This is a genomic window from Kitasatospora sp. UYEF31, assembly GCF_057291755.1.
This window is the reverse complement of the sequence record NZ_JBXAWK010000047.1, coordinates 1-52052: the sequence shown is the minus strand read 5'-3', so window position 1 is coordinate 52052 and position 52052 is coordinate 1. Positions and strand designations below refer to the sequence as shown.

42 protein-coding genes, 1 tRNA gene and 1 pseudogene are annotated in these 52052 nt (G+C 68.6%); 31 read left to right on the top strand and 13 right to left on the bottom strand.

Annotated features, from left to right (window positions below; translation table 11 throughout):
* The 6 genes and pseudogenes from AC0Z36_RS21840 to pth all read left to right on the top strand — a co-directional run.
* Positions 1 to 390 (top strand): annotated as a pseudogene (locus tag AC0Z36_RS21840) (hypothetical protein); the annotation flags it as partial.
* Between the two features lie 97 nt (positions 391 to 487).
* Positions 488 to 560 (top strand) — tRNA-Gln (locus AC0Z36_RS21835).
* Positions 561 to 791: 231 nt separating this feature from the next.
* The gene (gene glmU / locus AC0Z36_RS21830; RefSeq protein WP_485464687.1) at positions 792 to 2339 is read left to right on the top strand and encodes a bifunctional UDP-N-acetylglucosamine diphosphorylase/glucosamine-1-phosphate N-acetyltransferase GlmU; all 1548 of its coding nucleotides are present in this window, start codon (positions 792 to 794) and stop codon (positions 2337 to 2339) included.
* Entirely contained in the window at positions 2336 to 3313 is a 978-nt protein-coding gene (locus AC0Z36_RS21825) for a ribose-phosphate diphosphokinase (protein WP_485464686.1), read from the top strand. Before glmU ends, AC0Z36_RS21825 begins: the two co-directional genes overlap by 4 nt.
* Before the next feature lie 369 nt (positions 3314 to 3682).
* Positions 3683 to 4258 carry a 50S ribosomal protein L25/general stress protein Ctc gene (locus AC0Z36_RS21820; protein WP_485464685.1) on the top strand — a complete coding sequence of 192 codons (576 nt, stop codon included), beginning with the start codon at positions 3683 to 3685 and terminating at the stop codon, positions 4256 to 4258.
* A 23-nt stretch (positions 4259 to 4281) separates the two neighbouring features.
* On the top strand, positions 4282 to 4929 hold the full coding sequence (gene pth / locus AC0Z36_RS21815) for an aminoacyl-tRNA hydrolase (RefSeq protein WP_485464684.1): 648 nt from the start codon (positions 4282 to 4284) through the stop codon (positions 4927 to 4929).
* A 133-nt stretch (positions 4930 to 5062) separates the two neighbouring features.
* Here the strand turns inward: pth and AC0Z36_RS21810 are convergent, their stop codons facing one another.
* Both AC0Z36_RS21810 and AC0Z36_RS21805 read right to left on the bottom strand, forming a co-directional pair.
* Positions 5063 to 5575: an SUKH-3 domain-containing protein gene (locus AC0Z36_RS21810; RefSeq protein ID WP_485464683.1), complete on the bottom strand. Its 513-nt coding sequence runs from the start codon at positions 5573 to 5575 to the stop codon at positions 5063 to 5065.
* Between the two features lie 13 nt (positions 5576 to 5588).
* A complete protein-coding gene (locus AC0Z36_RS21805) occupies positions 5589 to 6161 on the bottom strand; it encodes a YwqJ-related putative deaminase (RefSeq protein ID WP_485464682.1) in 573 nt (190 codons plus the stop codon).
* Positions 6162 to 6617: 456 nt separating this feature from the next.
* Between AC0Z36_RS21805 and AC0Z36_RS21800 the strand changes: the two genes are divergently transcribed.
* The 5 genes from AC0Z36_RS21800 to AC0Z36_RS21780 all read left to right on the top strand — a co-directional run bounded on the left by AC0Z36_RS21800 (position 6618) and on the right by AC0Z36_RS21780 (position 11691).
* Positions 6618 to 7748 (top strand): Gfo/Idh/MocA family protein, encoded by a 1131-nt coding sequence (locus AC0Z36_RS21800; protein ID WP_485464681.1) that lies wholly within the window; start codon positions 6618 to 6620, stop codon positions 7746 to 7748.
* Positions 7748 to 8728, top strand: coding sequence for an SDR family NAD(P)-dependent oxidoreductase (locus AC0Z36_RS21795; RefSeq protein WP_485464680.1), 981 nt, complete (start codon positions 7748 to 7750; stop codon positions 8726 to 8728). The genes AC0Z36_RS21800 and AC0Z36_RS21795 overlap by 1 nt, the downstream gene beginning before the upstream one ends.
* A gap of 11 nt (positions 8729 to 8739) precedes the next feature.
* Positions 8740 to 9864, top strand: coding sequence for a DegT/DnrJ/EryC1/StrS family aminotransferase (locus AC0Z36_RS21790; protein WP_485464679.1), 1125 nt, complete (start codon positions 8740 to 8742; stop codon positions 9862 to 9864).
* Positions 9861 to 10964: a DegT/DnrJ/EryC1/StrS family aminotransferase gene (locus AC0Z36_RS21785; RefSeq protein WP_485464678.1), complete on the top strand. Its 1104-nt coding sequence runs from the start codon at positions 9861 to 9863 to the stop codon at positions 10962 to 10964. Before AC0Z36_RS21790 ends, AC0Z36_RS21785 begins: the two co-directional genes overlap by 4 nt.
* A gap of 160 nt (positions 10965 to 11124) precedes the next feature.
* The gene (locus AC0Z36_RS21780; RefSeq protein ID WP_485464677.1) at positions 11125 to 11691 is read left to right on the top strand and encodes a Uma2 family endonuclease; all 567 of its coding nucleotides are present in this window, start codon (positions 11125 to 11127) and stop codon (positions 11689 to 11691) included.
* A gap of 68 nt (positions 11692 to 11759) precedes the next feature.
* Here the strand turns inward: AC0Z36_RS21780 and AC0Z36_RS21775 are convergent, their stop codons facing one another.
* The 4 genes from AC0Z36_RS21775 to AC0Z36_RS21760 form a co-directional block, all read right to left on the bottom strand.
* Positions 11760 to 12692 (bottom strand): methionyl-tRNA formyltransferase, encoded by a 933-nt coding sequence (locus tag AC0Z36_RS21775; RefSeq protein WP_485464676.1) that lies wholly within the window; start codon positions 12690 to 12692, stop codon positions 11760 to 11762.
* Complete coding sequence (locus AC0Z36_RS21770) at positions 12689 to 13690, bottom strand: hypothetical protein (RefSeq protein ID WP_485464675.1); 1002 nt, start codon at positions 13688 to 13690, stop codon at positions 12689 to 12691. The genes AC0Z36_RS21775 and AC0Z36_RS21770 overlap by 4 nt, the downstream gene beginning before the upstream one ends.
* Positions 13687 to 14946, bottom strand: a complete 1260-nt coding sequence (locus AC0Z36_RS21765) for a nucleotide sugar dehydrogenase (protein WP_485464674.1) — start codon at positions 14944 to 14946, stop codon at positions 13687 to 13689. Before AC0Z36_RS21765 ends, AC0Z36_RS21770 begins: the two co-directional genes overlap by 4 nt.
* A gap of 189 nt (positions 14947 to 15135) precedes the next feature.
* On the bottom strand, positions 15136 to 16602 hold the full coding sequence (locus tag AC0Z36_RS21760; protein WP_485464673.1) for an aldehyde dehydrogenase family protein: 1467 nt from the start codon (positions 16600 to 16602) through the stop codon (positions 15136 to 15138).
* Between the two features lie 350 nt (positions 16603 to 16952).
* On the opposite strand from AC0Z36_RS21760, the gene mfd reads away from it, so the two are divergent.
* The gene (gene mfd / locus AC0Z36_RS21755) at positions 16953 to 20489 is read left to right on the top strand and encodes a transcription-repair coupling factor (RefSeq protein WP_485464672.1); all 3537 of its coding nucleotides are present in this window, start codon (positions 16953 to 16955) and stop codon (positions 20487 to 20489) included.
* A gap of 361 nt (positions 20490 to 20850) precedes the next feature.
* On the opposite strand, the gene AC0Z36_RS21750 is transcribed toward mfd, so the two are convergent.
* Positions 20851 to 21564 (bottom strand): DUF4352 domain-containing protein, encoded by a 714-nt coding sequence (locus AC0Z36_RS21750; protein ID WP_485464671.1) that lies wholly within the window; start codon positions 21562 to 21564, stop codon positions 20851 to 20853.
* A gap of 283 nt (positions 21565 to 21847) precedes the next feature.
* Here AC0Z36_RS21750 and AC0Z36_RS21745 point away from each other — a divergent pair, with 283 nt between their 5' ends.
* The 7 genes from AC0Z36_RS21745 to AC0Z36_RS21715 all read left to right on the top strand — a co-directional run bounded on the left by AC0Z36_RS21745 (position 21848) and on the right by AC0Z36_RS21715 (position 28953).
* Positions 21848 to 23809 carry an N-6 DNA methylase gene (locus tag AC0Z36_RS21745; protein WP_485464670.1) on the top strand — a complete coding sequence of 654 codons (1962 nt, stop codon included), beginning with the start codon at positions 21848 to 21850 and terminating at the stop codon, positions 23807 to 23809.
* A 281-nt stretch (positions 23810 to 24090) separates the two neighbouring features.
* On the top strand, positions 24091 to 24804 hold the full coding sequence (locus AC0Z36_RS21740) for a hypothetical protein (protein WP_485464669.1): 714 nt from the start codon (positions 24091 to 24093) through the stop codon (positions 24802 to 24804).
* Positions 24801 to 26222 carry a serine/threonine-protein kinase gene (locus tag AC0Z36_RS21735; RefSeq protein ID WP_485464668.1) on the top strand — a complete coding sequence of 474 codons (1422 nt, stop codon included), beginning with the start codon at positions 24801 to 24803 and terminating at the stop codon, positions 26220 to 26222. Before AC0Z36_RS21740 ends, AC0Z36_RS21735 begins: the two co-directional genes overlap by 4 nt.
* A gap of 233 nt (positions 26223 to 26455) precedes the next feature.
* Positions 26456 to 27103, top strand: a complete 648-nt coding sequence (locus AC0Z36_RS21730; RefSeq protein WP_485464667.1) for a SurA N-terminal domain-containing protein — start codon at positions 26456 to 26458, stop codon at positions 27101 to 27103.
* 22 nt (positions 27104 to 27125) lie between these two features.
* Positions 27126 to 28172 (top strand): nucleoside triphosphate pyrophosphohydrolase, encoded by a 1047-nt coding sequence (locus tag AC0Z36_RS21725; protein WP_485464666.1) that lies wholly within the window; start codon positions 27126 to 27128, stop codon positions 28170 to 28172.
* A 226-nt stretch (positions 28173 to 28398) separates the two neighbouring features.
* Positions 28399 to 28554, top strand: a complete 156-nt coding sequence (locus AC0Z36_RS21720) for a type II toxin-antitoxin system RelE/ParE family toxin (RefSeq protein ID WP_485464665.1) — start codon at positions 28399 to 28401, stop codon at positions 28552 to 28554.
* Positions 28555 to 28629: 75 nt separating this feature from the next.
* On the top strand, positions 28630 to 28953 hold the full coding sequence (locus AC0Z36_RS21715; protein WP_485464664.1) for a helix-turn-helix domain-containing protein: 324 nt from the start codon (positions 28630 to 28632) through the stop codon (positions 28951 to 28953).
* Positions 28954 to 29012: 59 nt separating this feature from the next.
* Here AC0Z36_RS21715 and AC0Z36_RS21710 read toward each other — a convergent pair whose 3' ends face one another.
* The 5 genes from AC0Z36_RS21710 to sdhC all read right to left on the bottom strand — a co-directional run bounded on the left by AC0Z36_RS21710 (position 29013) and on the right by sdhC (position 34634).
* Positions 29013 to 30731, bottom strand: coding sequence for an MFS transporter (locus AC0Z36_RS21710; RefSeq protein ID WP_485464663.1), 1719 nt, complete (start codon positions 30729 to 30731; stop codon positions 29013 to 29015).
* Between the two features lie 368 nt (positions 30732 to 31099).
* Positions 31100 to 31870 (bottom strand): succinate dehydrogenase iron-sulfur subunit, encoded by a 771-nt coding sequence (locus AC0Z36_RS21705; protein ID WP_485464662.1) that lies wholly within the window; start codon positions 31868 to 31870, stop codon positions 31100 to 31102.
* Entirely contained in the window at positions 31870 to 33627 is a 1758-nt protein-coding gene (gene sdhA, locus AC0Z36_RS21700) for a succinate dehydrogenase flavoprotein subunit (protein ID WP_485464661.1), read from the bottom strand. Before sdhA ends, AC0Z36_RS21705 begins: the two co-directional genes overlap by 1 nt.
* A gap of 158 nt (positions 33628 to 33785) precedes the next feature.
* Positions 33786 to 34247 carry a succinate dehydrogenase hydrophobic membrane anchor subunit gene (locus tag AC0Z36_RS21695; protein ID WP_485464660.1) on the bottom strand — a complete coding sequence of 154 codons (462 nt, stop codon included), beginning with the start codon at positions 34245 to 34247 and terminating at the stop codon, positions 33786 to 33788.
* Positions 34248 to 34253: 6 nt separating this feature from the next.
* A complete protein-coding gene (gene sdhC / locus AC0Z36_RS21690; protein WP_485464659.1) occupies positions 34254 to 34634 on the bottom strand; it encodes a succinate dehydrogenase, cytochrome b556 subunit in 381 nt (126 codons plus the stop codon).
* A gap of 289 nt (positions 34635 to 34923) precedes the next feature.
* Here sdhC and AC0Z36_RS21685 point away from each other — a divergent pair, with 289 nt between their 5' ends.
* From AC0Z36_RS21685 to AC0Z36_RS21640, 10 genes are all read left to right on the top strand, one after another.
* Positions 34924 to 36852, top strand: a complete 1929-nt coding sequence (locus AC0Z36_RS21685) for a methylmalonyl-CoA mutase family protein (RefSeq protein ID WP_485464658.1) — start codon at positions 34924 to 34926, stop codon at positions 36850 to 36852.
* Positions 36849 to 39041, top strand: coding sequence for a methylmalonyl-CoA mutase (scpA, locus tag AC0Z36_RS21680; RefSeq protein ID WP_485464657.1), 2193 nt, complete (start codon positions 36849 to 36851; stop codon positions 39039 to 39041). Before AC0Z36_RS21685 ends, scpA begins: the two co-directional genes overlap by 4 nt.
* Before the next feature lie 180 nt (positions 39042 to 39221).
* Positions 39222 to 40220, top strand: a complete 999-nt coding sequence (gene meaB / locus AC0Z36_RS21675; protein ID WP_485464656.1) for a methylmalonyl Co-A mutase-associated GTPase MeaB — start codon at positions 39222 to 39224, stop codon at positions 40218 to 40220.
* A 286-nt stretch (positions 40221 to 40506) separates the two neighbouring features.
* Positions 40507 to 41721 (top strand): amidohydrolase, encoded by a 1215-nt coding sequence (locus AC0Z36_RS21670; RefSeq protein WP_485464655.1) that lies wholly within the window; start codon positions 40507 to 40509, stop codon positions 41719 to 41721.
* A gap of 454 nt (positions 41722 to 42175) precedes the next feature.
* Positions 42176 to 43303, top strand: a complete 1128-nt coding sequence (locus AC0Z36_RS21665; protein WP_485464654.1) for a BMP family lipoprotein — start codon at positions 42176 to 42178, stop codon at positions 43301 to 43303.
* Between the two features lie 202 nt (positions 43304 to 43505).
* Entirely contained in the window at positions 43506 to 45086 is a 1581-nt protein-coding gene (locus AC0Z36_RS21660; protein ID WP_485464653.1) for an ABC transporter ATP-binding protein, read from the top strand.
* Complete coding sequence (locus tag AC0Z36_RS21655) at positions 45083 to 46384, top strand: ABC transporter permease (RefSeq protein ID WP_485464652.1); 1302 nt, start codon at positions 45083 to 45085, stop codon at positions 46382 to 46384. Before AC0Z36_RS21660 ends, AC0Z36_RS21655 begins: the two co-directional genes overlap by 4 nt.
* A gap of 38 nt (positions 46385 to 46422) precedes the next feature.
* Positions 46423 to 47748, top strand: coding sequence for an ABC transporter permease (locus tag AC0Z36_RS21650; protein WP_485464651.1), 1326 nt, complete (start codon positions 46423 to 46425; stop codon positions 47746 to 47748).
* Between the two features lie 4 nt (positions 47749 to 47752).
* On the top strand, positions 47753 to 48136 hold the full coding sequence (locus AC0Z36_RS21645) for a cytidine deaminase (protein ID WP_485464650.1): 384 nt from the start codon (positions 47753 to 47755) through the stop codon (positions 48134 to 48136).
* Between the two features lie 93 nt (positions 48137 to 48229).
* Positions 48230 to 49501, top strand: a complete 1272-nt coding sequence (locus AC0Z36_RS21640) for a thymidine phosphorylase (protein WP_485464649.1) — start codon at positions 48230 to 48232, stop codon at positions 49499 to 49501.
* A 62-nt stretch (positions 49502 to 49563) separates the two neighbouring features.
* Here the strand turns inward: AC0Z36_RS21640 and AC0Z36_RS21635 are convergent, their stop codons facing one another.
* Complete coding sequence (locus tag AC0Z36_RS21635; protein ID WP_485464648.1) at positions 49564 to 49911, bottom strand: hypothetical protein; 348 nt, start codon at positions 49909 to 49911, stop codon at positions 49564 to 49566.
* A gap of 216 nt (positions 49912 to 50127) precedes the next feature.
* On the opposite strand from AC0Z36_RS21635, the gene AC0Z36_RS21630 reads away from it, so the two are divergent.
* Both AC0Z36_RS21630 and AC0Z36_RS21625 read left to right on the top strand, forming a co-directional pair.
* Complete coding sequence (locus AC0Z36_RS21630) at positions 50128 to 51243, top strand: adenosine deaminase (protein WP_485464647.1); 1116 nt, start codon at positions 50128 to 50130, stop codon at positions 51241 to 51243.
* Positions 51244 to 51431: 188 nt separating this feature from the next.
* Positions 51432 to 51764 (top strand): hypothetical protein, encoded by a 333-nt coding sequence (locus AC0Z36_RS21625; RefSeq protein WP_485464646.1) that lies wholly within the window; start codon positions 51432 to 51434, stop codon positions 51762 to 51764.
* Positions 51765 to 52052: the final 288 nt, after the last annotated feature.

The following is a 52052-nucleotide window of genomic DNA, read 5'->3' as shown; positions in this document are numbered from 1 at the left end:
CCGGCCCCGCCCCTGAGCACTGGCCGACCCCGCCGAGCAGGGCACCTCACCCAGACCTCATCGCGAATCGGGCATCACGGCGCGAACCGCACTCTCATGGCACGGCTCCGGTTGATGGATGTGGGGGTTGAGCAGTGTCGTTTCCACGTCACGATCCACGAGTCCGCCGACGTGGTGGCCGCAGAGCAGTACTGGGTTGACCGGATCGGTTTTCGGAAGGAGCAGCTGAATAAAACCTCGCTCAAGAAACACAACCCGAAGACGACTCGGAAGAACGTCGGCGAGACCCACCGGGGGTGCCTCGCGGTGTACGTCACCAAAGGAAGCGGGCTATATCAGCGCATCGAGGGTTGGTGGCAGGGTGTTGTCCGCGCGCTCGCAGAACGTTGATCCAAGTGCGGCGCAATGCCTGCGCGGATCGAGGCGGGGGACTGGCATAGTAGGGGGCGGGCAATCGGACAACAGGAAGATCAAATGTCCGATTTGATCCGCTATGAGGTAATTGGTTAGCCTTGAGGCCTTTGAAGCCTTCTGTCCAGGTTCGAGCCCTGGTAGCGGAGCATGGTGGTTCGAAACCTCGCCCGGTGGGGTCGCCGATATCGTCGGTGGCCCCACCGGGCGAGAGTCGTTAGCGGGTCGATGGGCAGGGATGCTGTTCCCGCCTGGGTGAAGCCCCTCCGCGCGCGGCGCTATCCTCGTACTGCCCGGTTAACTAGGCATGGCCAGCGCTTGGCCGATCCACAGCCGTTACCGGGCGGTCCCCCGCCAGCGACGCCGAGGAGCCACCTCACGTGAGCCCCATCCGCCCGGCTGCCGTTGTCGTCCTCGCAGCGGGTGAGGGCACCCGCATGAAGTCGAAGACGACACCGAAGGTCCTCCACACCATGGCAGGGCGGTCCCTCGTGGGACATGTCGTAGCCGCGTCCCGGGCCCTGGAGCCCGAACACCTCGTTGTCATCGTCGGGCACATGCGTGAGCAGGTCGCCGCACACCTGGCCGCCGCCGATCCGCAGGCCCGCACCGTCATCCAGGAGCAGCAGAACGGCACCGGGCACGCCGTCCGCGTCGCGCTGGAGTCCCTGGCCGCCGACGGAGTCGAACTCGACGGCACGGTCCTGGTGGTCAACGGCGACACCCCGCTGCTCTCCCCGGACACCATGCGCGCACTGGTCGACGGCCACCGGGCCGACGGCAACGCCGTCACCGTGCTGACCGCCGTCGTGCCCGATCCCGCCGGCTACGGGCGGATCATCCGCGACGTGGACGGTTCGGTCCTGGGGATCGTCGAGCAGAAGGACGCCGACGAGGCCCAGCGTGGGATCGCCGAGATCAACTCGGGTGTGTACGTGTTCGACGGCAAGCTGCTCGCGCACGCGCTGACGCAGGTCGACACGGACAACTCGCAGGGTGAGGAATACCTCACCGACACCCTCGGCATCCTCCGGCTCGCCGGGCACCGGGTCGGTGCGCTGGCGGCGGCTGACCACCGGGAGATCCTGGGCATCAACGACCGGGTGCAGCTCGCCGAGGTCCGGCGGATCATGAACGACCTGCTGCTCGATGCGGCGATGCGGGCGGGCGTGACCGTGGTGGACCCGCGGACGACCTGGATCGACGTCGGTGTGACCTTCGGCCGGGACGCGTTGGTGCACCCCAACACGCGGCTGTACGGACGTACGTCCGTCGCCGAAGGCGCCGAGGTCGGCCCGGACTCCACGCTGACGGACACCGAGGTTGGCGCGGGCGCACAGGTGCGCTGCACCACCTCCGAGGGCGCGGTCATCGGTCCGGAGGCGACTGTCGGCCCCTACACCTACCTCCGTCCGGGCACGGTCCTCGGAGTCGCGGCCAAGGCCGGCGGCTTCGTGGAGATGAAGAACGCCCGGGTGGGTAACGGGTCCAAGGTGCCGCATCTGTCCTACGTCGGGGATGCGACCATTGGTGAGGCTTCCAACATCGGAGCGGCCACCGTGTTCGTGAACTACGACGGGGTGGCCAAGCACCACACCGTCGTGGGTGACCACGTGCGGGTGGGCAGCGATTCGATGCTGATCGCCCCGGTCACGATCGGCGACGGTGCTTACACCGCGGCCGGTTCGGTGATCACTCAGGATGTCCCCCCGGGCGCGATGGCGGTGGCCAGGGGACGGCAGAGGAACGTCGAGGGGTGGGTGGCCAAGGCGCGTCCTGGCTCGCCCGCCGCTGAGGCTGCGGTCAAGGCCGCGGTCAAGGCCGTGGCCGCGGCTGAGCAGGACCAGGCGGGGCAGGACCAGTCGGGGTCGTCGCAGGACGGCCCGGCTGACGCGAGCAGCAGCAGCAACAAGGAGACGGTGCAGTGACCGCGATCAAGACGTCCCCCGAGCGCAAGCTCACGCTTTTCAGCGGGCGGGCCCACCCTGAGCTGGCTCAGGAGGTCGCCGAAGCGCTGGGGACCGAGTTGGTCCCGACCAAGGCCTTCGAGTTCGCCAACGGCGAGATCTACGTCAGGTTCGAGGAGTCGGTGCGTGGTTCGGACGCGTACGTCATCCAGAGCCACACGGCGCCGATCAACAACTGGATCATGGAGCAGTTGATCATGGTGGACGCGCTCAAGCGCGCCTCCGCCAAGCGGATCACTGTCATCGTCCCGTTCTACGGCTACGCCCGGCAGGACAAGAAGCACCGCGGGCGTGAGCCCATCTCGGCGCGGCTGATGTCGGACCTGTTCAAGACCGCGGGCGCCGACCGCATGATGGCCGTGGACCTGCACACCGCGCAGATCCAGGGCTTCTTCGACGGCCCGGTGGACCACCTGTTCGCGCTGCCGCAGCTCGCCGACTACGTCGGTCAGCGGGTCGACCGCGACAACCTGACGATCGTCTCCCCGGACGCCGGCCGCGTGCGTGTCGCCGACCAGTGGAGCGACCGGCTCGGTGCGCCGCTGGCGATCATCCACAAGCGCCGTGACCCGAACGTCGCCAACCAGATCATCTCGGCCGAGGTGGTCGGTGACGTCAACGGCCGTGTGTGCGTGCTCGTGGACGACATGATCGACACCGGTGGCACGATCGTGGCGGCGGCCGAGGCGCTGTTCGCCAACGGTGCCGCCGACGTGATCGTGGCCGCGACGCACGGTGTGCTGTCGGGCCCGGCTGTCGACCGTCTGAAGAACTCCCGGATCAGTGAGGTCATCCTGACCGACTCGCTGCCCTTCCCGCCGGAGCGCCGCTTCGACAAGCTGACCCTGCTGCCGATCGCCCCGATGATCGCCCGCGCGATCCGCGAGGTGTTCGAGGACGGCTCCGTCACCAGCATGTTCGACGGCAACAGCTGAGTTCTCCGTACGGAATAGCCCCTGTCGTACGCCGTGTTCGGCGGACGGCGGGGGCTTTTCCATGCCCGGGGTGGTGACCGGGGAGGTTCGTCCGGACGGGTGAGCGGGGCACCCGATTTCGAGGTCTGGCCTTCAAGCGGGTAGGCTGCGGTGGTTGCCCGGCGAGGGATGCGTAAGCCTGTCTCCGTGATCGACGCGGTAGTGACGGCTCGCACGCTCTTCTCATCGGGCGCAATCGGGGACCCGGCAGCATCTGGCTGCCATTAGAGGTCCGGTCCGATAGCCATCCAGTCGGCAACGGTTCGAGGCTTCGCCCTACGGGGACCCCGCCCCGCCAGCCGCCACCGCGTCGTTCGAGGAGTACCCGTCGTGTCCGAGGTCCGTATCGTCGCCGAACCGCGTTCCGAGTTCGGCAAGGGTGCCGCTCGCCGCACCCGCAGCGCGGGCAAGGTTCCGGCCGTGCTCTATGGTCACGGCGCCGCACCGCTCCACCTGGCCCTTCCGGGTCACGAGCTGATGATGGCGCTTAAGACCCCCAACGTTCTTTTCGAGCTTGAGATCGACGGCAAGAAGGAGCTGGCGCTGCCGAAGGATGTGCAGCGTCACCCGATCAAGCGTCACCTCGAGCACATCGACCTCATCACCGTCATCCGTGGCGAGAAGGTCGTTGTTGAGATCCCCGTGACCACGGTCGGCGAAATCGCCCCCGGTGGTCTGCTGGAGAACGTCCTCAACACCCTGACCCTTGAGGCCGAGGCGACCAACCTCCCCACGGCCGTCGTGATCTCGATCGCGGGTCTTGAGGTCGGTCAGTCCATCCACGCGAAGGACGTCGAGCTGCCCGCAGGCTCGACCCTGGCCGTGGACGGCGACACCGTCGTCCTGCACGTCCTGCAGCCGGCTGCCGCTGAGGCCGCTGAGGGCGAAGCCACCACCGAGGCCTGAGCCTCCCGGTAGCTGAAAAAACAATGAGTGAGTCAAAGGCCCACGCCACCGCGGACAATGCTCCGTGGCTGGTCGTGGGCCTTGGCAATCCCGGGCCCGAATATGTCGGCAACCGGCACAACGTCGGGTTCATGGTGGCCGACCTGCTGGCCGGGCGGATGCGCGGTGGGGGTGCGCGCGAAGCGCGTCCGAGTAAGGGCGGTGGCGGGGGAGCGGTCGGGTTCAAGGCCCACAAGTCGCGCTCGCAGGTGGTCGAGGGCCGGCTCGGTGGTCAGCGGATCGTGCTGGCGAAGCCGCAGTCGTTCATGAACGTCTCCGGCGGTCCGGTGGTCGCGCTGCGCGACTTCTACAAGGCTCCGCTCGACCGGCTGATTGTGGTGCACGACGAGTTGGACATCGACTACGGGGCGCTGCGGCTGAAGTGCGGTGGCGGCGACAACGGCCACAACGGCCTGAAGTCGATCACGAAGACGCTCGGTCCCGACTACTTCCGGGTGCGTTTTGGCATCGGCCGCCCGCCGGGGCGGATGGACGTGGCGGCTTTTGTGCTGAAGGACTTCTCCGGTACGGAGCGCAAGGAGCTCGACTACTTCACCGACCGCGCGGCGGACGCCGTGGAGGCGCTGGTGGCCGAGGGCCTGGAGCGGGCGCAGGACACGTACAACACGTGAGCCCGCGCGGCGGGTAGTCCGTACGGTGGCTGAATTCTTCTTGACGAGCTTTATGCAACAGGGCTCCGACGGTCTCCGTCGGGGCCCTGTTGCTCTTCCGGCCGGCCGGCCGATCCCGCGTGCCCCGCGGGGTTCACCAGGTGCCGTCGTCGCGGATCCGGGCCGGTGCGGTGCCGTTGACGAGGGTGGTGACGGCGCTGTCCATGTCCGGGCCGAGGAACCACTCGCCGGTGTGGTCGAGGGCGAAGACGCGCCCGGCCGGGTCGATGGCGAGGTAGCCGGTGCCGATGGGCTGGCTGCCGTTCTTCCCGGGAGCGGAGAGCTCCTGCCCCAGGGGGCACAGGTGGGTGCCGAGCGTGCGGCCGATATCGGTGAGGGTGCGGGCGAGGTGGATGGCCCGGGTGGGGTCGATGACAAAGGGGTTGCGGGCGATGTGTTCGCCGGCGCCCTGGAGGTCGAAGTGCAGGCCGCCGAATTCGGCCCAGGCGTCGAGGGCGCTGGGGAAGACGCTGTGGCGGTGGTCGTCGGGGGACACGTGGTCGCTTATGTGGCGGGCCCACGTCTCGGCCTGGGTGAGGCGTTTGCGGCCGACGGTCCAGCCCGCGCGCTTGAGTTCGTGGATGACGTCGGTGGAGAAACGGGACATCTGGGTCTGCCTCCTACCTGTCTACGGGGTCGATGCCGAAGTGCTGGAGCAGCGGGCGGCAGGATCGGCAGGGCGGCTGGTAGGTGCTGTGGGCGGGGTCGCCGTCTTCGCGGATGCGGCGGACGGTGATCTTCGCGCCGCGCAGGGTCTTGCGGGCTTCGGCGATGGCGAAGGGCTTCTTGGCCGTCCGGCCCCGGCGCTTGGTCTCGACTTCGAATAGGTGTTCGGAGACGAGTTCGACCTCGGCGCAGCGTCCGCGCCAGCGTTCGCGTTGTTCGACGGGGAGGCTGTGCAGGACTTCGCTGACCAGCGGGTGCGGGATGGGGACAGTGTCGCCCTTGGCGCCGGTGCGGGTGCGGACGGTCTTCCCGATGAACAGGGCCGCAGCGACGGCGGGCAGGATGCTCTCGCGGGCGGTGCGCAGGGGCTGCGTCGTCCGGGGCTGCGTCGTCCGGGGCTGCGTCGTCCGGGGCTGTGCCTTGTCAGGCGGGGCAGTTGTGCTGTGGGGCGCGTCCGGGTGTTCCGGTGCGTCCGCGGCTTCCGGGGTTGTCTCCGGTGCTGCCGTGGTGGTGTCGGCCGCCGCCACGTGCCGTCCTTTCCTGTGGCACCCGGCGTGGTCAGGGTGCTCATCTGTGTCTGGTGCCGTCCGGGTGGGTGTGCCCGGGGTGTGTCTGTGCCGGGTGGGACGCTTGGCGGCTGTCGGTCCGTTCCGTCTGGTCTCTGTGCGCGTCCGTATCCCAGGGTGTCAAACGTTTGCGGGTGCGGTGCGGGCAGGGGCGGTCGAACGGTTGTTCCACGTCGTTTTCCTGGTCGTCGGCCGTCCCGGTGTCGGTGTGGTCCGGCGGGACTCGGCCGCGGACGGATTTCCGCAATGGGCCTGCGGGGTGCGCCGGTGGGCACTAGCGTCCTGTCTCAGAACGCATCGTGGGGGCGGGTTCGTGCTGTTGTGCGGGCCTTTCTGTGTGGTCGTCGGCGCAGTCGGATGTGCCGCGGCCCTGGGGGACGACCGGGGGGTTGACGCAGCGTCATGTCTGATGGGCGATTGAGTAGGGCGATCGGGCTAGCGGTGGTGGGCGCGGGTTACTGGGGGCCGAACCTGGTGCGGAACGCGCAGGCCACGCCGGGGTTGCGGTTGGAGTGGCTGTGTGATCTCGATGAGGAGCGCGCGCGGTCGGTGCTGGGGGGTTACAGCACGGTCGGGGTGACGTCGTCGTACGACGACGTGCTGGCGGACGAGTCGGTGCGGGCGGTGGCGGTCGCGACGCCGGCGTCGACGCATTTCGAACTGGTGCGCGCGGCGCTGGAGGCGGGCAAGCACGTGTTGGTGGAGAAGCCCATCACGTCGAGCCGCGCTGATGCGGTGAAGTTGGTGGAACTCGCCGAGCGCAACGGGCTGGTGCTGATGTGCGACCACACGTTCTGCTACCTGCCGGTGGTGCAGCGCATCCGTGAGATGGTGCACGGCGGTGAGGTGGGCGAGGTCCAGTTCATCGATTCCGTACGGATCAATCTTGGTCTGGTCCAGCCCGATGTGGATGTTCTGTGGGACCTCGCGCCGCATGACCTGTCGATCCTCGACTTCATCCTGCCGCCGGGGGTGACCCCCGTGTCGGTGGCCGCGCACGGTGCGGATCCGCTGGGGACGGGCCGGGCCTGCCTGGCCTACCTGGTGGTCAGGTTGTCCAACGGGGCGATAGCGCACGTGCATGTGAACTGGCTGTCGCCGACGAAGGTCCGGACGATGATCGTCGGTGGTTCGCGGCGCACGCTGCACTGGGACGACATGAATCCGGCGGCGCGGCTGCACGTGTACGACAAGGGTGTTGAGCTGTCCGCGACGCCGTCGGCGGAGACCAGGCGGCGGCATCTGATCTCGTACCGGACGGGTGACGCGGTCGCTCCGGCGCTGCCGACGACGGAGGCGCTGCGTGGGGTGATGGCGGAGTTCGCCGACGCGATCGCCACCTCTCGTCCGGCGTTGACCGACGGGCGGTCCGGGCTCCGGGTCCTGGAACTGCTTGAGGCTGCGTCGTTGTCGATGGAGCTGGGCGGGGCGACGGTGCCTGTGGGGTCTGCCGCGTCGGACTTGGGGGCGGCCTGCGCGAAACCCGGTGACCTGGTTGAAGACGTGCTCCCCCGGCAGCGGGGGCGCAGTGAGAGGGACGCGGACTGATGGTGGAACTCAAGGGTGCGGACTGCCTGGTGACCGGCGGCGCGGGGACGATCGGCTCGGCGATCGTCGAGCAGTTGCTCGCCGCGGGGGCCGGCCGGGTCGTGGTGCTGGACAATCTGACGCGGGGGCGGCGGCGGAATCTCGCCGAAGCGCTGGAGGACCGCAGGTGTGAGCTGGTCTCCGGTGACATCCGGGACCGGGAGTTGCTCGCCCGGCTGATGCCGGGCACTGATGTGCTGTTCCATCAGGCGGCGATCCGGATCACCCAGTGTGTGGAGGAGCCCAGGCTGGCGTTGGAGGTGCTGGTCGACGGGACGTACAACGTCCTGGAGGCGGCGGTGGCGGCGCGGGTGGGCAAGGTGGTCGCGGCGTCGTCGGCGTCGGTGTACGGCCTGGCGGACACCTTCCCGACGGCGGAGACGCAGCATCCGTACGACAACGACACGATCTATGGTGCGGCGAAGACGTTCAATGAGGGGCTGTTGCGCAGTTTCGGGGCGATGTACGGCCTGGACTACGTGTGTCTGCGGTACTTCAACGTGTACGGGCCGCGGATGGACATCCACGGGCTGTACACCGAGGTGCTGATCCGGTGGATGGAGCGGATCTCCGAGGGGCAGCCGCCGTTGATCTTCGGTGACGGTCTCCAGACGATGGACTTCGTGCACACCTACGACATCGCGCGGGCGAACCTGCTCGCCGCGCGGTCACCTGTGTCAGGTGAGGTGTACAACATCGCGCGGGGCGAGGAGGTCTCGCTCAAGGAACTGGCCGAGGGGCTGCTGGCGGCGATGGGCGCGCGGGGCTTCGCGGTGGACGGTCTCGGTGTCGAACACGGTCCTGACCGCAAGGTGAACGGTGTGACCCGGCGGCTCGCCGACGTGTCCAAGGCTGAGCGGGACCTCGGCTGGACGGCGGGGATCGGCCTGGACGAGGGGCTGCGGAACCTCGTGGCCTGGTGGACGGAGAACCGGACGTGACGGGGGCGTCGATGGATCGGATCCCGGTGATGAAGCCGTACTTCGGCGAGGAGGAGGCCCTCGCGGCGGCCGACGCGGTGCGCAGTGGCTGGGTGGCGCAGGGGCCGCGGGTCGCTGAGTTCGAGCGGGCGTTCGCGGGCTACCTGGGTGTGCCGGACGCGGTCGCGGTGTCGTCGTGCACGACGGCGTTGCATCTGGCGTTGATCGGTGCGGGGATCGGCCCCGGTGACGAAGTGGTGGTGCCTTCGCTGTCGTTCATCGCGACGGCCAACGCGGTGCGCTACGTCGGTGCGACGGTGGTGTTCGCCGACGTCGAGCCGGCCACCGGGAACCTCACCCCGGCCACGGTCGGGGAGCGTTTGTCCGACCGTACGCGGGCGGTGATCCTGGTCGACCAGGGCGGGATCCCGGCCGACCTGGACGCGGTGCGGGCGCTGTGCGATCCGCTCGGCGTCACCGTCGTCGAGGATGCCGCGTGTGCGGCGGGCAGTACGTACAAGGGCCGTCCGGTGGGGCAGGGGGCGGTGTTCGCCGCGTTCTCTTTCCACCCGCGGAAGTTGCTGACCTGCGGCGAGGGCGGCATGGTCACGGTGGGGCGGGCGGAGGCGGCGGCCCGGTTGCGGCGGTTGCGCGAGCACGGGATGAGCGTGAGCGCCGCGGAGCGGGAGAAGTCGCTGACGCCGGTGATCGAGACGTACGACGAGGTCGGCTTCAACTACCGCATGACGGATATTCAGGCGGCGGTGGCGCTGGTGCAGTTGGGTCGGTTGCCGGGTGTTGTGGAGCGTCGGCGGGAGATGGCCGGGCGCTACCGCAAGCTGCTCGCCGACGTGCCGGGGCTGCTGATGGCCGACGATCCCGAGTACGGCGAGGGCAATGTGCAGTCCTTCTGGGTGCTGTTGCCCGAAGGTGCCGACCGGGACGGCCTGTTGGCGCACCTGGCCGAGTCGGGTGTCTCGGCGCGGCGCGGGATCATGGCGTCGCATCTGGAGCCCGCGTACGCGGACGCGCGGGTGTCGCTGCCGGTCACCGAGCGGATCTCCCGGGACTCCCTGATCCTGCCGCTGTTCCACCAGATGACGGAGGATCAGCAGGACCGGGTGGTCGAAGCGTTCCGTACGGGGGTGTCCGCATGACCGGGGTTCCGCTGGTCGACCTGGCCGCGGCGCACGCGGAGGTCGCCGGCGAGGTGGCGGCGGGCTGGGCGCAGGTGCTGGCCCGTACGGCCTTCGTCAACGGCCCTGACGTGGGTGAGTTCGAGCGGGAGTTCGCCGAGTTCTCCGGGGCCGCGTACTGCGTGGCCGTGGCCAACGGCACCGATGCGATCGAACTCGCGCTGCGGGCCGTGGACTTGGAGCAGGGCTCGGGGGTGGTGATCCCCGCGAACACGTTCGTGGCCTCGGCGGAGGCGGTGGTGCGCGCGGGCGGCGTGCCGGTGTTCGCCGATGTGGACGACGAGTTCCTGCTGCTCGACCCGGCGCAGGCGGCCGACGCGGTGACCGGTGAGGTGCGGGCACTGCTGCCGGTGCACCTCAACGGGCAGCTCGCGCCGATGGAGCCGCTGGTGCGACTCGCCGAAGAACAGGACCTGCTGCTCTTCGAGGACGCCGCGCAGTGCCAGGGGGCGACGCAGGGCGGCCGGGGGCCCGGCAGTTGGGGTTACGCCGCGTCGACGAGTTTCTACCCGGGCAAGAACCTCGGCGCGTACGGCGACGGCGGCGCGGTGCTGACGAACAATGAGGCGCTCGCGCAGGCGGTGCGGGAGCTGGGCGACCACGGGGCGACGGCGAAGTACGTGCATGCCCGGCTCGGGTTCAATTCGCGCCTGGACACGTTGCAGGCGGTGGTCCTGCGGGCCAAACTCGCCCGCCTCGCCGGGTGGAACGAGGCCCGGCGGGCGGCGGCGGCGCGCTACGCCGGACTGCTCGGCGGGGCCGACGGCGTGCGGCTGCCGCGGACCGCGCCGGGCAACGAGCACGTGTGGCACCTGTACGCGGTGCGGGTGGCGAACCGGGACGGTGTCCTGAAGGCGCTGAACGCGGCCGGGATCGGGGCCGGCGTCCACTACCCGACGCCGGTGCACTTGCAGCCCGCGTTCCGGGGTCTGGGCTATGCGCCCGGTGACTTCCCGGTGACGGAGAAGGCGGCGGGGGAGATCCTGACGCTGCCGCTGTTCCCGCAGATCACGGAGGAGCAGCAGGTGCGGGTGGTGGAGGTGCTGGTGAAGGCTGTCTGAGCACGGAATGCTCCCGGAGCCCGCCGTCCCCCGGGGTGGTGGGCTCCGGCGTTCCGGCTGCCAGCGGGTGCGCTGTCCGGCAAGGCGGAACAGGGGTGACCCGGTACCGTTGTCACGTAACGTGTTCACGCCCTGGCTCGATCCCGCGAAGGAGGCTGTCATGACGGTAATAAGCGAAGAGGCACAGATGCTGTCGCGTTACTTGCATGACATGGAGGTCCCGGACGGACTCCGGGCGGAGATCATCGGGGGTCGTATCGTGATGTCGCCGATCGGTCGGGGCGGGCATGCTCTGACCATTGGCATGGTTGCCGACCAGCTCAAAGCGGCCTGCCCCAAGGGCATGTGGGTGACCGGCAGCGTCCAGTTCCGCGCTCCACACAGCGGGGAGGAGCCGATCCCGGACATTTCTGTCGTGCCGGAACAGGCTCTCCGCGAAGACCAGAGCTTCTACCTCATGGACATCGCTGAGTTGGTGGTGGAGGTCGGCTCGGAGAGCACAGTGGGGGACGACCGGGACAAGAAGCGGCATCTGTACGCGGCCGAACATGTCGGGCTCTACCTGCTGGTGGACAGGCTGAAGTCCACGGTCACGTTGTTCTCGAACCCGGTGGACGGCGACTACCGCAACTGCAACACCGTCACCTACGGCGGAACGCTGCCAGTCCCGGAGCCGTTCGGCTTTGAGCTGGTGACCGAAGGGTTCCCGCCGTACATCCGGCGATGAGTGGGGCGTTCGCAGCAGTTTGGGGAAAAGCGACCGGATGGCCGGGGCCGTCGGGAGGCGGCGTGTAGTCAGAGCTCGTGCAGTCGGTGGATCTCCCGCAGTACATCGGCCATGTGCAGGCCCAGGGTGGTCTTCACCGAGCGGATGACCGCCCGGGCCGGCTGTGCGGGCCCGTCGCCCAGGGCGACTTCGCGCAGCCGCAGGACACCGTCCCCGGTGAGGACGTCGACGCCGTGGTCGCTGCTGAGCACGACGCGGCCCGGGACACGGCCGGTGTAGTTCGGAGCGTCCGGCGCCGGTTCGGCCCGTAGGACGCGGAGCTGCTCCAGGTCGAGGAAGGTGAACGCCGCCGGGTAGGGCGGGCCGAGCGCGCGGATCAGCCGGTCGACGACCGCGGTGGGCTGCGTCCAGTCGATCTGGCCGTCCTGGGGGAGGCGCGTGCAGCCGTACGTGGCCTGTGATTCCTCCTGCGGCTCGCCGAGGCTGCCGGACAGTCGCCTGGCCACCGCTGCCGGAAGGAGTTCGCGCTGGCGGGAGTTCAGTTTCGCGTACAGGTCTGTGATGGTGTCCCGGGGGCCGATGCTGATGAGCTCCTGCGCGAGGATGCCGCCCGCGTCGAGGCCCGGTGCCATGTCGTGCACCGTGACGGCCGTGTGCGGATCGCCGTTGATGATCGCCCAGTTGACGTTGGCCCGCCCGCGTCCGCGTGGCAGCGGCGCGTAGTGCACATTGACGAACGGGCAGAGTTTCAGCAGTCGGTCGGGGATGATCCGGTCGTACGAGGACGTGACGACACAGTCGGGCAGCACGGAGGAGACAAGCTCCTCGACCCGACCCAGGGCGGTTTCCGGGTCGACGGGAATGCCGAGCCTGGCCGCCCGTCTGGTCGCCGCGTCGTCCCCGGGACGGACGAGGGTTACCACCTCGAACTTGTCGTGCAGGGCTTCCAGCGCGTCGAGGGTGGTCGGTCCGACGCCGATCAGCAGGATGCGGGCGGTCATGGCAGTACTTCCGGCAGCGGGTCGAGGTAGGCCAGGTCTTCGGCGGTGCGCTCGGTGCGCAAGAGCACTTCGCCGACTTTCAGCCCGCCGGCCTGGAGGCGGACGATCGGTTCGGGCCCGATGGCGGAGGGGAGCACCCCCATGTGTCCGGCGCCGGGTGCGATTTGTGGCCAGTACGGGATGCCCGCCGCGGTGAGCGCGGCGCGGTCGATGTCGCCCCAGTACTGCACCACGATGGAGCCCTTGGCCCGTTGGGCCTCCGCTGCGCCGAACACGGGTTTCCCGCGCGGGCGCTGGGCCACCAGGACGACGTCCGGCGGGCTGTCGTCGACCTCGTCCAGGCAGGAGGCGCAGGAGACTTCGGCACCGGCTGCTTCGAGCCCCCGCACGAGGTAGGGCGCGAACGGGTTGTCGCACAGCACGAGGATCTTCAGCCCGAGGACGGCGATCCCGGCGTCGCCGAGTTCTCGTACGGCCATCGGGCCCAGCTGCTCGAACACGCCCACCTTCGGGTGGCGTTCGTTGGTTCCGGCGACCTGGATTCCGTGGTGCCGCAGGGCGGCCAGGTCGAGGTCGGCGCGTTCGCGGTCGAGTTCCCAGGCCTCGAACATCAGGGGTACGACGGCGCCGGGCTTCATCCGGGCGGCGAACTCCGCGTCGATCGGCCGCAGGTGGCCGCTGTTGGTGACGATGTCGGCCTTGCCGATCGGGGCTTCGTCCAGACCGCCGATGAACGAGATCTGCTTGTCGACACCGGCGATCCTGTACAACTCGTCGTGGAATCGGCCTACTTCAGCGACTGACCCGTAGCGGGTATCGCGGGCGTGGACCATGACCCACCGGGCTCCGGCGAGGGCCGCGATGACGGGAGTGACCGCGTACGCGCCGGTGGCGCCTTCGGTCAGGACGGTGCGCCCCGACAGGTCGAGGTCCATCTCCTCGACCGCCCGGCGGGCGAGCCGGACCAGCCGCTCTGGGGCGAATCCCGGTCTGTTCACAGCGCCTCCACGTTGGAGCCGGGGTCCAGGACCCGACGGGTGTCGAGGATGAACGCGGCGTGTTCCCGTACGAGATCGAAATCGGTGTCGTCGTGGTCTACGAGGACGACCACCGCGTCGGATTCCCGTACGACGTCTTCGGTCAGGTCGACCCGCTTGAGCCGGGAGTCCAGCAGCTGGCCCGGGTCCACGTGCGGGTCCACCGCGCTGACCTCGGCGCCGAGCGCGAGCAGCAGCCGGGCGATGTGCACGGACGGTGATTCGCGGGCGTCGCCGGTGTTCTTCTTGTAGGCCAGGCCGAGCAGCAGCACCTTCGAGCCGTTGACTGACTTGCGCCGCTCGTTGAACGCGGCGGTAAGTCTCCGTACGACGTAGTCGGGCATGTGGTTGTTGACGTCGTTGGCCAGCTCGACGAAGCGGAACGACTGCCCCAGGGTGCGCTGCACCCGCCACGACAGGTAGGACGGGTCGATGGGCAGGCAGTGCCCGCCGACGCCGGGGCCCGGCGTGAAGCGCATGAACCCGAAGGGCTTCGTCGAGCAGGCGTCTATCGCCTCCCACACGTCGATGCCCAAGTCGTGGGCGAACATGGCGACTTCGTTGATCAGTGCGATGTTGACGTGCCGGAAGGTGTTCTCGATGAGCTTGGTCAGCTCGGCTTCCTTGGTGCTGCTGACCGGCACGGTGCGGTCGATCAGCGAGCTGTAGAAGCCGTCGACGGCCTTGAGGGACTCCGCGTCTGTCCCAGAGACGACCTTGGGGGTGTTCACCAGGTTGTACACCGGGTTGCCCGGGTCGATGCGCTCGGGGCTGTAGCCGAGGTGGAAGTCCTGACCCACAGTCAGCCCTGAGCCCTCTTCGAGGATCGGGCCCACCAGCTCCTCGGTCGTGCCCGGGTAGGTGGTCGATTCGAGGACCACCGTCGCACCGGGCCGCAGGTAGCGGGACAGGGTGCGGGCCGACTCCTCGATGTAGGAGAGGTCCGGCACGCCTTCGCGCAACGGTGTCGGCACGGTGATCACCGCGATGTCGAACCCGCCGAGGTCCCGTGGTTCGTCGGTGGGACGGTAGCGACCGGCGTCCAGGATCTCCCGGACCTTCGCGGCCGGGATGTCCTCGACGTAGGACTCCCCGGCGGCGAGCTTCTTGATCCGCGCGGAGTCGACGTCGAACCCGACCACATCGTGCCCGACTTCAGCCGCCCGGACCGCGAGCGGCAGTCCCACATAGCCCTGACCGGCGATGACAACCCGCATGACCGTGAACCCCCTGCTTGCCGACGGCAATCCCCCCGGATCGCAGGGGAAACGCTATGCGAGGCGGACGCGGCGTGGGGGCGGAATCTGCGAACAGGTCAGGGGAAGGCCGAAAGCCCCGGCTCGCCGGGGCTTTCAGGATGTTTCAAGGGTGCGGGCCGGACGGGATGTCCGGACTGAACGCAGTGCTCAGGCCGACCACACCAGCGACTGCATCTCCGTGTACGCGTGCATCGCGTACGAGCCGCAGTCGCGGCCGACGCCCGACAGCTTGAAGCCGCCGAAGGGCGCCTCCATGTGACGGCCCATCGTGTTGATGGACACGCCGCCGGACTCCAACTGCCCGGCGACCTTGAAGGCGCGGGTCGTGTCACCGGAGAACACGTAGCTGATCAGGCCGTAGTCGGAGTCGTTGGCGATCGCGACCGCGTCGTTGTCGTCCCCGTCGAACGGGATGACCGTGACGACCGGGCCGAAGAACTCCTCGCGGGCGATGGTCATCTTGTTGGTGGCGTCGGCGAACAGGGTGGGCTCGATGAAGAAGCCCTTCTCCAGTTCCTTGGGCCGGCCGCCGCCGGTGACCAGGCGGGCGCCCTCTTCGATGCCCGTGGCGATCAGCGCCTCGATGCGGCCCCGCTGGACGGCCGAGATGACCGGGCCGACCTGCGTCTCTTTGTCGGCGGGGTCGCCGACCTTGAGGGACGAAGCGTACTCGGCGAGCTTGGCCACCAACTCGTCGTAGATGCCGCGCTGCGCGATGACCCGGGTCGGGGCGGTGCAGATCTGGCCGGAGTAGAAGCTCCAGACCGAGCCGATGCCCGCGACGGCCGCGTCGACGTCCGCGTCGTCGAAGACGATGCAGGCGCCCTTGCCGCCGAGCTCCATGAGCTGGCGTTTCATGCCGCGCCCGGCGACCTCGGCGATCCGCTGGCCGACGGTGGTCGAGCCGGTGAACGACACCATGTTCACCTCGGGCGCGTCCACGACGGCCTGACCGACCTCGACGCCCGACCCGGTGATCACGTTGAAGACCCCGGCCGGGAGGCCGGCCTGCTCCAGTGCGTTGGCCATCTTGAAGACGCCCAGCGGGTCCTGCGGGGCGGGCTTCACGATGACGGTGTTGCCCATGGCGAGCGCGGGCGCGACCTTGCCCGCGGTGTTCGCCAGGGGGTTGTTGTACGAGGTGATGCAGGTGACCACACCGACCGGGCGGCGCACTGCCACCGCGCTGAACAGTCCGGCCTTGGACAGCGGCGTGTCCGGGGTGGCCTGCGGCGGCAGCGCCGTCTCGACCGGCTCGGTCGCGCCCTTCGCGTAGCGCTTGAACCGGGACCAGGTCGTGCCGACGTGCATGCCGAACGCGACGGCGGTGGTCGCGCCGGTCTCCGCGACGGTCAGCTCGACGATGCCGTCCTGGGCGAACATGAGGTCCGCGGCCTTGTCGAGGATCTTCGCGCGCTCCTCCGGGGACGTGCGGGACCAGCCGGGGAGGGCGGCCTTGGCAGCCTTGGCGGCGGCGTACGCCTGGGCGACGGACGCCTCCGGGGCGAGGCCCACGACCTCTTCAGTCGCCGGGTTGATGACCTCGTAGTAGCCGTTCTCCGGCTCGACCCATGCGCCGTTGATGTAGAGATTCTGCTGCTTCGGGCTGCTCATGCTGTCCGTCTTCTCCCCTGGATCCTGGTCCGACGCGCCTGGGTGCGGTGGACCTGGGTGCGATGGGCCCGGGTGCAGTGCGCCTGAGTGCGACCTGCGAATCCGACGACCCGTCAGATTTCTGCGGATCCCATTGGACCCCGTACTACCTGCGTTGCCAAGGGGACCGCTGGTAGAGCGGCGCGGGTCACACTGCCGACGGCGGCGCCGGGCGAGGGGCGGCTGTCGGGCCCCCGGCGTAGGCTGGAACACGTACCCCGGGTCTTTACAGATTCGGGGCAGTTTGTGTTGGCCGCGCGGTGTCTTGCCCAGCGCTGTGCGTGGCCCTGCTGCGGAGGATCAAAGCACTGATGAGTCTGACCGGTCTGCTTGATGTCCTGCTCGACGATCCCGCGTTGGCCCAGGGGGTGCGCACAGCGGCCGCGGGGGAGCCGGACTCGCGCCTTGAGCTCGTCGGCCCCCCGTCCCTGCGGCCCTTTGTCGTCGCCGCGCTCGCGGCCAAGGCCGAACGGCCCGTCCTGGCGGTCACCGCCACCGGACGGGAGGCCGAGGACCTCGTCGCGGCCCTCGCCTCGTTCCTGCCGGCCGACTCCGTGGTGGAGTTCCCGTCCTGGGAGACGCTGCCGCACGAGCGCCTGTCGCCCCGCTCGGACACCGTCGGACGGCGCATCGCCGTGCTGCGCCGCCTGGCGCACCCCACCGCCGACGGCGGGGAGACCGGCGCGGTCAAGGTTGTCGTCGCGCCGATCCGCTCTGTGCTCCAGCCGCAGGTCAAAGGACTGGGCGACCTCATCCCTGTGGCCTTGCAACGGGGGGCTTCGGTCGGTCTCGAAGCCACCGTCGAGGCGCTGGCGGCGGCCGCGTACTCCCGCGTCGACCTGGTCGAGAAGCGCGGCGACTTCGCCGTCCGCGGCGGCATCCTCGACGTTTTCCCGCCCACCGAGGAGCACCCGCTGCGGGTGGAGTTCTGGGGCGACGACGTCGAGGAGATCCGCTACTTCAAGGTCGCCGACCAGCGGTCCCTCGAAGTGGCGCCGCACGGTCTGTGGGCACCCCCGTGCCGGGAGCTGCTGCTGACCGACGACGTTCGGGAGCGGGCCCGCAAACTCCTGGAGCTGCACCCCAACCTCGCCGACATGCTCGACCGGATCGCCGAGGGCATCGCGGTGGAGGGCATGGAGTCCCTGGCCCCGGTGCTCGTCGACGACATGGAGCTGCTGATCGACGTGCTCCCGGCCGGCAGCCACGTGCTGGTGTGCGACCCGGAGCGGGTGCGCACCCGCGCCTCCGACCTGGTGGCCACCAGCCGCGAGTTCCTGGAGGCGTCCTGGGCGGCCGCCGCCGGTGGTGGCCAGAGCCCCGTCGACCTCGACGCCGCGTCGCTGTGGTCCTTGGCCTCCGTACGGGAGCACTCCGCGGAAATCGGCGTCCCGTGGTGGTCGCTGAGCCCCTTCGGTGAGGGTGTCGACGCCGCTGACCTGACCATCGGGGCGCAGGTGGTCCCCACCTACCGCGGTGACCAGCCGCGGGTCCTGACCGACATCCGCGGGCGCCTCGCCGACGGGTGGCGGGTCGTGGTGGTCACGGAGGGCGCCGGAACGGCGCAACGGTACGGAGAACTCCTGGGCAACGAAGGCATCGCGGCGCGCTGTGTGCCCGACCTGGTGTCGGTCCCTGAGCCGGGCGTCGTCCACGTGACGACCGGGGTGATCGACAACGGCTTCATCTCGGAGTCGCTGAAGACGTTCGTGGTGACCGAGTCGGACATCTCGGGGCAGCGCAGTTCCACCAAGGACATGCGCAAGATGCCGTCGAAGCGGCGCAACGTGGTGGATCCGCTGGCGCTCAAGCAGGGCGACTTCGTGGTGCACGAGCAGCACGGTGTCGGCAAGTACATCGAGATGGTGCAGCGCACGGTGAGCGGCGCTCAGCGCGAATATCTGCTGCTCGAATACGCACCGGCGAAGAAGGGCCACCCGGGGGACCGGCTGTTCGTGCCCACGGACCAACTGGAGCAGGTGACGAAGTACGTCGGCGGCGAGGCCCCGACGCTGCACCGGCTGGGCGGCGCGGACTGGGCGAAGACGAAGGCGAAGGCGAAGAAGGCGGTCAAGGTCATCGCCGGTGACCTGATCAAGCTGTATTCCGCGCGGATGGCCGCGCCCGGGTACGCGTTCGGGCCGGACACTCCGTGGCAGCAGGAACTGGAGGACGCGTTCCCGTTCGTGGAGACGCCCGACCAGCTGTCGACCATCGCCGAGGTCAAGCAGGACATGGAGAAGGGTTATCCGATGGACCGCCTGGTGTGCGGTGACGTCGGCTACGGCAAGACTGAGATCGCCGTACGGGCGGCGTTCAAGGCGGTGCAGGACGGCAAGCAGGTGGCGGTGCTCGTGCCGACGACGCTGCTCGTCCAGCAGCACTTCTCGACGTTCACCGAGCGCTACGCGCAGTTCCCGGTGAACGTTCGGGCGCTGTCCCGGTTCCAGACGGACACCGAGGCCAAGGCCGCCCTGGAGGGCATCGCCGAAGGGTCCGTCGACGTCATCATCGGAACGCACCGGCTGTTCTCGAAGGAGACCAGGTTCAAGGACCTGGGGCTGGTCATCGTCGACGAGGAGCAGCGGTTCGGTGTCGAGCACAAGGAGCAGCTCAAGCAGTTGCGGGCCAACGTGGACGTGCTGACGATGTCCGCGACGCCGATCCCCCGCACGCTGGAGATGGCGGTGACCGGCATCCGGGAGATGTCGACGATCACCACGCCGCCGGAGGAGCGGCACCCGGTGCTGACCTTCGTCGGTCCGTACGAAGAGCGCCAGATCGCCGCGGCCATCCGCCGGGAGCTGCTGCGGGAGGGGCAGACCTTCTACATCCACAACCGGGTGGAGTCGATCGACCGGGCGGCGGCGAAGATCCGCGAGTTGGTGCCCGAGGCGCGGGTCGCCGTCGCACACGGGCAGATGAACGAGCACGCGCTGGAACAGATCGTGGTCGATTTCTGGGAGAAGCGGTTCGACGTGCTGGTGTGCACGACGATCGTCGAGTCCGGCATCGACATCTCGAACGCGAACACACTGGTCGTGGAGCGTGCCGACAACTTCGGCCTGTCGCAACTGCACCAGCTGCGCGGCCGGGTGGGCCGGGGCCGGGAGCGGGCGTACGCCTACTTCCTCTACCCGCCGGAGAAACCGCTGACGGAGACGGCGCACGAGCGGCTCGCGACGATCGCCCAGCACACCGAGATGGGCGCGGGCATGTACGTGGCGATGAAGGACCTGGAGATCCGCGGCGCGGGCAACATGCTCGGCGGGGAGCAGTCGGGGCACATCCAGGGCGTCGGCTTCGACCTCTACATGCGGATGGTCGGCGAGGCGGTGAACCAGTACAAAGAGGCCGCCGCCGGGATCGACGCGGTGGAGGAGTACGCGGACGTCAAGGTCGAACTGCCGATCGACGCGCACATCCCGCACGACTACGTGCCGGGGGAGCGGCTGCGCCTTGAGGCCTACAAGCGGATCGCGGGGATCACCGAGGAAGAGCAGGTCCCGGCGGTGCGTGAGGAACTGCTCGACCGGTACGGCAAGTTGCCGGTCGAGGTGGAGAACCTGCTGTCCGTCGCGCTGTTCCGGGCGCACGCCCGCAAGGCCGGGCTGCGCGAGGTGCTGCTGCAGGGCAACTATGTGCGCTTCGCGCCGGTGGACCTGCGCGAGTCGCAGGAGATGAAGCTTCAGCGGCTCTACCCCAAGACTCTGGTGAAGGCGTCGGCGGAGCAGATCCTCGTACCCAAGCCGATGACGGCGCGCATCGGTGGCAAGCCGCTGCGGGACGCGGCGGCGCTGGACTGGGCGTGGAAGCTGATCGACGGCGTGCTGGACCCGGTCAAGTAGCCGGCCGGGACTCCGCTGGAACACAGCAAGGGCGCTCATCCTCCCCCACCGGGTGATGAGCGCCCTTGCTGTCGTCAGGTGGTCCTGTCGGCCGACGTCCTCATTGCCGGCCAGGCCATTGTCCTTGTCGAGGACCTGGATGTAGGTGATCTTGAGGGTCTTGTGGTCCTCGACCCACTGCTTGACTTCCTGGGTGATGGACGTGGCGGTTTCTGTGCTGCTGTCGCCGCCCGGCAGTGTGGTGTTGACGGTGACCTCGTAGTCGGTGGAGCCGCTGACTGTCCTGGCCGCGCGGACCTCGGTGACCTTCGAGCCGTTTGCGGTCGCCTTCAGCGCGGCCTGGAGGTCTGCGGCGAGCCGGCTATTCGCTGAGCTCGACCGTGGCCTTGCCGTCGGAGAACAGGCCCGGCTTGAACGCCAGTTTGAGGCCGGTCTCGTCCTTGGGGACTTCGAAGACCACGGTGCCGCGACGGGATTCGCCGGGTGTGACGGTTCCGTCGGGCTGCTTCTGCGCGCTCTCGGCGGTGATGGTGATGTTGTAGGTCCGGTTCTTTGAGTCCTTCAGGTCCAGCGCGAGGATCGTGGAGAAGCTCTCGCTCTTCGTGCCGTTGTTGGTGACCTCAAGATCCACCGCCACCCAGCGGTTGGCGTCCTTCGGTTTGATGAAGTTGTTGGTCGGCGTCAACGGGTCGGTCACCTCGTGGACGGTGAACTGCCAGTCCTTGAGCTTGATCTGGTCGCCGACCTTGAAATTCTCCTCAGCCGGCTTCTTGGTGCCGGTGGCCTTCCGGGCCGCGGAATCATCGGCGGGCTTGTCGGCGGGCTTGGCGGAAGTGCTGCTGTCCACGGACTGGGCGGTGCTCGGAGCCACCTTCGTCGGCTTGTCCTTGTCGCCTCCGCCGCTCACCGCGGCTCCGATGGCGCAGGCCAGGAAGAACGCGCCGACACCGGTCATGATCTTGTGCCGGGAGAACCAGCTGCCCCTGGGCGGCTGCGGTGCCGGCTGCATGCCGTACGGGGGGTTGTACTGGCCCTCGGGATGGCCGGACGGCGGCTGCGGGAGGTGCTGCGACATGGAGAAGACCCCTTCGGGATGCCGGTGGTCCGGCGCGGAGGAACTCGGTGGCTGCGGACCGGAGGAAGAGAATGAGAGCTGCCGCCTTCCGGCAGGCGAGCCCTTGTTCGTCCGTGGATTCATCACAACAGATATTGTGAACGCTGTCAACAGTATGAAATTTGCCAACTCAAGTCTACGAGTGTGAATGCGTCCGTGTTGTAGTGTTTTTGTGTATGTGGTTACTCGGCGCCTGACGGCTCGTTGTGAACCGCGCCGACAGGTACCAGGAGGGGTGGAGAACATGACGGAGCAGATGCCGGAGATGACGGCGGAGGTCACCGCGGCTGAGATCGCCCGACTGGCCGGGGTGGGGCGCGCCGCAGTGAGCAACTGGCGTCGCCGACATGGAGACTTCCCCAAGCCGAGCGGTGGCACGGAGACCAGCCCGACCTTCGCGCTCTTCGACGTGGAGGCGTGGCTGCGCTCCCAGGGGAAGATCGCCGAAGTGTCCGCGGCGGACCGCGCCTGGCAGCGGATGGAACTGCAACGGGACGAACCCGGAGGTGTGCTGTCCGCGCTGACCGCAGCCGGAGAAGCCCTGCTCAACCGGCTCAGGCACCCGAAGAAGAGCACGCCCGCCGACGCCCTGACCGAGGCTGTGAACACCCTCGCCGCGCAGACCGGGCCCGTTGCGGCCTTCGAACATCTCCTCGGCCGCTATACGGACGGCAACCCGCGCGGTTTCACCCCCACCCCGGCACCACTCGCCGCGCTGATGGCCGACCTCGCCCTCGCCGCGCACCCGAAGCCCGCCGCGGTGCTCGACCCGGCGGCCGGCCTGGGCACCCTCCTGCGCGCCGTGCCCGAAGCGGCCACCCTGCACGGCCAGGAGACCGACCCCGACCTCGCCCGCCTCGCACAACTGCGCTTCGCCCTGCACGCCTTCAGCGCGGGCGGGGCCGCCGCCGGGCCCGCCGCCGAGATCCGCACGGGCGACGCCCTGCGCGCGGACGCCTTCGGTGACCGTACGGCCGACATCGTGCTCACCCACCCCCCGCACAACGAACGCGCCTGGGGCTACGAGGACCTGGCGTACGACCCACGTTGGGAGTACGGCCTGCCGCCGCGCACCGAGAGCGAACTAGCCTGGGTGCAGCACGCGTTGGCGCACCTGAAACCCGGCGGCACCGCCGTGGTCGTGATGCCCCCCGCCGCGGCGTCCCGCCGGTCAGGCCGCCGCATCCGCGCCGAACTGCTGCGCCGCGGGTCACTGCGCGCCGTGGTCGCGCTGCCCGCCGGAGTCGCCGCGCCGTACGGCATCCCCCTCTACCTGTGGGTGCTGCGCCGCCCGGTACAGACCGAGTCCGTGCCCGCAGACGTCCTGCTGATCGATGCGGAAGCAGCGATCGGCACCCGGTTCGACGGTGACTGGGCTGTGCTCGGCGCGACTGTGCTCGACCCCTGGTACGCCTACCTTTCGGGCGGCGACGCAGCCCGGCCCGGAGTCAGCAGCGCGGTGCCGGTCATCGACCTGCTCGACGACGAAGTCGACCTCGCACCCGCGCACCATCACCCCGTACCGACCGGGACCGACGCCGCCGGGCAACTCCAGGACACGGTCAGGCGCACCCGCGACGCCATCGCGGCACTGGGGGAGTTCACCCCGCCGCTCGCACAGCCGGTGGACCCGGAGCGGTACCGCCCGTCCACCACCGTCGGCGAGCTCATCCGCTCCGGCGCGCTCACGGTCCCCGCGTCCGGAGGCCCGGTCGACGGTTCCGTACGGGTCTTCACCGAACAGGACGTCCTCCAGGGCGCCGCGCCCTCCGGAGCCCCGGCCGGGGACGAGGCCGACAAGCCGGTGCTGCTCGCAGCCGGCGACGTGGTGCTGCCCGGGTCCGCCCGCACCCCCGTCGCCCGGGTCGTCGGCCCGGCGGAGGCGGGCGCGGTCCTGGGCCGCGGGCTGCACGTACTGCGCCCGGACAGCGCCGCGGTCGACCCGTACTTCCTGGCCGGGATCCTGCGCAGCACCACCGTGCACCGCAACGCCGGGAGCCGCACCTCCACGGTGCTGCGCCTCGACGTGCGGCGCGTCCAGGTGCCGCGGTTGCCGCTGCCCGAACAGCAGCGGTACGGACGGCTGTTCCGGCAGTTGTCCGATTTTGAGGCCATGCTGCGCACGGTGGCCGAGGCCGGCTCGGGGCTGGTCCGGGGGCTGACCGACGCGTTGGCGGACGGCACCCTGGAGCCGGGCGGGAGCTGAGGCGCACACCCGGAAACTTGCGTGGACAAATACTGGTACGGGCCTACAAAGCGGCTTGAAAGCGCAACACTGGGCCCGTCGGGTTCGCCGGAGAAGATCGTTTCTTCTGGCGTTGTGGCGTACAACGGTGACATCCTGACCGGAGCGGGGACCAGGCTTCGGGTGATCCGGTCCACGCCGGCAAGACGCGCGCGGGGGTGCGCGGTTCGGTCCCCCGGGTGGTGTCACCAGTCGTGCCGCGCACTCCGCGGTGCGTTCGTTTTTCTTCTCCGAGGAGTTCCATGTCCGGTATGTCACCCGGCATGCCGAAGCCGCCGGCATCCGGCGGCGGGGCCCGGATGTGGGGCGCGCGGGTGGGGTGGGCCGTCTTCGGGTTCTGCACGTTCGGGATCCTCGCCTTCGTCGCCCCGCTGTGGCGGGCGATCCGACGGCGGACCGCATTCGACTGGCTCGTCTTCGTCGGCTTCGCGGCGGCTGAAGTCCTCTTCTGGGTCCTGGTCACGACCCAGGACGGCGGAAAGAACGCGAAGGGCGAGGACACCATCACCACCAGCGCAGCGGTGATTCTCCTTCTCCTGATACTGGCGGGTGTCGTCTACCCGTTCGTGATCGAGCGCATCGACACGGCCGTCAACGGTCCGCGCCCCGGCGCGGTGCCGCACCCTTACGCCCAAGCGCCGACGCGCACCGCGTACGGACAACAGCAGACCTACCCGCAGTACTCCCAGCAGCCGGTCTACCGGCAGCCGACACTTCCCGTGCCGAACCCGTGGAGCACGCCGCCCGCGCAGCAGCCCCAGCCCCAATCGCAACAGCCCCAATCGCAGCAGTCCCGGCCGGCGGTCGAGCCCCCGGTCCACGACGCACCCACCGAACCCGCCGGGCCGCGCACCCCCGACCGGCGGCGGGAAGTCGACCGGATCCGTGCCGAGATGGCCGCGTTCAACGACCAGCTGCGCCGCCCGGACGAGCCCGGACGATCGGACCGCGGGTGACCGCCGCCGGCCGCCTCATCGCCGGCCGCTACGAGCTCACCTCCATGCTCGGCCGCGGCGGCATGGGCGAAGTGTGGCAGGCCCGCGACCGCGGCCTGGACCGGGCCGTCGCGGTCAAACTGATGCGCACCGAACTCCTGGCCGACAGCCGGGACGACGCCGCCCGGCTGCGGCTGGTCCGCCGCTTCGAACGCGAATGCCGCACGACTGCCAGCCTGGACCACCCGGGCCTGGTCACCGTGTACGACGCCGGGACCGACCGCACCGAGCTGTACCTGGTCATGCAGTACGTCGAAGGCATGAACCTGGGCGACCTGATCGCCGAGCACGAACCCATGCCCTGGGAGTGGGCGGTGGCCGTGGCCGCGCAGACCGCGTCCGCGCTCGCCGTCGTGCACGCGGCGCGGGTCGTCCACCGCGACCTCAAACCCGGCAACGTGATGGTCCGCGCCGACGGCCGCACCACCCTGCTCGACCTCGGCATCGCCGCCGTACTCGAACTCCAGGACACCCGGCTCACCCACAGCGGGGAGACCCCCGGCACCCCCGCGTACATGGCCCCCGAACAAGCCCTGCACGGGACCGTCGAACCGGCCGGCGACCTCTACGCCCTCGGCGTCCTCATCCACGAGATGCTCACCGGCGCACCCACCTTCACCGGCCCCACCCCGCTCGCCGTCCTGCACCGGCACCTGGCCGACGCCCCGGCACCACTGCGCTCACTGCGCCCGGACGTGCCCGAAGCGCTGGAGGTCCTCGTCCTGGACCTGCTCGCCAAGAAGCCCGAGGAGCGCCCGGAGCACGCGCAGGAAGTGTTCGGGCGGCTGGTGCGGCTGCTGCCCCAGGACCGGCACGCGGGAGCGGCCGATCACGGGCCTGGTTCCCCGTACGACCCGACCCGTCCTTTCCGCCACCCGATGGCGCCGCCGACGGCACTGCCGACCTCGCAGTCGGCGTTCCCGGTGCGCGCCCGGACGGTCCGGCCGCCCGCCGCGCAGTCCTCCGTACAGCCGTCGGCGTTCCCGGTGCGCCCGCAGACCCCGCCGCCGGGGCCGATGACGATCCCGCCGCCGCCCGTCCGGCGCGACCCGGTGGAGGCGATCGCAGCGGCCGTGGAGCAGGCCTCCGGACTGCTCGACGACGGTGACTTCACCCGCGCGGTGGGCGTCCTGCGCGACGCCCTGCCGCAGGCCGCCGGACGCCTGGGCGACAGCGACCCGCGGGTGCTGATGCTGCGGCGGCAGTACGCGCAGACCCTCCTGATGGACGGGAAGTACATCGAGGCGCTGCCCGAACTGCGCCGGCTGGCCGAGAAGGCGGCTGCGGCGCACGGCGGCGAATCGACCCAGGCCCGGGAGTACCAGGCCCGGATCGACCACTGTCTCGAACAGATCAACCGTAGCCAGTACCGGGCCTGATTGTTCGTCATGTGGCGTCCGGGTGCCCCGTTTCCGACGGGTCCCGACCGGTTGCGACCGGTTTTCACAGCTGAGTCTTCGAAAAGAAGATCAGTCAAACTTGCGTAAGTTGCGGCGGCCGGAGCGTGCCCGGCCGTATCGTCGGTCGTTGGTCCAGTACCGGTGGCTGTGCTGATTTCGGCCGTGCCGTATGTGAACACAGTGTTGATTCCTAGGCGCATAGGAGACTCCGAGTGAGCCGCACGTCGCGAACCAGCTCGATGAGGATGGCCGCCGTCGCGGCGGTGACGCTGGCCGCGGCAGTGCCACTGCTCACCGGCTGCGACACCACCAAGGCCGGTGCCGCGGCCGTCGTGGACGGCGACCGCATCACCATCTCCGCGCTCAACACCCAGGTCGAACGCGTTGTCGACGCACAGGCGGGCGCCGCGGCCCCGAACGCCCAGCCGCGCACCCGGGAGCAGGTCGCCCAGCAGCAGCTCGCCACAATCCTGGAGGACCGGGTCGTCGACGAGGCGGCCCGTCGCGCGGGCGTCGGTGTGACGGCCACCGAGGTCGCCGACCGCAGACATCAGGTCGAAAAGCGGATCGGCGGCCCCGCCAAGATGGCTCAGGCCGCCGCCGCCGACGGCATCGCGCCCAGTGCGCTGGACACCTTCCTGCGTCAGATCATCCTGCGCGAAAAACTGCTGGCGGCCCGGGGCGTCGACCCGGCCGCTCCGCAGGCCGCCGAGGCCTACGGCATGCTCCTCAGCGACACGGCCAAGGACATGCGTGTCACGGTCAACCCGCGCTACGGCTCCTGGGATGCGAAGAACGCGGCGGTCAACACGGTCACGTACCCGTGGCTGACGACCAGGACCGCAGCCGTCCCCGGCTGACAAGAGCTCTATCGTTGGCAGGGTGACCAGCGCAAACGAGCCCACCGGCCGCCTCATCCTGCTTTCCTCCACCCACCGGACGGCTCCTGGCCTGCTCAGCCGCCCCGCCTGGCGGGAGCTCGAGCTCGCCGACCGGGTGCTGGCCGGGGACCCGGCGCACCCGCAGCTCCAGCCCGTCCGCGCCGCCGGGGTTTCGGTGGAGGTGGTCGAGTCGGCCGACGCGCGCCGGCTCGCCCGTACGCTCCTCGACTCCGCCGAAGGACGGCAAGTCGTCTGGATCGCCGGTGTCGACGGCGACCCCGACCTCGGTCCGGCACTCGCCCAGGAGGCTGCCAACCGCGCTGAGGCGGGCGGGGCCCCGGAGATCGAACTCGTGCCCGGCTCCTGGGACCTGCCCGGGTCCCGGGTGCTCGACCTCGTGGCGGTCATGGACCGGCTGCGCTCGCCGGGCGGCTGCCCGTGGGACGCCGAACAGTCGCCCGAGTCCCTAGTGAAGTACCTGGTCGAAGAGTCGTACGAACTTGTCGACGCGATCGAGTCCGGGGACCGCGAGCACCTGCGCGAAGAGCTCGGTGACGTCCTGTTGCAGGTGGCCTTCCACGCCCGGATCGCCGAGGAGCACCCGGACGACCCGTTCACGATCGACGACGTGGCCGGTGGCATCGTGGACAAGATGATGAACCGTCACCCCCATGTCTTCGGCGACGTGCACGCGCCGACGTCCGACCACGTCGAAGCCAACTGGGAGCAGATCAAGGCGATGGAGAAGCCGGGTCGCGAATCCGTGGTGGACGGCGTGGCGCTGGGGCAGCCGGCGCTTTCGCTGGCCGCGAAGTTGATCTCCCGTACGGTCCGGGCCGGGGTGGACGTGCCGGTGCCGGGGGTGGTGGCGGAACCCGCCACCCCGGACGCCGCGGCGATCGGGGATCTGCTGCTGACCGTGGTTGACCTGGCCGGGCGGCACGGGGTGGACCCGGAGACGGCGCTGCGGGCGTCGGCGCTGCGGCACCGGGAGAGGATCCGGGCCGCCGAGGGGCAGTCGGTGCCGCGCGCTGACACGACCGGGTGATCCTCCGGCTTTCGACTTGGTGAAGAGCATGACCCTCTAAAGAATATTAGCTATCGCTAAACTTTGGCGGTGTGGATGGAGCCGGACCCGTGGGAGGTCTACCTCACCAAACCGGTCGAGGTGTGGCTCGATGAGCTTCTGGAGGCCGATCCGGACGCGCACCGTGTGGTGAAACCAAGCGGTCTACGCGCTTGCGCACAGCGGCCCAGCCCTCGGGCGCCCGTTGGTGGACAGGTTGAAGGGATCCCGTTACCCGAATATGAAGGAGTTGCGACCCTGCGCAAACCAGAGCAGCGCGGTGCGGGTCCTCTTCATGGTCGACCCGTGGCGGTCGACGATCCTGCTTGTGGCGGGCGACAAAGCGGGGAACTGGAAGAAGTAGTACGACGATGCGATTCCGCTCGCCGAGTCGTTGTATGAGCAGTATCTGCTCGACCGACGCAATGATGGAGGACCTGTGAAGGGATATACACGGTGGCGTGATTCCGGGCACTACACGGCTGCTGTCGCATCGGCCGGTGGGCAGGAGAAATTCGAGGCGGGCGTCCAGGGACTACTCAATGAGGCGCGCGCGTGGCGGCTTGCCGAACTCCGTAAGGAACGGGGCTTCACACAGGCGCAGGTCGCCGAGCGGATGGGGGTGACCGCCGGGCGAATCTCGCAGATCGAAGGCGGACAGGTCGCTGGGCAGGACGTGGTGGAGCGCTACATCGCCGCGATCGGTGGCAGCATGGTGATCATGGCGGTTTTCGGGGACGGAGAGTTCCGCAAGGTCGGCTGATCAGTGCGGCGTCTTCACCGGCCCCGGGCGCACCTCTCGGGGGCAGCGGAGCCCCGGCCTCAGTGCACCGGCACCGCGTCCGGGTCCTTCGCCGCCGCCCGCTTCGGCAGCGCGAACATCAGCGCGAACACGGCGAGCATTCCGGCGGTCAGAATCCACAGCGTGCGCTGGAACGCCGACGTGAAACTGTGCCCGGTCGCCTCCTCGCCTGTGGCAGCCATCGCCTTCCCCAGCGCGGCCACCGCCTGCGGGCCGGCTGTCGCGGGGCTGCCGTTCAGCGCCGCGCAACTCGCCGGAACCTGCACCGGGTCCTGCGCGTCAGCGCGGTCCTTCGCGCACTGCTTGAACCCGGCGACGAACTCGTCCTGCGCCGGACCGACGACACCGGCGGCGGTCAGCGCGGGCCTCAGCTCCGGCGCGGACTTGTCGACGCCCGCACTCATCCCGCCACTGACCAGGTTGAAGAAGAACACACCCGCGATGGCGATGCCCACCGCACCGCCCAACTGCTGGTTGGCGTTCATGACGCCGGAGGCCGAACCGGCGTCCGTACGGGGGACGTCGGACAGCACCAGGTCGGTGATCGGCGCGACGATGAGGCCCATCCCGAGACCCATGACCAGCAGCGCGGGGATCATCTCCCACGGCGTCACACCGGGGCCGTAGTGCCCGACGGTGAAGGCGTACGCGAAGAACCCGACGGCCAGGAAGAGCGCCCCCAGGTGCAGCACCCGGCGGCCCAGCTTCGGGACGAGGAACTGGATCGACAGAGCGGCGGCCGTCGACACGCCGATGGAGAACGGCACGCCGGTCAGCCCGGCCTTGAGCGCCGACCAGCCCAGGCCCAGCTGCATGTAGAGCGTCCAGACCAGGAAGAACATGCCCATGAACAGCTGGAACAGGAAGGTGACGCTCAGACCCGAGGCGAACGAGTGGACCTTGAACAGGACCATGTTGATCAGCGGGGAGTCGGCCTGCGCGGTCTTGCGGCGCTCGTACCAGAGGAAGGAAGCCAGGACCGGCAGGGACATCGTCATCATGATGAAGATCCACGTCGGCCAGCCGCGCTCGCGGCCCTGCATCAGCGGGAAGACGAGCAGCAGCAGACCCACCGTGACCAGCGCGGTGCCGGTCAGGTCCAGCTTGGTCGCCGCTTCGGACTTCGAATCACGTACGTAAAGGACTGTCGCGATCAGCGCGAAGATCCCCACGGGGATGTTCACCAGGAAGATCGGCCGCCAGTCGAGGCCGAACATGTCGGTCCCGATGATCACGCCGCCGAGGATCGGGCCGCTGACCGCCGCCATGCCGACGATCGCGCCGAACAGGCCGAAGACCTTGCCGCGCTCGTGCGCGGGGAACGTGACGTGGATGATCGCCAGCACCTGCGGCACCATGACCGCGCCGAACATGCCCTGGACCACCCGGCCGCCGATGAGCATGCCCGGAGTCGTGGCCAGCCCGCACAGCGCGGAGGCGACGGTGAACCCGACCATGCCGATCAGGAAGACCTTCTTGCGGCCGTAGATGTCACCGAGCCGGCCACCGGTGATCAGCACGACGGCGAACGCCAGGCCGTAGCCGGCGGCGATCCACTGGATGTCGCCGAAGGTCGCGCCCAGGTCGCTCTGGATCTCCGGGATCGCGACGTTGACGATCGTGACGTCGAGCAGGTCCATGAAGGCTGCGAACAGCACGACCGTCAGGGCTATCCAGCGCTTCGGGTCGGGCACGACTTCAGCCGGGCCGCCCGGCTGCGTGTCGGTGGTGGTGGACATGAGTGGACGACCTGTTCTGTCCGGCTTGCTGCAGCCGGAGGGAGAGGGGACCGGAAAGTTGGTGTCGGGGACAATCCTCGTCCATCGGACCGACGTCAGCTAGCGCAGTCCACCCACCAGGGAAGCTGCGAGATTAAGGGATGCGTGGGAGTTGCGGCAAGGTGGACACGGTGCGGCCCACCTGCTCAGACCGGTGTGTGGCAGGTCCGGAACGCCGAAGGGCACTGGCTTGACAGCCGGGGCCCTCCGTACGGAATTCAGCAACGCCGAAGGGCCCCGGCTTAAAAAACCGGGGCCCTTCGTACGGAATTCAGCCGGTCAGGCGCGACGGCCGCGTGTCATGCCGACCGGACCGCTCCCCGCTCCGCTCAGACGCGACGGTAGAGAAGCGCCCGCTTCACTTCCGCGATCGCCTTCGTGACCTCGATGCCACGCGGGCAGGCCTCGGAGCAGTTGAAGGTCGTACGGCAACGCCACACGCCTTCCTTGTCGTTCAGGATCTCCAGGCGCTGCTCGGCGCCCTCGTCGCGCGAGTCGAAGATGAAACGGTGCGCGCTGACGATGGCGGCCGGGCCGAAGTACTGGCCGTCGTTCCAGAACACCGGGCAGGACGACGTGCAGCAGGCACACAGGATGCACTTGGTGGTGTCGTCGTACTTCGCGCGGTCCTCCTGCGACTGCAGGCGCTCCCGCGTCGGCTCGTTGCCCTTGGTGATCAGGAAGGGCATCACGTCACGGAAAGCCTGGAAGAACGGCTCCATGTCGACGATGAGGTCCTTCTCGACCTTCAGGCCCTTGATCGGCTCGACCGTGATCGGCTTGGTGACGTCCAAGTCCTTGACCAGGGTCTTGCAGGCAAGGCGGTTGACGCCGTTGATCCGCATGGCGTCCGAACCGCAGATGCCGTGCGCGCACGAGCGACGGAACGTCAGCGAACCGTCCTGCTCGCCCTTGATCTTCATCATGGCGGTCAGGATGCGCTCGGTCGGCTCGGCGAGGACCTGGAAGTCCTGCCAGCTCGGCTCCAGGCCGCTGTCCGGGTTGTACCGGCGGATGCGCAGCGTGATGGTGATCATCGGGATGTCGCCGGCCACGGGGGCGGGGGCGGCGTCCTGCTTCTCAAGCGTGGGGGTGCTCATCAGTACTTCCGCTCCATCGGCTGGTAACGGGTGAAGGCGACCGGCTTCCAGTCGAGCCGGATGCCGTAGTCACCCTTCGCGTCCGCCTCGCGGTACGCCATCGTGTGCTGCATGTACTTCTCGTCGTCCCGCGTCTGGAAGTCCTCGCGGGCGTGTCCGCCGCGCGACTCCTTGCGGTTCTGCGCGCCCACGACGAGGACCTCGGCGAGGTCGAGCAGGAAGCCCAGCTCGATGGCTTCGAGCAGGTCGGTGTTGAACCGCTTGCCCTTGTCCTGGATCGACACGTTCTTGTAGCGGGCCTGGAGGATCTTGATGTCCTCGTAGGCCTGCTTCAGCGTCTCCGCGTTGCGGTAGACGCCGGCGTTGTCGTCCATCGTGCGCTGCATCTCGGTGCGGATGCTCGCGACCCGCTCGGTGCCGTTGCTGTCCCGGAGGTTCTCGATCATCGCGACCACGTCGTCGGCCGGGTTCTCCGGCAGTTCGACGTACTCCGCCGTCTGCGAGTACTTCGCGGCGGCGATGCCGGCGCGGCGGCCGAACACGTTGATGTCGAGCAGCGAGTTGGTGCCCAGGCGGTTGGCGCCGTGCACGGACACGCACGCGACCTCGCCGGCCGCGTACAGGCCGGGGATGACGGTGGTGTTGTCCGCCAGCACCTCGGCGTCCACGTTGGTCGGCACGCCGCCCATCGCGTAGTGCGCCGTCGGGTACACCGGTACGAGCTCGGTGGTCGGCTCGACACCGAGGTAGGTCCGGGCGAACTCGGTGATGTCGGGGAGCTTCTCCTCGATCTGCTCCGGCGGCAGGTGCGTCAGGTCGAGGTAGACGTAGTCCTTGTTCGGACCCGCGCCACGTCCCGCGCGCACCTCGAGCACCATCGACCGGGCGACGATGTCACGCGGCGCGAGGTCCTTGATGGTGGGGGCGTAGCGCTCCATGAAGCGCTCACCCTCCGAGTTGCGGAGAATCCCGCCTTCGCCGCGGGCGCCCTCGGTGAGGAGGATGCCCAGGCCCGCCAGGCCCGTCGGGTGGAACTGGTAGAACTCCATGTCCTCCAGCGGGATGCCCCGGCGCCACGCGATGCCCATGCCGTCGCCGGTGAGGGTGTGCGCGTTGGAGGTGGTCTTGAAGACCTTGCCGAAGCCGCCGGTGGCGAAGATGACGGCCTTGGCCTGGAACACGTGGATCTCGCCGGAGGCGAGCTCGTACGCGACGACACCGGCGGTGTGCTGGTTGCCGTCCTCGTCCGTGGTCAGGAGCAGGTCGAGTACGTAGAACTCGTTGTAGAACTCGACGTTCTGCTTGACGCAGTTCTGGTAGAGCGTCTGCAGGATCATGTGGCCGGTGCGGTCCGCGGCGTAGCAGGACCGGCGGACGGCCGCTTCACCGTGGTTGCGGGTGTGACCGCCGAACCGGCGCTGGTCGATGCGACCGGCTTCGGTGCGGGAGAAGGGCAGGCCCATCTTCTCCAGGTCGAGTACGGCGTCGATCGCTTCCTTGCACATGATCTCTGCGGCGTCCTGGTCGGTGAGGTAGTCACCACCCTTGACCGTGTCGAAGGTGTGCCACTCCCAGTTGTCCTCTTCGACGTTGGCGAGGGCCGCGCACATGCCGCCCTGGGCCGCGCCGGTGTGGGAACGCGTGGGGTAGAGCTTGGTGAGGACTGCCGTACGGCTGCCCTTGCTCGCCTCGAGGGCGGCGCGCATGCCGGCGCCACCGGCGCCGACGATGATCGTGTCGTACTTGTGCGTCTGCATCGCTGCTCAGGTCCTCTGGAGAAGTGCGCCCGATTCCGAAAACGGAAGCGCGGTCGTCAGCTGCCGATGTTCGGGTCGAACGTGCTGTGAACCATGGCGGCTGACGCCGCGGATTCCACACCCCGACTCGAACGATTCGTGGAGCGCGGCCATTCGGGTCAGCTGCCGATGTTCGGGTCGAACGTGAAGATCACCAGCGTGCCCAGGAACAACACGACGATCGCCGACACGTAGAGCAGCATCTTCAGCCAGAACCGGGTGGAGTCCTTCTCGGCGTAGTCGTTGATGATCGTCCGCAGGCCGTTCATGCCGTGCAGCTCGGCGAGCCACAGCATGATCAGGTCCCAGGACTGCCAGAACGGGGACGCCCAGCGACCGGCCACAAAAGCGAAGCCGATCTTGGTGACACCACCGTCGAGCACCAGCTGGATCAGCAGGTGGCCGAGGACGAGCACGACCAGGACGATGCCGGACAGCCGCATGAACAGCCAGCTGTACAGCTCGAAGTTGGTCTTCGTGGACTTCGGGGTGCGCTTGGTGCGCAGGCGCGGCGGCTCAAGGTTGAGCTTGGCCGGCTCCGAAGCAGTCTGCAGGTAGCCCTGTTCGAGGGAGTTAGTCATGTTTGATCAGCTCCCGAACAGCGTCTTGATGGAGTGCTGAAGGATCGGGTAGAACGCGCCGGCCATGAGGATGGTCCACAGTGCCATGACGAACCAGAACATCTGCTTCTGGTAACGCGCGCCATTCGCCCAGAAGTCCACCGCGATCAGCCGGAGGCCGTTCAGCGCGTGGAACAGGATGGCCGCGACCAGCCCGTACTCCATCAGGTTGACGAACGGGTGCTTGTAGATCTCGATCGTCTTGTCGTAGGCGTCAGGGGAGACGCGGACGAGCGCAGTGTCGAGTACGTGAGCGAACAGGAAGAAAAAGATGAGGACGCCGGTGACTCGATGAGCCACCCAGGACCACATGCCTTCCCGGCCGCGGTAGAGCGTTCCAGCCGGCACGGAAACTACCCTCCGAGTGCGGTGAAGATGGCGGCGCGCCGGCTGGGGGTTCCGGACCCTTGCTGTCGGTCGGCCCGGCCGGGTCTGGTCCTCCGGCCGCTGGCCATCGTAGCCACGGTTGTGACCCGCATCCCTGTCGGGGCGCGGCATGTGATCCATTCCGCATGAGTTAGGGAACCGAACGGGTGAAAAATCAGGCCGGTCACCCGTTGGTACTCACCACCGCAGCGACTGATGTCACATCCGGCCGCAGTGTCGGTCTTCAGGGGCTGTCCCTACTATGCGGAGCATGACGGACGCTACTGCCGACAACGGCGCGCGTACCGGTTCCACCTTCGCAAGCCAGTTCGCGCAGCCCTCGCGCGAACAGTGGCGGAAGCTGGTCGCCGGCGTGCTCCGTAAGTCGCGGGTGATCGGTGAGAACGACACACCGGAACACCCCGAGGACCTGCTCGCGACCACTACCTACGACGGCATCACGCTGTCCCCGCTGTACACGGAGACCGACGCCGTGCCGGGCGTACCGGGCCTGGCCCCGTACGTCCGTGGAGCCAGGGCCGCCGGCAGCAGTGCCGACGGCTGGGATGTCCGCCAGCTGCACGCCGACCCCGACCCCGCAGCCACGGCCGAAGCGGTGATCGCCGACCTGGAGAACGGCGTGTCATCCGTGTTCTTCCGTACGGGTGACGGCGCGGTCGACCCGGCTGACCTGCCGCGCATCCTCAAGGACGTGCTGCTCGACCTGGCCCCGGTCGCCCTCGAACCGGGTGCCGGCTTCGAGGCCGCCGCGCAGGCGCTGCTTCAGGTCTACCGGGACCGTTCCGTGCCGGTGAACGACGTCCGCGCCTCCCTCGGCGCCGACCCGGTCACCGTCGCCGCCCGCACCTCCGCAACTGCCGACCTCGCCGGGGCAGCCGCGCTCGCAGCACGAGTCAAAACCGAATTCCCGCAGGTCAAGGCCATCGTCGCGGATGGTCAGCCCTATCACGAGGCAGGCGCTTCAGACGGGCAGGAACTGGGTGCGGCAACCGCCGCGGGCGTCGCCTACCTGCGGGCCCTCACCGCAGCGGGACTGAGCACCGACGACGCTTTTGCGACCGTCGAGTTCCGCTTCGCGGCCACCGCCGACCAGTTCGGCACGATCGCCAAACTCCGCGCGGCCCGCCGGGTGTGGGCCAGGGTCGCCGAGGCGTCCGGCGCTTCGAACGGCGCACAGAGCCAGCACGCGATCACGTCCTGGGCGATGACCACGCAGCGTGATCCGTGGGTCAACATGCTCCGCACCACCGTGGCGTCCTTCGCCGCGGGTGTCGGCGGTGCCGACGCGGTGACCGTACGTCCGTTCGACGCGGCCATCGGCCTCCCGGACGCCTTCGCCCGCCGCATCGCCCGCAACACCCAGTCGCTCCTCCTGGAGGAGTCGCACATCGCCCAGGTCATCGACCCGGCCGGCGGCTCCTGGTACGTCGAATCGCGTACGGAGGAACTCGCCGCCAAAGCGTGGTCCTTCTTCCAGGAGATCGAACGCACTGGCGGAATTCTCACAGCGCTGTCCACTGGCTGGCTGGACGAGCGGTTCGCCGCGACCCGCACGGAGCGGACGACGGCCCTCGCCCACCGGACCGACCCGCTCACCGGGGTGAGTGAGTTTCCCAACCTCACCGAGAAGCCGGTCGAACGCGCGCCTGAGAAACCGTACGACGGCGGTGGCCTGCCGCGCCTGCGCTATGCCGAGCCCTACGAGGCACTGCGCGACCGGTCCGACGCGATTCTCAGCAAAACCGGCAGCCGACCCGCGGTCTTCTTCGCCACCCTCGGCCCGGTCGCCCAGCACACCGCGCGGGCCCAGTTCGTCCGCAACCTCTTCGCGGCCGGCGGCATCGAAGGTCCCGAAGCCGGGACCCCGACCGAGATCAAAAGCCTGATCAGTGCGTACGGGTCCGCAGGCGCGCCGAAGGTCGCTGTCCTGGCCTCCTCCGACAAGATCTACGCCGACCTGGCGGCTCCCGCTGTCGAAGCATTGAAGGCAGCGGGCGCGGAGTTCGTCTGGCTCGCCGGGGCGGCGAAGAAGTGGGCGGCCACCGGCGCCGACGGGTATGTGTACGCCGGGTGCGACGCACTCAAGACGCTCGATCAGACGTACGCGACCTTGGGAGCGGACCACTCAGCGGACCTCTCAAGCGCAGCCGACATCCTCACCGGGGGAGACGCACAGTGAGCATCCCCGATTTCACCACCATCGACCTCGGCAAGCCCGAACCCGCCGACGCGACCGCCTGGAAAGAAGCCGTCCGCGCCGCCACCGGCAAGGACGCCGAGGAGCTGACCCGGGAGACGCCTGAGGGCATCCCCGTCAAGGCGCTCTACACAAACGAAGACCTCGACGGCGTCGACTTCTTGAAGACGTACCCGGGCATCACGCCGTACCTGCGCGGTCCCTACGCGACCATGTACGTCAACCAGCCGTGGACCGTCCGGCAGTACGCCGGATTCTCCACCGCCGAGGAGTCGAACGCCTTCTACCGGCGCAACCTCGCAGCCGGTCAGAAGGGCCTGTCGATCGCCTTCGACCTGGCCACCCACCGGGGCTACGACTCCGACCACCCGCGCGTCTCGGGCGACGTCGGCATGGCCGGTGTCGCCATCGACTCGATCTACGACATGCGACAGCTGTTCGACGGCATCCCGCTCGACCAGATGTCCGTGTCGATGACGATGAACGGCGCGGTGCTGCCCGTACTCGCCCTCTACATCGTCGCGGCGGAGGAGCAGGGGGTGGCACCGGAACAGCTCCAGGGGACGATCCAGAACGACATCCTCAAGGAGTTCATGGTCCGCAACACCTACATCTACCCGCCGAAGCCATCGATGCGGATCATCTCCGACATCTTCTCGTACACCTCGCAGAAGATGCCGAAGTTCAACTCCATCTCGATCTCCGGCTACCACATCCAGGAGGCCGGAGCCACGGCCGACCTGGAGTTGGCGTACACCCTCGCCGACGGCGTGGAGTACCTCAAGGCCGGCATCGAAGCGGGGATGGACGTCGATACGTTCGCGCCGCGACTGTCCTTCTTCTGGGCGATCGGCATGAACTTCTTCATGGAGATCGCCAAGATGCGGGCCGCGCGCCTCATCTGGGCCGACCTGGTCCGGGGCTTCGACGCGAAGAACCCGAAGTCCCTTTCGCTGCGCACCCATTCGCAGACATCCGGGTGGTCGCTGACAGCGCAGGACGTTTTCAACAACGTCGTCCGCACGTGCGTTGAGGCGATGGCTTCAACCCAGGGCCACACCCAGTCGCTGCACACCAACGCGCTCGACGAGGCGCTCGCTCTGCCGACTGACTTTTCCGCGCGCATCGCCCGCAACACCCAGCTGATGCTCCAGCAGGAGTCGGGCACGTGCGACGTCATCGACCCGTGGGGCGGCTCGGCCTACGTCGAACGGCTGACGTACGACCTGGCGATGAAGGCCCGCGAGCACCTGGCCGAGATCGAGAAGGCCGGCGGTATGGCCGCGGCCATCGACGCCGGAATCCCGAAGCTCCGCATCGAAGAGGCGGCCGCCCGCACCCAGGCGCGCATCGACTCGGGCCGCCAGCCGCTGATCGGCGTGAACAAGTACCTCGTTGAGAACGACCAGCCGATCGACGTGCACAAGGTCGACAACAAGGCCGTACGGGAAGGGCAGTTGGCCAAGCTCGCCCGCCTCCGCGCGGAACGCGACGACGACGAGGTCGCCCGTACGCTCGCAGCCCTGGCCGGCGCGGCCGAGGCCGACATCGCCGGTCAGAAGCCGAACGACCTCGAACACAACCTGCTCAAACTGGCGGTGGACGCGGCCCGCGCGAAGGCCACCGTCGGGGAGATCTCCGACGCTCTGGAGCAGGCGTACGGCCGTCACCAGGCGACCATCCGCACGCTCACCGGCGTGTACCGGGAAGAAGTGGGTGCCTCGGTGGACGTGGACCAGGCCCGTGTGCTCGTCGAGCAGTTCGAGGAAGCGGAGGGCCGTCGCCCGCGCATCCTCGTCGCCAAGATGGGTCAGGACGGCCACGACCGAGGCCAGAAGGTGATCGCCACCGCGTTCGCCGACCTCGGCTTCGACGTGGACGTGGGCGCGCTGTTCCAGACGCCGGAGGAGGTCGCCCGCCAGGCGGTGGAGGCCGACGTGCACGTGGTCGGCGTCTCCTCGCTGGCCGCGGGCCACATGACCCTCGTCCCGGCGCTGCGCGAGGAACTGGCCAAGCTCGACGCGGGCGACATCATGGTCGTGGTCGGCGGCGTCATCCCGCCGGCGGACGTCCAGCCGCTGCTCGACATGGGCGCGGCGGCGGTCTTCCCACCCGGCACGGTGATCTCCGCGGCCGCGGTGAAACTGCTGAAGAAGCTGACGGCCCAATAAGAGGCCACGCGCGACGATCCTGGGGCTTCCGGGGCACTGTGCTCATCGCTGGGCGCCCCGCAAGCCCCAAGATCGTCGCAGCTGGCACGTTCCGGCAATAACGATCTTGGAGTTTTCAAGGCAAGGGGCGCCCTGCGAACTCCAAGACCGATATCGCCGTCATTCGCGAGGATGCTTCCCATGGCCCGCACAATCGACGTCGACACCTACGCCGAAGGCGTGCTCACCGGCAACCGCACCCTGCTCGCCCGCGCGGTGACGCTGGTCGAGTCCACCCGGGCCGACCACCGCGACCTCGCGCAGCAACTCCTGGTCAGGCTCCTCCCGCACGCCGGGGGAGCGCACCGGGTCGGCATCACCGGTGTGCCTGGTGTCGGCAAGTCCACCTTCATCGAGACCATGGGCACCCGGCTGACCGCCGCCGGGCACAAGGTCGCAGTGCTCGCGGTGGACCCCTCCTCGACCCGCACCGGTGGCAGCATCCTGGGCGACAAGACCCGGATGGGCCGCCTGGCCGTCGACCCGGACGCGTTCGTACGGCCTTCCCCCACATCAGGCACGCTCGGCGGCGTGGCCAGGGCGACCCGGGAGACCATCGTGCTGATGGAAGCGGCGGGCTACGACGTCGTACTCGTCGAGACCGTCGGCGTCGGACAGTCCGAGACCACCGTCGCCAACATGGTCGACTGCTTCCTCTTCCTGACCCTCGCACGCACCGGCGACCAGCTCCAGGGCATCAAGAAGGGCGTCCTGGAGATGGCCGACATCGTCGCGGTCAACAAGGCCGACGGGAACCACATCGACGACGCGAAACTGGCCGCCCGCGAACTCGCCGGGGCGCTGCGGCTGATGCGCCGGTCCACCGACCTGTGGCACACCCCCGTACTGACCTGCTCAAGCCTGTCAGGCGACGGCCTCGACGAGCTGTGGGAGACGGTCCTGCACCACCGCAAAGTGCTCGCCGACTCCGGCGCGCTGGAGGAACTGCGCCGCAAGCAACAGGTCGACTGGACGTGGGCGATGGTGCGGGACACCCTGATGGCCGAACTCCGGGCCGCACCGGAAGTTCGCGGAATGGTCCCGGAACTGGAACAGCGGGTACGGGACGGCTCGCTGACTGCGACGCTGGCTGCAACGCGGATCCTGGACGCTTTTCTCAAGCCGGGCTCCAAGCGCTGAGGGCTCCGTCACCTTCGCTTCGCTCAGGTGTCGTCGCTTCCTCAGCGCGTCGCCCGGAAGGGACGCGTCCTCCGGACGCGCTCCCTCGCTTCGCTCGGTCGCCTCGTGGTGGATCGGCTGTGTTCGCTGCGTGCCCCGCGTCACTAAGGAGTGCTGCCATGTGGGCCAATCGTCATACCCACAGTCATGTCCACGTATGCACCTGGACACTGAATAAATTTCCCCCTAACGAGGGTAATTCCCGCTGTGCCGCGTCGCGGAGGGTCATGGAAAGTACCCTGGGCCAGTGAGTGAATCCCTGTCAGGCGCACCGAACTCTCCTGCGGGGCCCCGGACATCCGCCCGGGTCGCCGCTTATCACGATGAGCTGATCGCGTTCCGGCGCGACCTCCACATGCACCCTGAGCTGGGCCGGGAGGAGTTCCGTACGACCCGGCTCATCGCCGCGCGGCTGACCGCCGCAGGCCTTGTACCGCGCCTTCTCCCCGGCACCGGACTCACCTGTGACATCCCCGCGTCGATCCCGTCGAACGACGGGATCATCGCGTTCCGCGGCGACATCGACGCGCTTCCTGTTGAAGACATGAAGGACGCGGCGTACAGATCGACGGTCTCCGGGGTGTCCCACGCGTGTGGGCACGACGTCCACACGGCCATCACTCTGGGGACCGGTCTCGTGCTGGCCGAACTGTCCCGGGAGGGTCTGCTGACCCGCCCGGTGCGGCTCATCTTCCAGCCGGCCGAGGAGAAACTGCCCGGCGGCGCCCTCGACGTCATCAAGGCCGGCGGCCTGCGCGGCGTCACCGAGATCCACGCGGTGCACTGCGACCCCAAGGTCGAGGTCGGTACGGTCGGGCTGCACGTCGGCGCGATCACCTCGGCCTGCGACCGCCTGGTGGTCAGCCTGTCCGGGCCCGGCGGCCACACCGCCCGGCCGCACCAGACGACCGACCTGATCACCGCACTGGCCAAACTGGCCGTGGACCTGCCGCTCGCGCTCTCCCGCCGGGTGGACCCGCGGGCCGGCATGAGTGTGGTCTGGGGCCGCATCGAGTCGGGCTCCGCCCCCAACGTCGTGCCGCAGTACGCGGAACTGGAAGGCACTCTGCGGTGCCTCGACATCAACGCGTGGCGTGGTGCGGCGGACCTGATCACCGAGTTGGTCGACACGATCGTCGCGCCCTTCGGCGCGAAGTGGGAGCTGGCCCACCACCGGGGCGTGCCGCCGGTGGTCAACCAGGCCGACGCGGTGGCGGCGATGCGCACGGTGGCGACCGGGGTGCTCGGCCCGCACGCGGTGCAGGGCACCGAGCAGTCGCTCGGCGGCGAGGACTTCTCCTGGTATCTCGAGCGGGCCGTCGGCCAGATGACCCGCCTGGGGGTCCGCACTCCGGGTGAGGCGCCGTACGACCTGCACCAGGGCCGGTTCGATGTGGACGAGCGGGCGATCGGTCTGGGCGTGCAGTTGTTCGCCGGGCTGGCGCTGCGGCCGTTCAGGTGATCCGCAAGTCAGCCGGAGACCCGCGGACCGCCCGAGGGTGACTTCGGCCGGCTGAGATCCCCATCACAAGGAATGTCCGTCCTGCGTCTCGCATGGCGGACATTTTTTCTTGCACCCCCCCTGTTGCCAATCCGATCGGTTATGTACGCTTCGGTCTGGTTCGGGCGCGTACATGCCCTGTGTTGATCATGTTTCTTTCGAAGCGTTGATCTTCGCGGGGCATCGTTGCGTTTCCGGCCCGTGATCGAAACGAGGTCCGGCGGTGTCCGGACTGCAACGTCCCTTAAGCACTCGGCTGCGCGCTTAAGTGGCGGTGATACGCCCGTTTCGGTCACTATTTTCATCTAATCGTTGAATCACCGTTGCCGCGTGTCTGTGACACGTGTCTTCAGTGCTCCGGACAAAACCACACAGCAGCGCCCGACAGGTGCGCTTCGAAAGAAGGAGACACCCCGTGCGTCGGGTGCAGAAACTGGCCGTAGTGGCCGTCAGCGCGACCTTTGCCCTCACCGCCACCGCGTGTGGCAGCAAGCCGGAAGACAAGAAGAACGACGCGACGAGCCCCTCCGCCGGTGCCAGCACCGCGGCCGGTACGGGTGCGGCGAAGAGCAACTTCAAGGCGTGCATGGTCACCGACATGGGCGGCATCGACGACCGCTCGTTCAACGCGTCCTCGTGGACCGCGCTGGAGAAGGCCAAGAAGGACCTCGGCATCCAGACGGCCAAGGCCGAGTCGAAGGCTGAGACCGACTACGCGGTCAACCTCAACAGCATGCTCGGCAACGGCTGCGGCATCATCGTGCCGGTCGGCGGCCTGATGGCCGACGCGACCAAGGCCGCCGCCGCGCAGAAGCAGGACCAGAAGTTCGCGATCGTCGACTCGAACTCGATCAAGCCGAACGTCCAGGGCCTGGAGTACAACACCGCCGAGGCCGCCTTCACCGCCGGTTACCTGGCCGCGGGCTACACCAAGACCGGGAAGGTCGCCACCTTCGGCGGTCTGAAGATCCCGCCGGTCACCGTCTACATGGACGGCTTCTGGGAGGGCGTGCAGCACTACAACCAGGTCAAGGGCAAGAACGTCCAGGTCCTGGGCTGGGACGAGAACAAGAAGGACGGCTCCTTCGCCGCGTCGTTCATCGACCAGGCCAAGGGCTCGCAGATCACCAACGACTTCGTGGCCCAGGGCGCTGACATCATCCTGCCGGTGGCCGGCCAGACCGGTCTCGGTGCCGCTTCGGCCGCGCAGGCGTCCGGTGGCAAGGCGAACATCATCTGGGTCGACACGGACGGCTTCGAGAGCGCCGCGACCTACAAGAGCGTCTTCATCACCACCGTCGCCAAGGACATCACCGGCGCCGTGTACAAGTCGGTGAAGGAGGCCAGTGAGGGCAAGTTCGACACGACCCCCTACATCGGCACCCTCGCCAACGGCGGCGTGAGCCTGTCCCCGTTCCACGAGTTCGACTCCAAGATCCCCGCGGAGCTGAAGGCCGAGGTCGCGAAGATCAAGGCGGACATCATCGCCGGCACCATCAAGATCAAGTCGACGAACCAGCCGACCGCGCAGCCCGCGAGCTGAATTTCCGTACCGGTTCTTCCTTGAGCCGCTGCTGAACCGGCGCCGCCGGCCACACCGGGCCGGCGGCGCCGCACGGGAGGCCGTTGAATCTTCAGCGGCCTCCTATCCCGTCACCCCGCCTGACGGCCCACCCGGCCCGCGACGGGGACCAAGCCCCCTTCCCACCCCACCCCCGCCCCCACCCCGGGGCGCTACCGAGGAGGTGACCGCGCTGAAGCTCGAATTGCGCGGAATCACAAAACGGTTCGGGACGCTGGTCGCCAACGACCACATCGACCTGACTGTCGAACCCGGCGAGATCCACTGCCTCCTCGGCGAGAACGGCGCGGGGAAATCCACGCTGATGAACGTCCTCTACGGGCTGTACGAGCCCACCGAGGGCGAGATCGTCATCGACGGGGAGCCCAAGGTCTTCAAGACCGCGGGTGACGCGATCGACGCGGGGATCGGCATGGTGCACCAGCACTTCATGCTGGTCCCGGTGTTCACGGTGGCCGAGAACATCATGCTCGGCCACGAGGAGACCCAGGCCCTGGGCTGGCTGGACCGCCGCCGGGCCAAGAAGAAGGTCCTCGACCTGGTCGAGCAGTACGGCCTGGCCGTCGATCCCGACGCTGTCGTCGAAGACCTCCCCATCGGGCTCCAGCAGCGCGCCGAGATCCTCAAGGCGCTGGTCCGGGACGCCAAGGTGCTCATCCTCGACGAGCCCACGGCCGTACTGACCCCGCAGGAGACCGAGGAACTGTTCACCGTGATGCGCGCACTGCGCGCCGCGGGGCACTCCATCGTCTTCATCACGCACAAGCTCAAAGAGGTCAGGGCGGTCGCCGACCGGATCACCGTGATCCGCCGCGGGAAGATCGTCGGCACCGCGGACCCGGCGTCCACCCCGAACGAGCTCGCCTCGCTCATGGTCGGCCGCCCCGTCGACCTCGTGGTGGCCAAGACCCCGGCTGAGCCGGGCACGGTCCGCTTCGAGCTCGACAACCTCACCGTCCTCGACGACTTCGGCCAAGCCGTGGTCGACCGGGTGAGCCTGGAACTGCGCGAAGGCGAGATCCTGGGCATCGCGGGTGTGCAGGGCAACGGCCAGACCGAGCTGACCCAGGCGATCCTGGGCCTGCGCAAGGTCGCCGCCGGTGCCATCCGCCTCGACGGCAAGGACATCAGCCACCTCTCGCCCCGCGAGAGCCTCGCCGCCGGTGTCGGCTTCGTCCCCGAGGACCGGCAGCACGACGGCATCGTCGACGACTTCAGCGTCGCCGAGAACCTGGTGCTCGACCTCATCGGAAAGCCGCCGTTCGGTTCGAAGCTCTCCATCGACCAGACAGCTGTACGGAAGAACGCGGCGCGGCGGGTCGAGGAGTTCGACATCCGCACGCAGACGATCGACACCCCGGCCGGCAAGCTGTCCGGCGGCAACATGCAGAAGGTCGTCGTCGCCAGGGAGCTCTCCCGGCCGCTGCGGCTGTTCATCGCCTCGCAGCCCACCCGTGGTGTGGACGTCGGTGCGATGGAGTTCATCCACCAGCGCATCGTCGCCGAACGCGACAGTGGCACCCCGGTGATCATCGTGTCGACGGAGCTGGACGAGATCGTCGCACTGTCCGACCGGATCGCGGTGATGTACCGCGGCCGGATCGTGGACATCGTCGAACCGACGGTCAGCCGTGAGCGGCTCGGCCTGCTGATGGCCGGGGTCAAGCAGTCGGACATCGAGCAGGCCACCGCTGAACAAGAAGAACCCGCAAGCCAAGCGCCCGGGGAGGAGGAGCAGGTATGAGTGACGCACCCGAGAAATCCGGTACGGCCACAGCGTCGGTGAGTGTGGACAAGAAGGCCGACGACAGCGGTAAGCCGTCGTTCGGCAAGGCACTCCTGGACGCTGTCATCACGGGCAACTCCGCCGTGGTGACCTTCCTCGCCTTTGTCCTGGCACTCCTGGTCGGCGCGGTCCTGATCGTCCTGTCGGACCAGGAAGTCCTCGACAAGTACCAGTACTTCTTCGCCGGCCCGGGCGATGCCCTGTCGGCTTCGTGGAACGTCGTGGCCGACGCGTACACCGCCCTGTTCAAGGGCGCGGTCCTGGACCCGAAGACCCTCGACAGCAACTACGCGCCGTACATCTTCGGACCGCTGTCGGAGACGGTCACCCAGGCCACCCCGCTGATCTTCGGCGGCCTGTCGGTGTCCATCGCCTTCCGGGCGGGTCTGTTCAACATCGGTGCGCAGGGCCAGATCATCATCGGCGCGGTGTTCGCTTCCTGGGTCGGTTTCGCCATGGACCTGCCGGTCGGGCTGCACCTGCTCCTGGTGCTGCTCGCGGGCATCATCGGCGGTGCCCTGTACGCAGGGCTGGTCGGTGTGCTCAAGGCCAGGTTCGGTGCGCACGAGGTGATCGTCACGATCATGCTCAACCACATCGCCGTGCTGATCCTGGGCTGGCTGCTGACGACCAGCACCTTCCAGCGCCCCGGTCAGCCGCAGCCGGTCGGCAAGAGCGCGCCGGACAGCGCGCACCTGCCCAAGCTGTTCGGTGACGACCTGCGGATCAACCTGGGCATCCTGATCGCGCTCGCCGCGGCCGGGTTCTACTGGTGGCTGCTCAACCGTTCGACGCTGGGCTTCCAACTGCGCGCGGTCGGCTCGAACCCGGACGCCGCGCGTACGGCGGGCATGAGCGTGGCCAAGACACAGACGCTGGCGATGGCGCTGGCCGGTGCGATGGCCGGTCTGGTGGGTGTCACCCAGCTGGTGGGCACTTCCAACCCGGGCTTCGGTCTGACGCCGGGCATCGACGCCGGACTCGGCTTCGACGCGATCACGGTGGCGCTGCTCGGCCGCACCAAGCCGCTGGGCACCGTCCTGGCGGCCCTGCTGTTCGGCGCACTGCGGGCGGGTGGCGCGACCATGCAGGCTTCGGCCGGCGTCTCGGTCGACATCATCACCGTCATCCAGGCGGTCATCGTGCTGTTCGTCGCGGCACCGCCGCTGGTCCGGACGATCTTCCGGCTGCGCGGCTCCAAGCGCGGCGGAGAAGGCGGCCTGGCCGCCAAGGAGACTGCGGGGGCTGTGGCATGAGCGAGCACGAGAAGGTATCCACTCAGGAAAGCGCGCCCGTGACGTCCTCTACCGACACCCTGGTGGCCATTCCGGAGACCGCGCGTCCCCACGAGGCCCGCGGCGAGGCCGCCGAGGTCCTCCAGGCCGCCGCCCGCAAGCGGGCGCTGGTCACCGGTCTCGGCTTCATCCTCGTCGGTCTGTACGCCCTGTGGGTCTTCGGCTTCGGTGCCGCGGACGGCGACGCGGTCTTCGGCATGAGCCTGGCCAACAGCGAGGGTCCCAAGCTCGGCGACCTGAAACTGCCGGCGCAGACCACCGCGATCGTGATGGCCGTGCTGGCGATGGCGGCCGGTGTCGCGCGCATCGTCTTCGACAAGTCGAAGGTGGCCGTACGGGCCAGCATCGTGGTCTTCCTGGTCGCGTTCATCGTGGCCTTCCTGACCTGGGCGGTCGCCGGAAAGCAGATGTCCTTCGCGGGTGTCCTGCAGAACATGCTGGTGGCGGCGGTTCCGCTGGTGCTCGGTGCGCTGGCCGGTGTCATCGGTGAGCGGTCCGGCGTGGTGAACATCGCCATCGAGGGCCAGTTCCTCTTCGGCGCCTTCGCCGCCGCGCTGACCGCTTCGGCGACCGGCTCCCTGTGGGCGGGCCTGTTCGCCGGCATGGCGGCCGGTGCGCTGATCGGCGCTCTGCTCGCACTGTTCGCGGTGCGCTACCTGGTGGAGCAGGTGGTCCTCGGTGTGGTGATCAACCTGCTGGTCACCGGTGCCACGGGCTTCCTGTACGCCCAGCTCCTGCGGCCGAACAGCGACAAGTACAACAACCCGGGCTACTTCGAGAACATCCGGATCCCCGGCCTCGCGGACATCCCGCTGGTCGGCCCGCTGCTCTTCGACGTGAACGTCATCGTGTACCTGATGTACGCGCTGGTCGTCGTCGTCCACCTCGGCCTGTTCTACACCCGCTGGGGCCTGCGGGCCCGCGCGGTGGGCGAGCACCCGACCGCCGCTGACACCGTCGGCATCAAGGTCAAGGCCACGCGCTACCGCAACGTCATGATGGCCGGTGCGATCGCCGGTCTCGGCGGCGCGTTCTTCACCATCGGCACGGTCGGCGCGTTCAGCAAGGACATGACTGCGGGCGCGGGCTACATCGCCCTGGCCGCGGTCATCTTCGGCCGCTGGCGGCCCACGGGCGCGGTGGCCGCGGCCATGCTGTTCGGCTTCGCGAGCGCGCTGTCCATCGCCCTGCAGCCGTTGAACACCCCCATCCCCAGCCAGTTCCTGCAGATGGCGCCGTACATCGCCACCGTCTTCGCAGTCGCGGGCCTGGTCGGCAAGGTCCGTCCGCCGGCCGCCTCGAACAAGCCTTACGTGAAGGGCTGACCCGATGACCGACTGGGAAGCACTGCGGTCCGCCGCGCGCGAAGCCATGGCCGGCGCCTACGCCCCCTACTCGAAGTTCCCGGTGGGGGCGGCGGCGCTCGTCGACGACGGCCGCACTGTGAGCGGTTGCAACGTCGAGAACGCGTCGTACGGGTTGACCCTGTGCGCGGAGTGCGGCCTCGTCTCCGCGCTGCACGCGAGCGGCGGCGGCAAGCTGGTCGCGTTCACCTGCTGCGACGGTGCGGGCAACCTGCTCATGCCGTGCGGCCGGTGCCGTCAGCTCCTGTGGGAGCACGGCGGCGCGGAACTCCAGGTGGACACCTCCCGCGGTGTCCGTCCGCTGAGCGAACTGTTGCCGGACGCCTTCGGCCCCGACGACCTCGCGTAATCAAAGCCCATCGGTCATGTACAAAACGCCCCTGGACGATCTCCAGAAGGTCGTTCTGTACGTGATCCACGCAGCAAATTTAGGGATTTTCGCATGGACGCCATCTCTGTCATCCGCGCCAAGCGGGACCGCCAGGTCCTGACCGACCCTCAGATCGACTGGGTGATCGACGCCTACACCAAGGGCGTTGTGGCCGACGAGCAGATGAGCGCGCTGGCCATGGCGATCTTCCTCAACGGCATGAACGCGGGTGAGATCAGCCGCTGGACCGAGGCGATGATCAAGTCCGGCGAGCGCATGGAGTTCTCGGCGCTGTCCCGGCCGACCGCGGACAAGCACTCCACCGGCGGCGTCGGCGACAAGATCACGCTGCCGCTCGCGCCGCTGGTCGCCGCGTGCGGCGCGGCCGTTCCGCAGCTGTCCGGGCGGGGCCTGGGCCACACCGGCGGCACGCTCGACAAGCTGGAGGCGATCCCGGGCTGGCGCGCGTCGGTCACCAACGACGAGATGATGCGCATCCTGGAGGACGTCGGCGCGGTCATCTGCGCCGCCGGTGACGGCCTCGCGCCCGCGGACAAGAAGCTCTACGCGCTGCGTGACGTCACGGGCACCGTCGAGGCGATCCCGCTGATCGCGTCCTCCATCATGAGCAAGAAGATCGCCGAGGGTACGGGTTCACTCGTACTCGACGTGAAGGTCGGTTCCGGGGCGTTCATGAAGGACCTGGACAACGCCAGGGAGCTCGCCCGCACGATGGTCCGCCTCGGCACCGACCACGGCGTGAAGACCGTCGCGCTGCTGACCGACATGAGCGTGCCGCTGGGTCTGACGGCCGGCAACGCCCTGGAGGTCCGCGAGTCGGTCGAGGTCCTGGCCGGCGGTGGTCCCGCGGATGTCGTCGAGCTGACGGTCGCGCTGGCCCGCGAGATGCTCGCAGCCTCCGGCGTCAAGGGCGGCAAGGACCCGGCGCAGGCGCTCAAGGACGGCTCGGCGATGGACGTCTGGAAGCGCATGATCCGCGCCCAGGGCGGCGACCCGGACGCGCTGCTCCCGGTCGCCCGTGAGACGCACACCGTGGTCGCCGAAACCTCCGGCGTGCTCACCGGGCTGGACGCGTACGCCGTCGGCGTCAGCGCCTGGCGCCTGGGCGCGGGCCGCGCCCGCAAGGAGGAGATCGTGCAGGCCGGCGCCGGTGTGGAGATCCACGCCAAGCCGGGTGACACGGTCACCGCCGGGCAGCCGCTGCTGACCCTGCACACGGACACCCCGGAGCGGTTCGACTACGCGCTGGCGGCGCTTGAGGGCGGCGTGAAGATCGGTGGGACGTACGTGCCCACTCCGCTGATCCTGGACCGCATCATCTGACGTTTCACTGCCCGGCCCTCCTGCGCGCCCCTGCGTAGGAGGGCCGAGTGCTCAGGACGTGGTCAGTAGTCGACTGAGCTGTCGGCACTGTCAGCGTCGTAGTGTTCCTCTTCTTGCTGGTCCTCGGTTGTTTTCAGCCGGTTGTGCCACAGCTTGCCCTGAATATCGGCGGCTGGCTGGTAGACCGCGCCGTCGGTGACGCCCGGAAAATCGGCGATCGCGTCGAGGAAACCCTGTGCGACTCTGCGACGGTTGGCCTGGTGCAGGTTCCATTCGGGGATCAGGGAGGGGCGTCCCCTGCCCGGGATGAACCGGTGGGCGTGGAGTTCCCGGTCGGTCGGGATACGGACCGTCGGGTCGGCGGCCCTTTGGAGGGCCGATCGCGTGCCAGGCCGGAGCCTTGTGGGCACCCAGGACGATTCCTGAGTTTCGGGATGGTCGCCTCGAATGGCTCGAAGTGTCTCAAGGTTAGTGGGTCGATCCGGCCTGACGCATACTCAATAAGCAGTCCCGCTTGGGAATTCATGGGATATGAGAAAATCCGGCCGGCCTGGCCCGCGGTGTCGTCAACGGCAGTGCGGGGAGGGAGTCGCGCACAGGTTCCCCTCAATGGTTAAAGTCCCGTTATGTCGCACACCAGCAAGACAATCCCGACCCTGGAGCAGATCCTCCGGGCACCCAAGGTTCTGCTCCACGACCACCTGGACGGTGGCCTGCGCCCCGCCACGGTCATTGAGCTGGCCGCGCAGGCCGGTTACACCGGCCTCCCCACCACCGATGTCGTGGAACTCGGCGCCTGGTTCCAGAACGCCGCCGACTCCGGCAGCCTGCCCCGCTACCTGGAGACCTTCGCGCACACCTGCGCGGTCATGCAGACCCCCGAAGCCCTCCAGCGCATCGCCGCGGAGTGCGCCGAGGACCTGGCCGCCGACGGTGTCGTGTACGCGGAGATCCGCTACGCCCCCGAGCAGCACCTCGAAGCCGGGCTCAGCCTCGACCAGGTCGTCGACGCGGTCAACGAAGGTTTCCGTGAAGGCGAGCGGCGGGCCGTCGCCGCCGGCAACCGGATCAAGGTCGGCGCCCTGCTGACCGCGATGCGGCACGCGGCCCGCTCGCTGGAGATCGCCGAGTTGGCCAACCGGCACCGCACCAACGGCGTCGTCGGCTTCGACATCGCCGGTGCCGAGGCGGGCTACCCTCCCACCCGCCACCAGGAGGCGTTCGACTACCTCAAGCGGGAGAACAACCACTTCACCATCCACGCCGGCGAGGCCTTCGGCCTGCCGTCGATCTGGGAAGCCCTGCAGTGGTGCGGCGCCGACCGCCTGGGCCACGGTGTCCGGATCATCGACGACATCACGGTCAACGACGACGGTACGGTCGAGCTGGGGCGGCTGGCCGCCTATGTCCGGGACAAGCGGATCCCGCTGGAGATGTGCCCCACCTCCAACCTTCAGACCGGTGCCGCGGAGTCGTACAAGGACCACCCGATCGGGTTGCTCCGCGACCTTTACTTCCGGGTGACGGTCAACACCGACAACCGCCTCATGAGCGGCACCTCGATGACCCGCGAATTCCAGCACCTCGTCGAGGCGTTCGGGTACGGCCTGGACGACCTGCAGTGGTTCACCGTCAACGCGATGAAGTCGGCGTTCCTGCCGTTCGACGAGCGGCTCGCGATGATCGACCAGGTCATCAAGCCGGGGTACGCGACGCTGCGCTCGCAGTGGCTCTTCGACTAACCCGTCGATTGGTTGCGTCCGACAGCTGAATTCACTCTTACGAGTGCATTTTGGCTAAACCGTTTTCCCGCTTTTGGCCCAATCTGTGGGTAAAGGTCGCTTGCATACCTAGTGTCAGGTTCGCTACGTTTCGCCATCACCTGACCACTAGGCGTGGCTATGCCGCGTTCGTGATGTTGAGGATGAATATGCGATCGGTTACGCGTACAGCGGCTGTCACGGCCGGACTCGGTGCTGCCCTCCTCGGCGGCATCGGGCAGGCCTCGGCCGGCCCGGCCGGAACAGTTGACGACAACTCGCTGCACAGCGTGTCCAGCACGGCGACGGAACAGGGCGGTCTGGCCAAGCCGTTCCCCGTCGCCGCCGCCACCGACACTGTGCCGACGGGGAATCTGACGCAGGGCGTCCAAGGGACGGCCACCAAGGCGGTCCCGCAGTCGGGCACGCTGTCCCAACTTCCCGTCCCCACGGACAAGCTGCCCAAGGTCGAGGCAGTGCCTGGAGTCCCGAAGCTGGCCTGATCCTGATTCAGGACGCTCATGCTCAGACGCGCTGAGGGGCCGGCACGGGAGGCTCCCAGCAGTTGAGGGATCCGGGTGACCCGTCAGGGGATGCCCACAGGACCGCGCCGCACGCTTCGTCCAGCGTGCGGCGCGGTCCCATGTGCGCAGCCGGACGCCGCTCGCTGATCCGACCTGGATCTTCAGCGGCCGCCTAGGTCCTGTCTGGAATTCGGATCATGAATTCGGCGCGATGCTGCGGAGCCAGAGCATCGCGCCGCACAGGTGGAGTCCGGCTTCGTAGCTGGC

What these genes read in the sequence shown, in the direction of transcription:
- pth (WP_485464684.1), top strand. Translation starts at nt 4,282, where the DNA reads ATGAGTGAGTCAAAGGCCCACGCCACCGCGGACAATGCTCCGTGGCTG.
- AC0Z36_RS21810 (WP_485464683.1), bottom strand. Translation starts at nt 5,575, where the DNA reads ATGTCCCGTTTCTCCACCGACGTCATCCACGAACTCAAGCGCGCGGGC.
- AC0Z36_RS21795 (WP_485464680.1), top strand. Translation starts at nt 7,748, where the DNA reads ATGGTGGAACTCAAGGGTGCGGACTGCCTGGTGACCGGCGGCGCGGGG.
- AC0Z36_RS21790 (WP_485464679.1), top strand. Translation starts at nt 8,740, where the DNA reads ATGGATCGGATCCCGGTGATGAAGCCGTACTTCGGCGAGGAGGAGGCC.
- AC0Z36_RS21785 (WP_485464678.1), top strand. Translation starts at nt 9,861, where the DNA reads ATGACCGGGGTTCCGCTGGTCGACCTGGCCGCGGCGCACGCGGAGGTC.
- AC0Z36_RS21780 (WP_485464677.1), top strand. Translation starts at nt 11,125, where the DNA reads ATGACGGTAATAAGCGAAGAGGCACAGATGCTGTCGCGTTACTTGCAT.
- AC0Z36_RS21775 (WP_485464676.1), bottom strand. Translation starts at nt 12,692, where the DNA reads ATGACCGCCCGCATCCTGCTGATCGGCGTCGGACCGACCACCCTCGAC.
- AC0Z36_RS21765 (WP_485464674.1), bottom strand. Translation starts at nt 14,946, where the DNA reads ATGCGGGTTGTCATCGCCGGTCAGGGCTATGTGGGACTGCCGCTCGCG.
- AC0Z36_RS21760 (WP_485464673.1), bottom strand. Translation starts at nt 16,602, where the DNA reads ATGAGCAGCCCGAAGCAGCAGAATCTCTACATCAACGGCGCATGGGTC.
- mfd (WP_485464672.1), top strand. Translation starts at nt 16,953, where the DNA reads ATGAGTCTGACCGGTCTGCTTGATGTCCTGCTCGACGATCCCGCGTTG.
- AC0Z36_RS21750 (WP_485464671.1), bottom strand. Translation starts at nt 21,564, where the DNA reads ATGTCGCAGCACCTCCCGCAGCCGCCGTCCGGCCATCCCGAGGGCCAG.
- AC0Z36_RS21745 (WP_485464670.1), top strand. Translation starts at nt 21,848, where the DNA reads ATGACGGAGCAGATGCCGGAGATGACGGCGGAGGTCACCGCGGCTGAG.
- AC0Z36_RS21740 (WP_485464669.1), top strand. Translation starts at nt 24,091, where the DNA reads ATGTCCGGTATGTCACCCGGCATGCCGAAGCCGCCGGCATCCGGCGGC.
- AC0Z36_RS21710 (WP_485464663.1), bottom strand. Translation starts at nt 30,731, where the DNA reads ATGTCCACCACCACCGACACGCAGCCGGGCGGCCCGGCTGAAGTCGTG.
- AC0Z36_RS21705 (WP_485464662.1), bottom strand. Translation starts at nt 31,870, where the DNA reads ATGAGCACCCCCACGCTTGAGAAGCAGGACGCCGCCCCCGCCCCCGTG.
- sdhA (WP_485464661.1), bottom strand. Translation starts at nt 33,627, where the DNA reads ATGCAGACGCACAAGTACGACACGATCATCGTCGGCGCCGGTGGCGCC.
- AC0Z36_RS21695 (WP_485464660.1), bottom strand. Translation starts at nt 34,247, where the DNA reads ATGACTAACTCCCTCGAACAGGGCTACCTGCAGACTGCTTCGGAGCCG.
- AC0Z36_RS21685 (WP_485464658.1), top strand. Translation starts at nt 34,924, where the DNA reads ATGACGGACGCTACTGCCGACAACGGCGCGCGTACCGGTTCCACCTTC.
- meaB (WP_485464656.1), top strand. Translation starts at nt 39,222, where the DNA reads ATGGCCCGCACAATCGACGTCGACACCTACGCCGAAGGCGTGCTCACC.
- AC0Z36_RS21655 (WP_485464652.1), top strand. Translation starts at nt 45,083, where the DNA reads ATGAGTGACGCACCCGAGAAATCCGGTACGGCCACAGCGTCGGTGAGT.
- AC0Z36_RS21645 (WP_485464650.1), top strand. Translation starts at nt 47,753, where the DNA reads ATGACCGACTGGGAAGCACTGCGGTCCGCCGCGCGCGAAGCCATGGCC.
- AC0Z36_RS21640 (WP_485464649.1), top strand. Translation starts at nt 48,230, where the DNA reads ATGGACGCCATCTCTGTCATCCGCGCCAAGCGGGACCGCCAGGTCCTG.
- AC0Z36_RS21630 (WP_485464647.1), top strand. Translation starts at nt 50,128, where the DNA reads ATGTCGCACACCAGCAAGACAATCCCGACCCTGGAGCAGATCCTCCGG.
- AC0Z36_RS21625 (WP_485464646.1), top strand. Translation starts at nt 51,432, where the DNA reads ATGCGATCGGTTACGCGTACAGCGGCTGTCACGGCCGGACTCGGTGCT.